The 53,739-nt window shown below is 63.2% G+C and carries 50 protein-coding genes; 30 read left to right on the top strand and 20 right to left on the bottom strand.

What is annotated here, in order from left to right; genetic code table 11:
* Positions 1-865: site-specific integrase (locus GSQ89_RS36135; RefSeq protein WP_158933258.1), on the bottom strand; the 865-nt coding region annotated here is incomplete at its 3' end.
* A 334-nt stretch (positions 866-1,199) separates the two neighbouring features.
* On the opposite strand from GSQ89_RS36135, the gene GSQ89_RS36140 reads away from it, so the two are divergent.
* From GSQ89_RS36140 to GSQ89_RS36155, 4 genes are all read left to right on the top strand, one after another.
* A complete protein-coding gene (locus GSQ89_RS36140; RefSeq protein WP_158932959.1) occupies positions 1,200-1,871 on the top strand; it encodes a GntR family transcriptional regulator in 672 nt (223 codons plus the stop codon).
* A 15-nt stretch (positions 1,872-1,886) separates the two neighbouring features.
* Positions 1,887-2,684, top strand: a complete 798-nt coding sequence (locus tag GSQ89_RS36145; protein WP_158932960.1) for a phytanoyl-CoA dioxygenase family protein — start codon at positions 1,887-1,889, stop codon at positions 2,682-2,684.
* A 68-nt stretch (positions 2,685-2,752) separates the two neighbouring features.
* Positions 2,753-3,958, top strand: coding sequence for a molybdopterin-dependent oxidoreductase (locus GSQ89_RS36150; RefSeq protein WP_158932961.1), 1,206 nt, complete (start codon positions 2,753-2,755; stop codon positions 3,956-3,958).
* Positions 3,955-4,245, top strand: coding sequence for a cytochrome c (locus tag GSQ89_RS36155; protein WP_158932962.1), 291 nt, complete (start codon positions 3,955-3,957; stop codon positions 4,243-4,245). The genes GSQ89_RS36150 and GSQ89_RS36155 overlap by 4 nt, the downstream gene beginning before the upstream one ends.
* A gap of 9 nt (positions 4,246-4,254) precedes the next feature.
* Here GSQ89_RS36155 and GSQ89_RS36160 read toward each other — a convergent pair whose 3' ends face one another.
* Entirely contained in the window at positions 4,255-5,295 is a 1,041-nt protein-coding gene (locus GSQ89_RS36160) for a 5-methyltetrahydropteroyltriglutamate--homocysteine methyltransferase (RefSeq protein ID WP_158932963.1), read from the bottom strand.
* Between the two features lie 84 nt (positions 5,296-5,379).
* Between GSQ89_RS36160 and GSQ89_RS36165 the strand changes: the two genes are divergently transcribed.
* The 4 genes from GSQ89_RS36165 to GSQ89_RS36180 are packed head-to-tail and all read left to right on the top strand — an operon-like array spanning position 5,380 to position 10,588.
* A complete protein-coding gene (locus GSQ89_RS36165; protein ID WP_158932964.1) occupies positions 5,380-6,264 on the top strand; it encodes a CoA ester lyase in 885 nt (294 codons plus the stop codon).
* 37 nt (positions 6,265-6,301) lie between these two features.
* Positions 6,302-8,938 (top strand): aminopeptidase N, encoded by a 2,637-nt coding sequence (pepN, locus tag GSQ89_RS36170; protein WP_158932965.1) that lies wholly within the window; start codon positions 6,302-6,304, stop codon positions 8,936-8,938.
* Positions 8,935-9,666, top strand: a complete 732-nt coding sequence (locus GSQ89_RS36175; RefSeq protein WP_158932966.1) for a TenA family protein — start codon at positions 8,935-8,937, stop codon at positions 9,664-9,666. The genes pepN and GSQ89_RS36175 overlap by 4 nt, the downstream gene beginning before the upstream one ends.
* Positions 9,667-9,697: 31 nt before the next feature.
* Positions 9,698-10,588, top strand: coding sequence for a hypothetical protein (locus GSQ89_RS36180; RefSeq protein WP_158932967.1), 891 nt, complete (start codon positions 9,698-9,700; stop codon positions 10,586-10,588).
* Positions 10,589-10,709: 121 nt separating this feature from the next.
* Here GSQ89_RS36180 and GSQ89_RS36185 read toward each other — a convergent pair whose 3' ends face one another.
* The 6 genes from GSQ89_RS36185 to msrP form a co-directional block, all read right to left on the bottom strand.
* Complete coding sequence (locus tag GSQ89_RS36185) at positions 10,710-12,155, bottom strand: FAD-dependent oxidoreductase (protein ID WP_158932968.1); 1,446 nt, start codon at positions 12,153-12,155, stop codon at positions 10,710-10,712.
* Positions 12,156-12,466: 311 nt separating this feature from the next.
* Complete coding sequence (locus tag GSQ89_RS36190; RefSeq protein ID WP_158932969.1) at positions 12,467-12,715, bottom strand: CDGSH iron-sulfur domain-containing protein; 249 nt, start codon at positions 12,713-12,715, stop codon at positions 12,467-12,469.
* Positions 12,716-12,727: 12 nt separating this feature from the next.
* The gene (locus GSQ89_RS36195) at positions 12,728-14,413 is read right to left on the bottom strand and encodes a hydantoinase B/oxoprolinase family protein (RefSeq protein ID WP_158932970.1); all 1,686 of its coding nucleotides are present in this window, start codon (positions 14,411-14,413) and stop codon (positions 12,728-12,730) included.
* 21 nt (positions 14,414-14,434) lie between these two features.
* Positions 14,435-17,434, bottom strand: a complete 3,000-nt coding sequence (locus tag GSQ89_RS36200; RefSeq protein WP_158932971.1) for an ATP-binding protein — start codon at positions 17,432-17,434, stop codon at positions 14,435-14,437.
* 52 nt (positions 17,435-17,486) lie between these two features.
* Positions 17,487-17,795: a hypothetical protein gene (locus GSQ89_RS36205; RefSeq protein ID WP_158932972.1), complete on the bottom strand. Its 309-nt coding sequence runs from the start codon at positions 17,793-17,795 to the stop codon at positions 17,487-17,489.
* On the bottom strand, positions 17,792-18,724 hold the full coding sequence (gene msrP / locus GSQ89_RS36210) for a protein-methionine-sulfoxide reductase catalytic subunit MsrP (RefSeq protein ID WP_158932973.1): 933 nt from the start codon (positions 18,722-18,724) through the stop codon (positions 17,792-17,794). The genes GSQ89_RS36205 and msrP overlap by 4 nt, the downstream gene beginning before the upstream one ends.
* A gap of 149 nt (positions 18,725-18,873) precedes the next feature.
* Between msrP and GSQ89_RS36215 the strand changes: the two genes are divergently transcribed.
* The 6 genes from GSQ89_RS36215 (at position 18,874) to GSQ89_RS36240 (ending at position 26,172) form a co-directional block, all read left to right on the top strand.
* The gene (locus GSQ89_RS36215) at positions 18,874-19,878 is read left to right on the top strand and encodes a D-cysteine desulfhydrase (protein WP_158932974.1); all 1,005 of its coding nucleotides are present in this window, start codon (positions 18,874-18,876) and stop codon (positions 19,876-19,878) included.
* Positions 19,878-21,053, top strand: a complete 1,176-nt coding sequence (locus tag GSQ89_RS36220; protein ID WP_158932975.1) for a cobalamin-independent methionine synthase II family protein — start codon at positions 19,878-19,880, stop codon at positions 21,051-21,053. The genes GSQ89_RS36215 and GSQ89_RS36220 overlap by 1 nt, the downstream gene beginning before the upstream one ends.
* A gap of 443 nt (positions 21,054-21,496) precedes the next feature.
* Positions 21,497-22,300 (top strand): hypothetical protein, encoded by an 804-nt coding sequence (locus GSQ89_RS36225; RefSeq protein WP_158932976.1) that lies wholly within the window; start codon positions 21,497-21,499, stop codon positions 22,298-22,300.
* A 92-nt stretch (positions 22,301-22,392) separates the two neighbouring features.
* Positions 22,393-22,899 (top strand): DUF4157 domain-containing protein, encoded by a 507-nt coding sequence (locus GSQ89_RS36230; protein WP_158932977.1) that lies wholly within the window; start codon positions 22,393-22,395, stop codon positions 22,897-22,899.
* A 960-nt stretch (positions 22,900-23,859) separates the two neighbouring features.
* On the top strand, positions 23,860-24,714 hold the full coding sequence (locus GSQ89_RS36235) for a hypothetical protein (protein WP_158932978.1): 855 nt from the start codon (positions 23,860-23,862) through the stop codon (positions 24,712-24,714).
* 102 nt (positions 24,715-24,816) lie between these two features.
* Positions 24,817-26,172, top strand: coding sequence for a trypsin-like peptidase domain-containing protein (locus GSQ89_RS36240; protein ID WP_158932979.1), 1,356 nt, complete (start codon positions 24,817-24,819; stop codon positions 26,170-26,172).
* Between the two features lie 137 nt (positions 26,173-26,309).
* On the opposite strand, the gene GSQ89_RS36245 is transcribed toward GSQ89_RS36240, so the two are convergent.
* Positions 26,310-26,864, bottom strand: a complete 555-nt coding sequence (locus GSQ89_RS36245; RefSeq protein ID WP_158932980.1) for a hypothetical protein — start codon at positions 26,862-26,864, stop codon at positions 26,310-26,312.
* A 406-nt stretch (positions 26,865-27,270) separates the two neighbouring features.
* Between GSQ89_RS36245 and GSQ89_RS36250 the strand changes: the two genes are divergently transcribed.
* The gene (locus GSQ89_RS36250; protein ID WP_158932981.1) at positions 27,271-28,674 is read left to right on the top strand and encodes a diguanylate cyclase; all 1,404 of its coding nucleotides are present in this window, start codon (positions 27,271-27,273) and stop codon (positions 28,672-28,674) included.
* Positions 28,674-29,903 carry a DUF2336 domain-containing protein gene (locus GSQ89_RS36255; protein ID WP_158932982.1) on the top strand — a complete coding sequence of 410 codons (1,230 nt, stop codon included), beginning with the start codon at positions 28,674-28,676 and terminating at the stop codon, positions 29,901-29,903. The genes GSQ89_RS36250 and GSQ89_RS36255 overlap by 1 nt, the downstream gene beginning before the upstream one ends.
* Before the next feature lie 21 nt (positions 29,904-29,924).
* On the opposite strand, the gene GSQ89_RS36260 is transcribed toward GSQ89_RS36255, so the two are convergent.
* From GSQ89_RS36260 to GSQ89_RS36275, 4 genes are all read right to left on the bottom strand, one after another.
* Positions 29,925-31,082 carry a GNAT family N-acetyltransferase gene (locus GSQ89_RS36260; protein ID WP_158932983.1) on the bottom strand — a complete coding sequence of 386 codons (1,158 nt, stop codon included), beginning with the start codon at positions 31,080-31,082 and terminating at the stop codon, positions 29,925-29,927.
* Between the two features lie 10 nt (positions 31,083-31,092).
* The gene (locus GSQ89_RS36265; protein ID WP_158932984.1) at positions 31,093-31,560 is read right to left on the bottom strand and encodes a RidA family protein; all 468 of its coding nucleotides are present in this window, start codon (positions 31,558-31,560) and stop codon (positions 31,093-31,095) included.
* Between the two features lie 414 nt (positions 31,561-31,974).
* A complete protein-coding gene (locus GSQ89_RS36270; RefSeq protein WP_158932985.1) occupies positions 31,975-32,601 on the bottom strand; it encodes a hypothetical protein in 627 nt (208 codons plus the stop codon).
* Complete coding sequence (locus tag GSQ89_RS36275; RefSeq protein WP_158932986.1) at positions 32,598-33,380, bottom strand: hypothetical protein; 783 nt, start codon at positions 33,378-33,380, stop codon at positions 32,598-32,600. Before GSQ89_RS36275 ends, GSQ89_RS36270 begins: the two co-directional genes overlap by 4 nt.
* Positions 33,381-33,624: 244 nt before the next feature.
* On the opposite strand from GSQ89_RS36275, the gene GSQ89_RS36280 reads away from it, so the two are divergent.
* Together GSQ89_RS36280 and GSQ89_RS36285 are read left to right on the top strand one after the other, a co-directional pair.
* Entirely contained in the window at positions 33,625-37,197 is a 3,573-nt protein-coding gene (locus tag GSQ89_RS36280) for a chemotaxis protein CheB (protein ID WP_158932987.1), read from the top strand.
* Between the two features lie 4 nt (positions 37,198-37,201).
* Complete coding sequence (locus GSQ89_RS36285; RefSeq protein WP_158932988.1) at positions 37,202-37,594, top strand: response regulator; 393 nt, start codon at positions 37,202-37,204, stop codon at positions 37,592-37,594.
* Positions 37,595-37,611: 17 nt separating this feature from the next.
* Here GSQ89_RS36285 and GSQ89_RS36290 read toward each other — a convergent pair whose 3' ends face one another.
* Entirely contained in the window at positions 37,612-39,132 is a 1,521-nt protein-coding gene (locus GSQ89_RS36290) for a TSCPD domain-containing protein (protein WP_158932989.1), read from the bottom strand.
* A gap of 196 nt (positions 39,133-39,328) precedes the next feature.
* Between GSQ89_RS36290 and GSQ89_RS36295 the strand changes: the two genes are divergently transcribed.
* The 8 genes from GSQ89_RS36295 (at position 39,329) to GSQ89_RS36330 (ending at position 45,442) form a co-directional block, all read left to right on the top strand.
* On the top strand, positions 39,329-39,682 hold the full coding sequence (locus GSQ89_RS36295) for an NADH:ubiquinone oxidoreductase subunit NDUFA12 (protein ID WP_158932990.1): 354 nt from the start codon (positions 39,329-39,331) through the stop codon (positions 39,680-39,682).
* A gap of 7 nt (positions 39,683-39,689) precedes the next feature.
* On the top strand, positions 39,690-40,241 hold the full coding sequence (gene mlaD / locus GSQ89_RS36300) for an outer membrane lipid asymmetry maintenance protein MlaD (protein WP_158932991.1): 552 nt from the start codon (positions 39,690-39,692) through the stop codon (positions 40,239-40,241).
* Positions 40,238-40,459: a hypothetical protein gene (locus GSQ89_RS36305; protein WP_158932992.1), complete on the top strand. Its 222-nt coding sequence runs from the start codon at positions 40,238-40,240 to the stop codon at positions 40,457-40,459. Before mlaD ends, GSQ89_RS36305 begins: the two co-directional genes overlap by 4 nt.
* Positions 40,456-41,325, top strand: a complete 870-nt coding sequence (locus tag GSQ89_RS36310; RefSeq protein ID WP_158932993.1) for a DUF2155 domain-containing protein — start codon at positions 40,456-40,458, stop codon at positions 41,323-41,325. The genes GSQ89_RS36305 and GSQ89_RS36310 overlap by 4 nt, the downstream gene beginning before the upstream one ends.
* Before the next feature lie 48 nt (positions 41,326-41,373).
* Positions 41,374-42,099, top strand: a complete 726-nt coding sequence (otsB, locus tag GSQ89_RS36315; RefSeq protein WP_158932994.1) for a trehalose-phosphatase — start codon at positions 41,374-41,376, stop codon at positions 42,097-42,099.
* The gene (locus GSQ89_RS36320) at positions 42,096-42,812 is read left to right on the top strand and encodes a haloacid dehalogenase type II (protein ID WP_158932995.1); all 717 of its coding nucleotides are present in this window, start codon (positions 42,096-42,098) and stop codon (positions 42,810-42,812) included. The genes otsB and GSQ89_RS36320 overlap by 4 nt, the downstream gene beginning before the upstream one ends.
* 732 nt (positions 42,813-43,544) lie before the next feature.
* On the top strand, positions 43,545-44,528 hold the full coding sequence (locus GSQ89_RS36325; protein ID WP_158932996.1) for an aldo/keto reductase: 984 nt from the start codon (positions 43,545-43,547) through the stop codon (positions 44,526-44,528).
* Positions 44,529-44,551: 23 nt separating this feature from the next.
* The gene (locus GSQ89_RS36330) at positions 44,552-45,442 is read left to right on the top strand and encodes an ABC transporter substrate-binding protein (protein ID WP_158932997.1); all 891 of its coding nucleotides are present in this window, start codon (positions 44,552-44,554) and stop codon (positions 45,440-45,442) included.
* A gap of 526 nt (positions 45,443-45,968) precedes the next feature.
* On the opposite strand, the gene GSQ89_RS36335 is transcribed toward GSQ89_RS36330, so the two are convergent.
* The gene (locus tag GSQ89_RS36335; protein ID WP_158932998.1) at positions 45,969-46,622 is read right to left on the bottom strand and encodes a hypothetical protein; all 654 of its coding nucleotides are present in this window, start codon (positions 46,620-46,622) and stop codon (positions 45,969-45,971) included.
* A 137-nt stretch (positions 46,623-46,759) separates the two neighbouring features.
* On the opposite strand from GSQ89_RS36335, the gene GSQ89_RS36340 reads away from it, so the two are divergent.
* Positions 46,760-47,677: a hypothetical protein gene (locus tag GSQ89_RS36340; RefSeq protein ID WP_216856603.1), complete on the top strand. Its 918-nt coding sequence runs from the start codon at positions 46,760-46,762 to the stop codon at positions 47,675-47,677.
* Positions 47,678-47,875: 198 nt separating this feature from the next.
* On the opposite strand, the gene GSQ89_RS36345 is transcribed toward GSQ89_RS36340, so the two are convergent.
* Positions 47,876-48,850, bottom strand: a complete 975-nt coding sequence (locus tag GSQ89_RS36345) for an LLM class flavin-dependent oxidoreductase (RefSeq protein WP_158933000.1) — start codon at positions 48,848-48,850, stop codon at positions 47,876-47,878.
* Between the two features lie 299 nt (positions 48,851-49,149).
* Entirely contained in the window at positions 49,150-49,602 is a 453-nt protein-coding gene (locus tag GSQ89_RS36350; protein WP_158933001.1) for a transcriptional repressor, read from the bottom strand.
* A 46-nt stretch (positions 49,603-49,648) separates the two neighbouring features.
* On the opposite strand from GSQ89_RS36350, the gene hisI reads away from it, so the two are divergent.
* From hisI to GSQ89_RS36365, 3 genes are all read left to right on the top strand, one after another.
* Positions 49,649-50,062: a phosphoribosyl-AMP cyclohydrolase gene (hisI, locus tag GSQ89_RS36355; protein ID WP_158933002.1), complete on the top strand. Its 414-nt coding sequence runs from the start codon at positions 49,649-49,651 to the stop codon at positions 50,060-50,062.
* On the top strand, positions 50,055-51,074 hold the full coding sequence (locus GSQ89_RS36360) for a GTP-binding protein (RefSeq protein WP_158933003.1): 1,020 nt from the start codon (positions 50,055-50,057) through the stop codon (positions 51,072-51,074). The genes hisI and GSQ89_RS36360 overlap by 8 nt, the downstream gene beginning before the upstream one ends.
* Before the next feature lie 89 nt (positions 51,075-51,163).
* Positions 51,164-51,739 (top strand): YbhB/YbcL family Raf kinase inhibitor-like protein, encoded by a 576-nt coding sequence (locus GSQ89_RS36365; protein ID WP_216856605.1) that lies wholly within the window; start codon positions 51,164-51,166, stop codon positions 51,737-51,739.
* Here GSQ89_RS36365 and GSQ89_RS40460 read toward each other — a convergent pair.
* The 3 genes from GSQ89_RS40460 to GSQ89_RS36380 all read right to left on the bottom strand — a co-directional run.
* Positions 51,734-52,117, bottom strand: a complete 384-nt coding sequence (locus GSQ89_RS40460) for a zinc-binding dehydrogenase (RefSeq protein ID WP_158933260.1) — start codon at positions 52,115-52,117, stop codon at positions 51,734-51,736. The genes GSQ89_RS36365 and GSQ89_RS40460 overlap by 6 nt on opposite strands.
* Positions 52,077-53,150, bottom strand: coding sequence for a sensor histidine kinase KdpD (locus GSQ89_RS36375; protein ID WP_158933004.1), 1,074 nt, complete (start codon positions 53,148-53,150; stop codon positions 52,077-52,079). The genes GSQ89_RS40460 and GSQ89_RS36375 overlap by 41 nt, the downstream gene beginning before the upstream one ends.
* Before the next feature lie 3 nt (positions 53,151-53,153).
* Positions 53,154-53,739: M20/M25/M40 family metallo-hydrolase (locus GSQ89_RS36380; RefSeq protein WP_158933005.1), on the bottom strand; the 586-nt coding region annotated here is incomplete at its 5' end.

A 53,739-nucleotide genomic window follows, 5' to 3' on the forward strand; every position in this document is an offset into this window, starting at 1 on the left:
GCACCAGGTCCGGCAAGGTTGGCGAGCCGATGTCGAGAGACTCAAGCGGACTGGCTGTGGCGCAGACCGTGCCGGTAGAGATCATGAGATACTGCGCCGTGGTGCTCAGATTGCGATGGCCGAGCAGCAACTGGATGGTACGCAGATCGGTGCCGGCTTCCAGCAGATGAACCGCGAACGCGTGGCGCAGCGCATGCGGTGCTATCGGTTTGTCGATGCCGCACAGCAGCCTCACCTCGCGGCAGGTCCGGTCGACGGTGAGCGGCGAGAGCGGCCGGCCGGGTTCGCGGCCCGGAAACAGCCACTCTCCCGGACGGGTAAGCTTCCAGTAGTCCCTGAGTATATCGAGGAGCTTGGGCGGCAGCATCACATAGCGGTCTTTGCGGCCTTTGCCTTGTTCGACCCGGATGACCATACGTCTGCTGTCAATCGCAGCGGGTCTGAGGCGAACGGCCTCGGAAATTCGTAGGCCGGTTGCGTAGCAGATGGTCAGGATGACCCGGTGCTTGAGGATGTCCACGGCACCCAGGAACCGCGCGACTTCCTCCTTGCTCAGCACGACGGGCAACTTCTTGGCCTGGCGGCCGGCGGGGATGTCGTCCTCGACAATCCAGGGCCGCTTGAGGGTGACGGTGAAGAAGAAACGAAGCGCGGAGACCGCGACGATGATCGAGCTGGCCGCAAGGCGTCTTTCTTGCGTCAGGTGGATCAGATAGGTCCGGATCTCAGCCGGCCCCAGGAGTTCGGGTGATTTGCGAAAGTGGCAGGCGAACCGGACGACCTGTGCGACATATACGCGCTGCGTGTTTGGCGTCAGGTTGCGGATCTGCATATCGTCGATCATTCGACGGCGAAGCGGGCTCATGGACAACTCCTTTGCGAGATGGACAGCGCCACATGGCGCCGGCGCATCGTCTCGCAGTTGAGTTGTTAGACCAGACAGGACATGTACTCTCGGCTTAACCAGACACCGCCAAGTAGAACTAGAGAAACGATGCCAAAATCACAGAATTACCGCGAAGCGGTTTAGTGCAACGTCCTTTGTCATGCGTGATATTGCGGCTTCAGTGGCGCACTGAGCTGTGACCCCACTCCGGCATCGGCCCCACTCCGGTACACCACACGCCCACCCCCATCCCTTGACGCCCCCACCCCACCCAAGCTATCCACCCGCTCCAAACTTTGGAATTCCGAATTCCATGCTGCAGGCCCTATCAGCACCCGAGAGCCTGATCGACCGCACCTACCAGCAAATGCTGGCGGCGATCGCCGATGGCACGCTGCTGCCCGGCCAGCGCATCCGCCAGGCCGAACTCGCCGACACGCTCGGTGTCTCCCGCCAGCCCGTCAGCCACGCGTTACACCTGCTGAAGCGCCAGGGCCTCGTCGAAGATTATGGCCGCAAGGGCATGCGCGTCGTGCCGCTCGACCCGATCCGAGTCATGCAACTCTATCAGGTGCGGGAAGCCATAGACGGCCTCGCCGCCCGCCTGGCGGCACAACGCCCACACGATCACCCCAATCGCGACAGCCTGAAACGCCAACGCGACGCCGGCGTCCAGTTCGATGCCACAACCCCCATCCCCACCCTGGTCCGCGCCGACACTGACTTTCACCGCACCCTGTACCGCCTGTCCGGCAACCCGGCGATCGAGGAAATGACCAGCCCGCTCTGGCCGCATCTGATGCGCTCAATGGCCATGGTGCTGCGGGCACCCGACTACGCCGCCCGCGTTTGGCATCACGAACACCCCGCCATCGTGGACCGCATCCTGGCCGGCGATCCCGTCGGAGCCGAAACCGCCGCCCGCGACCACGCCGCCACCGCCGCTCGGTTGACCGCCGAGGAACTGCAACCAAAAGCCGCATAGACGGAGGAACCACCCATGCTGACCGAACAACAAACCAGGCAGTTCCACGAGGAAGGCTACCTCTTCCTGCCCGAAACCTTCTCCCCAGCCGAAGTCGCCATCCTGAAATCCGAAGCCGACCAGATCTACAGCCAGCAGCGCCCCGAAGTCTGGCGCGAGAAGTCCGGCGCCCCCCGCACCGCCTTCGCCGCCCATCTCTACAACGAAGCGCACGGCCTGCTCGCCCGCCACCCGCTGATGATCCGCCCCGTCGAGCAACTGTTCGGTGAGCAGGTCTACATGCATCAATACAAAATCAACGCCAAAGCCTCCTTCACCGGCGACGTCTGGCAATGGCACCAGGATTACGGCACCTGGGCGCGCGACGACGGCATGCCCGAACCCCGTGCCATGAACATCGCCGTCTTCCTGGATGAGGTGATGCCGATCAACGGCCCGCTGATGCTGGTGCCGCGCAGCCACACCAACGGCGTCCTCGCCGCGCAGCATGACACCAGCACCACGTCCTACCCGCTGTGGACGCTGGACGAACCGACCGTCACCCGCATCGTCGAAACCGGTGGCATCGTCGCCCCCACCGGCAAACCCGGCGGCCTGCTGCTGTTCCACGGCAACCTGGTGCATGGCTCCGCCGGCAACATCACGCCGTATCCGCGCAAAATCGTCTATCTGACCCTGAACGCCGTCTCCAACTACATCCGCAAGCCAACCCGAGCGGAATGGATCGCACACACCGATTTTGCGCCGATTATCCCGACAGATGAGGGTGCATTGGCCCGCTACGCCCAAACCTTCCAACAAGCCGCGGAATAACCGCCGGATTGCACGCCGCGGCGTTTCAGGCCACACAATCCCGGGCCCACGGCAGGACAGGATGAGGCATGCGGCGGCGTGACGTGATCGCCGGAGCGGGTGCGGCTTTGCTCGCGTCGCCTTCGGTCGCGGCGGAAAGCACGACAATTCCCGCCGAGTTGCCCGACGGTACGCGGGAAATCGCCCAATACGTCAACCTGCCCGACAAGCGGCGGCTGCTGCGCCTTGTCGACCGGCCACCGAATTACGCGTCGCCGGTCGATGTCTTTACCGATGTCGTGACGCCCAACGACCGGTTTTACGTGCGCTATCACCTCGCTGGCGTGCCGTCGGCCGACGACATGGATGGCTGGACGCTGTCCGTCGCCGGAGATGCCGTCAAGCAGCCGGTGCGACTGAAAATGAGCGACCTGCTCGACCTGCCGTCGAACGACGTCCTGTCGGTCTGCCAGTGTGCCGGCAACCGCCGGGGCCTGGTAGATCCGCACGTCGCCGGCGTGCAGTGGACCGATGGCGGCATGGGTTGCGCGGTGTGGAGCGGGCCGGCCCTGCGCGATGTCCTGAAGGTCGCCGGCGTCAAGCCGGAGGCCCTGGAGGTCTGGCTGGGTGGCGCCGACAAGCCGGTGATGGACGGCACGCCGCCGTTCCGCAAAAGCATTCCGATGGAAAAAGCGCTTGATGGCGACACCATCGTAGCCATCGCGATGAACAACGCGCCGCTGCCGCAGTTGAACGGCTATCCCGCACGCTTGGTGGTGCCCGGATGGGTCGGCACCTATTGGATGAAGCATCTGACCAGTATCGAGGTCAGTTCGTCCCCCCTGAAGAATTTCTGGATGCAAACCGCCTATCGTGTCCCGGCCGGTCTGTTCCCGGTCACGCGGCCGTTCCAGTCCCAGGCCACGCCCACAACCGTCCCCATCACCGAACTGGTCGTCAACTCGCTGATCGCCGACCCGTTGGAGGGCCAGGAGCGGGAGCGATCGGGCTTCAATATCCAAGGCATCGCCTGGGATCGAGGCGCCGGGATCGACCGGGTCGAAGTCTCGATCGACGGTGGCGCCAACTGGCAGGATGCGCTGCTGGATCGGCCGCTTGGTCCCTACGCCTACCGCCGGTTTCTCCTACAGACCGAACTGATGCGACCCGGAACGTACCGGCTGATGAGTCGAGCCACCAGCCACACCGGGGAGCGACAGGCCGAACGGTTCAAGGCAAACCCGGGCGGGTACCACAACAACGTGCCGCGTCCGATCGCCGTGACGGTGGTATGAAGCGGCTGGCAACCGCGGCGCTGGCGGCGCTGATCGCCCGAGGCGCCCTCGCTGACCCACCCGCGCCCCTGAAGCCCGGCCCGGGCGAGGACGTCACCAGCGCGCATTGCAACGCCTGCCACACATCGGACTACATCGTCATGAACAGCGTGTTTCTGACGGCTGACCAGTGGAAGGCCGAGGTGACAAAGATGCGCACAGCGTTCGGTGCCCCGATCGACGATGCCACCGCTGCGCAGATCGTCGCCTATCTGGCGGCGCACTACGCGGCGCCGGCGAAGCCGTAAGACTGGAGGCTAGCCCGCCAACTCCCGCCGCACGATCGCCGCCCCCTCCGCCATCGCCCGCAGTTTGCCGAACGCGACATCCCGCGGAAGGTATTTCATCCCGCAATCCGGCGCCGCCACCAGCTTCTCCGCCGGCACGAACCGCAACCCGTCGCGAATGCGCGCGGCCACCGTCTCCGCCGTTTCCACGGCCGCATCCCCAAGGTCCAGCACACCCAGCATGATCGTCTTCCCGGCCAGGTCGCGCAGCACCCCAAGGTCCAACCGAGGTTGCGCCGCCTCGATCGAGATCTGCTGGGCAACGGTATCCCCGAGTTCCGCCAGAAAACTGTAGCCGCTGGGCTTTTCCGCCACCACCGCGGCATAGCCAAAACACAGATGCACCACCGTCGGTCCCTCGATCCCCTCCAACGCGCGGTTGATCGCCTTGATCCCGTACCGGATCGCCTGCTCCGGCGCCGTCCGCACCCAGGGCTCGTCCAACTGCACCACGTCAACGCCGGTCGCCTTCAGCGCCCGCAACTCCTGGTTCACCGCGACGGCATAATCCATCGCGAGTTCTTCCTCATCCTTGTAGAAATCGTTCTGCACCTGGCGAGACAAGGTGAACGGCCCCGGCAGCGTGATCTTCGTTGCCCGCGTCGCATTGCCGCGCAGGAAATCGGCATCCCGCGTTTCCACCCCGGCCACACGGCGAATCGGCCCCACGACGCGAGGCACCTTGGTCACCCGCCCACCACTCTGTCGCAGTTCGCCCGGCGTGTCGGCGTCGATGCCCTCCAGCGCCAACGCGAAGCGGTTGGAGTAGCTCTCGCGCCTGATTTCCCCGTCGGTGACGATGTCGATCCCGGCCCGCTCCATGTCGCGGATCGCCAGAATCGTCGCGTCATCCTGCGCCTGCTCCAGCAGGTCCTGCGGCACCCGCCACATATCGTGGGCATGGGCACGCGGCACGCCGTGATGGTGCAGGGTCGCGCGATCCACCAGCCAGTCCGGCTGGGGATAGCTGCCAACGACGGTTGTCGGCAGCAAATGGGTGGGATAGGGCATGAAACGGAACCTCCGCCCGCACAATTGCACCTAGCGGCGCGTCCCCGCAAACTGCCTTTCCAGATGCCCAAGGAGACAAGCCCCATGTGGCCCATTCGATCCGCGCTGTTCGTGCCCGCCCATCGCCGCGACTGGGTGGCGAAGGCGATCCGCGTCAGCCCCGGCGCCGTGGTGCTGGATATCGAGGACTCCGTCCCGCCCCAGTTCAAGCCGCAGGCGATGGGCCACCTGAAAAGCGAGATCCACGAACTGCGCGATGCCGGCGTCGGCTCGTTTGTGCGGATCCAGCCGCTGTATGACGGCACCGAAGCCGAGGTCGAGGCCGCGGTCACCGACGGCCTGACCGCCATCGTCCTGCCGAAGGTCGCCAGCCCCGACGAAATCCGCCGGCTGCACGATCTGCTGAGCTACGCGGAAGGGCGCGCCGGCGTCGCACACGGCAGCGTGGGGATCTTGCCGCTGCCGGAGACGGCGCAAGGCATGTACGACGCTTATAACCTGGTGAAAGCCAGCACCCGCGTGCGCGGTATCCATGGCGCGCTCAGCGGCCCGGTGTCCGGCGATTTCGCCCGCGCGTTCGGCTTTCGGGCGACCTCAGGCGGCGAGGAGCAACTGTACCTGGCCTCGAAAATGGTGCTGGACAGCCGAGCCGGCGGGGCCATGTATCCGATTGCCGGCATTTTCGGCACGGCGCAGGACGACCTCGCGGCGGTCGAGAAGCTGATCCGCCGTGCCCGCGACATCGGCTACTCTGGGGTCGCGGTGATGCATCCGTCCCATATCGCCATCGCCAACGCAGTATACCGGCCGACGGAACAGGAAGTCGCCTACTTCAAGGGCCTGCTGGAAGCGTTCGAGGTGGCGGAAAAGGCCGGTCTCGGCGCGGTCAGCTACCAGGGGGCGATGGTTGACTACGCCATGCTGCCGCTTGCGAAAGAGATTCTCGCCGAGGCTGCCAGGAACAGGTAACTTCCCACATCGAACGAGACATGACGCCGGAGAAGACATGCCAGCAGACTCCATCCGCACCGACGCGGCTCCAGGTGAAATCCGGTTGGCGGACTACGCGCCGCCCGCCTTCCTGATCGACACCGTCGATCTCCACTTCAACCTGGATGAGATGGCGACAACCGTCGTTGCTCGGCTGATGTTGCGACGTAATCCGGCGGCGCCGGCGGACGCCCCGCTGCATCTGGATGGCGAGTCGCTGACATTGGTCCGCCTGACCCTGAACGGCTCTGTGTTGCAGCCTGGGGATTACCATGAGACGAGTGGTGGCCTGGCCATTCCCGACATGCCGGCGGCCGGGCTGCTGGAGATCGAAACCCGCCTCTCACCCAAGGCGAACACCGAACTCAGCGGATTATACGTCTCCGGCGGCAATTACTTCACCCAGTGTGAGGCGCAGGGCTTCCGCCGGATCACCTATTTCCCCGACCGGCCGGATGTGATGTCGCGCTACACGACAACCATCGTCAGCACCTGCCCGGTCATGCTGTCGAACGGCAATCCAGGTCCGGTCACCGACCTTCCGGACGGAAGGCGTTCGGTGACCTGGACCGACCCCCACCCCAAACCCTGCTATCTGTTCGCACTGGTGGCCGGCGATCTTGTGTCGGTCACAGACAGCTTCGTCACCCGTTCCGGCCGCCAGGTCGCGCTTGGCATCTACGTCCGCCGCGGTGACGAGGATCGTTGCGCCCACGCCATGCGTTCATTGAAGACCTCCATGACGTGGGATGAGGAAGTGTTCGGCCTGGAATACGACCTGGATGTCTTCAACATCGCCGCCGTGTCGGACTTCAACATGGGGGCGATGGAAAACAAGGGCCTCAACGTCTTCAACACTAAATACGTCCTGGCTCGGCCGGAAACCGCGACCGACACCGACTACCAGGGCATCGAAACTGTCATCGCGCACGAGTATTTCCACAACTGGACCGGCAACCGCGTCACTTGCCGCGATTGGTTCCAACTGTCGCTGAAGGAAGGCCTGACCGTCTATCGCGACCAGGAATTCTCCGCCGATCAGGGCAGCCGGGCGGTGAAGCGGATCAGCGACGTCAGGGCGCTGCGGGCGGCGCAGTTCCGTGAGGATAGCGGCCCGCTGGCGCATCCGGTTCAACCGGCCAGTTACCTGGCGATCGATAATTTCTATACCGCGACGATCTATAACAAGGGGGCCGAGGTCATCCGTATGATGGCCACGATCATCGGCCGTCAGGCGTTTCGGCGCGGCATGGATTTGTATTTCGCCCGCCACGACAACAACGCCGTCACGATCGACGATTTCGCCCGCGCGATGCAGGACGCATCGGGTGTCGATCTGGAGGACTTCAAGCTGTGGTATCATCAGGCGGGCACGCCTGACGTCTCCGTCGAGGACTCCTATGATCCGGCGACGAAACGCTATTCCCTGACCATCCGCCAGGCGACCCGTCCGACACCCGGCCAGCCTGACAAGTATCCGCTGGTGATTCCGGTTGCGATGGGGCTGCTGGACGGTAACGGCCAGGAAATCGCCACGCGGCTGGACGGCGAACCCGATACGACGCCTGGAACCAGGGTTCTGCTCGCGACCCGGGCGGAAAATCGGTTTGAATTCATCGACGTCGCCAGCCCGCCGGTACCGTCGCTGCTGCGCGGTTTCTCCGCGCCGGTGAAATTGTCCGGTTTGACACCGGATCGTTTGCGCTTTCTCGCCGCCCATGACACCGATCCCTTTGTTCGCTGGGAATCCGGCCAGCAATTCGCCGCCGCGGCGCTGCTGGACATGGTTGCCACGATCCAGGACGGTGGCGAACCGACGGTGGACCCGGCGCTGATCGAGGCGATGGCGTCCACCTTGGAGCAGGAGCCGGCGTTCGCGGCGGAGGCTCTGGCGCTGCCCGGGGAGGCAACGCTGGCCGATAAGATGGACGTGGTCGATGTCGATGCGATCCATACCGCGCGCGATCTGGTTCGCCAGGCGATCGGCCGAACCCTGGGCGACCGGCTGCGTGCCCTGTATGACGGTTTCACCGATAGCGGTGGTTACTCGATCGCGGGGCCGGCGATCGGCCGGCGGTCATTGCGCAACGCCTGCCTGGCCTACCTGGTCGCGGCCGGTGACACAGCGGCGGTGACGCTGGCGAAAGCGCAGTTCGATGCCGGCCGCAACATGACCGATGTGTTGGCGGCGCTGGGGATTCTTTCGGGCGTGGATTGTCCGGAGCGGTCGGAGGCTCTGGCCACATTCTATCAGGCGTGGCGGGACGACCCGCTGGTGCTGGACAAGTGGTTTGCGATTCAGGCGCTGTCGCCCCTGCCGCAAACGGTGCAGGCGGTGGAATGGCTGAAGTCCCATCCGGACTTCGATTTGCGCAATCCGAACCGGATACGGGCGCTGGTGAGTAGTTTCGCCGGCAACCAGGTACGGTTCCATGATGCCTCGGGCGCCGGCTATCGGCTGTATGCCGACACCATCATCCAGCTTGACCCCACCAATGGCCAGGTCGCGGCTCGGATGGTGTCGCCGTTGGGTCAGTGGCGGCGGTTCGACGCAGGCCGCCAGCGCCTGATGAAGGCCCAACTGCAACGGATTCTCGATTTGCCCGATCTGTCGCGGAATACCTTCGAAATGGCATCGAAGAGTATCGCATGACCGGCTTCTGCGATCACGCCTGGCAGCGCACCACGCAGCTTCGGGCGGCGATCGACGGGTTGGCGTTCAATCGCGAATTGGCCGCCGGGACATTGGATCAGGCGCGGTTCCAGTTCTACATCACGCAGGACGCGCTGTACCTGGATCAGTACGCCCGCATCCTGGTGATGGCCGGCGCCCGCGGCCCCGATGGCGCGACGTTGCGGTTGTTCGGCGAATGCGCCCTGGAAGCGGTGGCGGTCGAGCAGGCACTGCACGGCCAGTATCTTACCCAGTTCGGCGCCGATGCGTCGCAGGCCGAACCGTCGCCCGATTGCCTCGGCTACACCAGTTTCCTGCTCGCCACGGCTTATCACGAGCCGTGGGAGGTGCTGATGGCGGCCATATTGCCGTGTTTCTGCATCTATTGGGATGTTGGCAACACCATCGCCCGGCAGGCCGCCCCCGACAACAAATACCGTGCCTGGATCGATACCTATTCCGACGAGGGATTCGGCAATGCCGTCCGCGCGGTGATCGCGGCGACCGACAAGGCGGCCGAGGGGGCGACGGATGCGATCCGCCGTCGGATGATGACCGCATTCATCCGGTCCAGCCAATATGAATACCTGTTCTGGGACGGCGCCTATCAACTTCGCGGTTGGCCCGCGCAGAATAGCACGCCCGCCGCCCGCTCGGTGCCCGATGCGGCAGGCCGGCCGTCTGCCGGAGCCCGCAACCGGCGTTGACTCCCCGGGGCCGAAATGAGAGACCCAACGAATGGACGAAAATGATTGTGTCACGCTCGATGAATTGGCTGAACGCTATTACGCGGAAGGTGACGGGACGCGTAAAGGCCCGAGTTATCTGGCAAGCTATACGCGGCTGCTACAGCATCGGCGGCAGGAAAAGCTGCGCATCCTGGAACTTGGCGTTTCATCGGGCGCCTCATTACTAAGCTGGCGCGACTACCTGCCGCATGCAACCATTGTCGGCATCGATATCGCTGCGGCTCCCCCACGCGTCCTGGGTCAGGACAGGATCTATTTCATCCAGGGCAGTCAGGACGACCCCGCGGTACTGGATCAGGCGGCGAAGATCGCAGGGGGCGGTTTCGACCTGATTGTCGATGACGCCTCCCATATCGGCTACCTGACAAAGCGGTCGTTGCACTATCTGTTCCCGCGCTGGCTGGTACCCGGCGGTTGCTACGTGATCGAGGATTTCGGCACCGGCTTTCTCCGTGAGTACCCGGATGGTCGAGACTTCGCAGTGCCGAACTGGAACGACGCGGTTCCTGATGCGCGGGAGTTCCACAGCAGCCAACATGGCATGGTCGGTGTGGTGAAACAACTCGTCGAGCCCCTGATGCAGGAGTTGATGACCGCCAGCCGGCCCTATCTCGCGATCGAACGTCTGACTATCGAAACCAATATCGTTTTTATCGATAAGTCGTTGAAGCCGGGCGGCCCGTTGCCAGTATCGGCGCAAACCGTGGGCGCGCAGCCTGCGGCCGAAGGAACGGAGGCCCGTCTGGACGCGTTGGTCGAGACGGTGCGCGACCACGCGGATCGCATTGCCGGGGTGGAGCGGCTTCTCCTTCGGTTACTGCGGATCCTGGGGCCGGCGCTCTGGGTGCGGCGTTCGGTTCGCGGTTTATTCGGGCGCTGACCCTGAAGACAGCGGATCAAGGAATGCGCTGCCAGTGCTAAGGATCTGCGGATAAATAAACGCTTCGACGTTGGCACTGCCGCCCGATGCCGTCATAGCGGGCGAAGGCCCGTTGCGAACTCTAAAACGCGCCAGCGAAGTCCTTGTAGGCGTGGTCGTGAACCGCTGCGATGTTGCCGGCCGCGCGCATGCCCGATTGCAGTGCGCCTTCCATGAATCCGGGAAAGGCGTAGCAGGCATGTTCGCCGGCGAATTGCAGCCGGTCGAGCCCTTCATAAAGCGTGCGGGAGAAGGCCATGATCTGTCCCGGCCGCGCACTGGAGTAGCCTGCCAGGGTCCAGGGATCTTGCGGCCAGTCCATAAACCTGTGTTCCACCGCGCCGCGGGCCGGAAACCGTGGATACAGATCATGTAGCAATGTAATGAATTTCTCTGCCTTGCTGTCGCGATAGTTCGCCATGGCATCGTCCGCCGCCTTGCCGCCGGCAAAGCCGACCATGCAGACGTCGCCGGGCGGTGATTGGTTGTCGGTGCCATCCCAGGTCATGCTGATGAACTGGTCTGTCATCGCGTAAGGGCTGGCGGGATCCCACACGTCATGATGCACCCGAGCGAGGAACTTCACATTGGAACCCATCTGAAGCTTGATGGCATCGATTTCCTTGGCGGGATCGAACCTGATCTTGCTCCAGGTCGTTGGCGGTATTGCCAGCACGACATGATCGGCATTCCAAACCTTGTTCGATTGATCGGTGACGGCCATGCGATCGGCATGGCGTGTCACGGACGTAACGGGCGTCCGAAGATGCAGCGATTTCCGTTCCGCGATCACGTGCGCGAACGATGTCGCCAGACTGTCATTCCCTTGCCAGCAACGATAAACTTCCGTCTCTGTCCAGAAATTCTCCAGTCCACCGCCTTTGATGGCGACCAGCATCGCCAGCAGGCTCTGATTGTCGATCGATACGCCGTTGTCGGCGCTGATTTCCGCCGCAATAAACGCGCGCGTCCGTTCGTCCGTGGTGTTGGCGCGGACCCATCCGCCCAGTGTTTGACCGTCCCATTTGTCGCCGTCGGGGGTTTGCCACGGCTTTTCGGCATCGACTTCACAGGCCAGCCCGGTCAGTTTGGTATAGACCCGGTCGGCTTCTTCAAAAAGACTACGCTTTTCGCTTTCCGAAAGTAATTTTCCGTCGAGTAAAATCGGTCTTTCGTCTTCCGGGTACTCCGTCATATCGCGATATTTCAGGCCGAAGCGTGTCGCATAGTGCAACCATGCCACGTGGTTGCTGCCAATCAGCTCAGCCCCGCCCTCGATGTTCTTGCCCGGAATCCAGTCCCGAAACGTCAGCACGCGGCCGCCGACCCGATTGCGTGCTTCCAGCAGATCGACATGGAAGCCTTCATGCAGCAGCTCGTATGCGCAGGCCAGGCCAGCAAAACCGGCCCCGATCACGATGACACGCTGACCGTTGGGCGGTTTTGGCACCGCCGCCGCACGCGCACCGGCGGTGCTGCCCAGCAAACCCACCGCGGCCGCGCCGGACAGGAAGGATCGGCGGTTCATCTTGAACGCTTCGGGCCGATAACGCCGAAGCAGGGATCGGTACAAGCGCATCGGGACGGTCTCTTGCTTGGCAGGAACCATTTCCAGCAACCCGGATTATGCGCGTTTGCACCGGGACGGCAACCATTTCGTCGACCGCCCGGACAGGGCGCCACGCCACAGGCGTCAGCCCAACGATCAAACCTACCCGGCTATCTTCGCACCGGCAGACGAAGCGCACCCGCCCACCGTTCACCGCAATGCCCGGACAAGACGCAACCCCAGCGAACGAAAGCGCCGCCGCTCATCTTCCGATGGGCGGCGCCCAACGCCTACAGCAGGTTCTTATGCGACCCATCGCAACGGGGCGACTTGGCGCTGCCCTTGCAGCCACAGAACGACACGATGCCGGACTCCTCGGCGTCGAACTTCATCGGCGCGAACGTCGACCCTTTGTGCGAACCGTCGCAGAACGGCTGCTTGCCGCTTTTGCCGCAGGCGCACCACCAATACGATTTCCCCGCCTCGACCTCGATTTTGTAGGAGCCCTTCTGGGCAACAATCGGCAGTGACTCAGACATGATACTTCCTCCCTATGCGGTCTCGGCGCCGTAATCCAGGCGCGCCTTCGCCGGGGTAACGTAGCCGTCCAGCAGGTCTTCGCAAAGAGCCGCCTTGTCGCGCCCCGAAGGCGGTCCATAGCCGCCGGACCCGGGCGCCTCCATCACCACCAGCGATCCGGCCGGTGCCAGAAATCCCCCCTTGCTGGTCAATGTCCGCCCATTGGACCGCGGTGCGATCAACTCCAGCCGGGCGGGCGCGCCGGCCAGGCCGCCGTCCAGGCCGAACGGCGGGGTCACCGTCCGTTCACAGCAGACCGCGGCATGGGCCTGATTCTCCAGCACCCGCCACACGCGGCGCACACCCAGCCCGCCACGGTAAGTCCCCGCGCCGCCGCTGTCGGGCACCAGCGAATACTCTTCGACCCGCAACGGAAAACTCATTTCCAGGATTTCGATCGGCGTATTGCTCATATTGGAAACGGTACTGGCCACGGCATTGATGCCGTCCTTGTTGGGCCGGGCACCAAAGCCGCCTTTCACCGACTCGTAGCTGACGAAACGATCGCCACTGCGATAATCGACACCGCCAAAAGTAATGACCGCCGACGTTCCTTGCGATCCCGCCATGACCGTTCGCGGTGTAATCGTGAACAGCGCCGCCATCACCATGTCGGCGACCCGGTGCGAAATCTCATGGTTGGCATAGACCACGGGCGAGGGATGCTGTGCGTTCACCACCGATCCCGGTGGCGCCGTGACCGTCACCGGCCGCCAGCAGCCGGAATTCGGCGGGATCAGGCTTTTCGGATCGACGATCATCTTCAGGGCGCAGAACACCCCCGACGCCGTCACCGTCAGCGGCGCGTTCATCGGCCCCGCCACCGCCGGATCGGACCCGGTGAAATCCGCGGTGACGGTATCGCCACGCTTGGTCACCTTGATATGGACCTTGAACGTCGCATCCTCCGACGCCCCGGGTGAGATCACGCCGTCGCCATCGAAGATGTCGGAAAATTCCGCCTCGCCATCGGGCAGCGCGCGCAGTGCCGCCCGCATCATCGTTTCCGAGTAATCCAGCACCTCCTGCATGATCCCCAGCAGCGTGTCGGTGCCATACTTCGCCGCCAGTTCCGACAGCCGCAGTGCCGCTCGGTAATTCGCCGCCACCTGGGCACGCAGGTCGCCCAGCCGCTCCGCCGGCGTACGGACGTTGGCGAAAATGATCGCCTCGACCGATGGATCGGGCTTGCCGTCGCGATACAGGCGTATCGGCGGCAGCCGCAGCCCCTCGCCATAGATTTCGGTCACCGCCCCGTAGCTGCCCGGCGTGGCGCTGCCGATATCCGGCCAGTGCGCCCGAACGCAGCCAAACCCCAGCAGGCGGCCCTCATGGAATGCCGGCGCCACCACGTTCACATCGGGCAGATGCGATCCGCCATCGTAAGGATCGTTGTGGATGAACACGTCGCCCGGCACCACGTCGGGAAACGCCCGTACCACCGCGCGCACGGCATCCGGCATCGACCCCAGATGGATCGGCAAATCGGGCCCCTGCGCGACCATGTTCCCATCGATATCGAATATGCCGCAGGAATAATCGCCCGCCACTTTCAGCAGCGGCGAATAGGCGGTCTTCGCCAGCACGATCTTCATTTCCTCGGCGGCGGAATACAGTGCGTTCTTGACCACCTCGAAACGAGCCGGATCGGTCTTCAACCCCCGCATCCCCAATACCCCTCAATGCTCGACCCGAACGTCTCTCGCCAACTCATCCCGCAGGCCTGTCAGGGCATCGATCGACCCCGTCGCCACGTCGCACAGCCGCGCGAAACCCTCGACCGCGTCGGTCATGACACCTTGCTTGCACGCACGCTCGATGTCACGCGCCATGACATACAGGGCACGCGCGCCGCAATTCCCGGCGATCGACACCAGGTCGTGCACCTCCCGCGCTGCGCCCGCCGCGTCCGCCGCGTCCAGCCGGATCTTCAGCAGGCGCAAGCGCTCTCCGATATCGGTCATCGACTCCGTCAGCAACGCCTCGATCTGGTGCGAGGACAAAAAGCCGCGCAGGCTCTCGATGGCCGAACGGTCAATCATTGGCAGGCCATCGGCGGGCGAGCGCTTCGGCCGCTCCCCAACCGTGAACGCGTTGAGTGCTCGGAACAACCCCGAGGAGGACAGTGGCTTGCTCAGATAGCCGTCCATCCCGACGGCGCGATAGCGCTCCGCCGCCCCATGCAACGCGTCGGCGGTCACCGCGATGATCGGAATGTCGCATTTGGGCGGCGGCAGGGCGCGGATGTGGTTGACCGCCTGGATGCCGTCCATCACCGGCATCTGCACATCCATCAGCACGATATCGAACTGTTCGCGCGCGACCGCCTCCACGGCCTTCCGGCCGTTCGCCGCCACCGTCACGCTATATCCAGCCCCTTCCAGCAGAGCCGTCAGTAGGCGCCGGTTGGTCGGGTTGTCGTCCGCGACCAGGACATGCAGGGAACGCGTGACCGGCACTGGCGGGTCGCTGCCAGGTTCATCGCCAGACGGTTCGCCCACGGCGTCCATCAGCGGAAGCAGGATGCGGAACAGGCTGCCCTTGCCCTCGGTGCTCTCCGCCGTCAGCGTACCGCTCATCAACTCGGTCAATTCGCGGCTGATCGCCAGCCCCAGGCCGGTACCGCCGAACCGGCGCGAAATGGAGCTGTCGGCCTGGGCGAATTTCTGGAACAGCCGGTCTAGCGACGCCGATGCCATCCCGATGCCGGTGTCTTCGACCTCGATCCGGATTTGTATCGGATCCCCCCTATCGGTTGCGGCGCGCACGTCCACCCGGCCGCGTTCGGTGAACTTGACGGCATTGCCGATCAGGTTGACCAGGACCTGCCGCAGCCGGAACGGATCGCCGTTGACCCGCCGCTCCGCCGCCGGATCGATGCTGCATACCAGGTTCAGGCCCTTCTCCCGGGCAGCGGGATGCAGCAGGGCGGTGGCGGCGCGTATCGTGTCGCCCAGGTGGAAGTCGGTGCGTTCCAGTTCCACCTTCCCGGCTTCCAGCTTGGAGATGTCCAGGATGTCGTCGATGACGCTCAGCAGCGCCTGGGCGGATTCCTGGATTCCGACCGCCCATTCGCGCTGGGTCTGCGGCAGGTCCGACCGCAGCAAAAGATTGTTCATGCCGATGATGCCGTTCATCGGCGTGCGGATCTCATGCGACATGTTGGCCAGGAATTCGGTCTTGGCCTGGTTGGCTTTCTCCGCGGCGACCCGTGCTTCCTCGGCCTGGTCCCTGGCCGCCAAGGCAAAGTCCTCGGCCAGTTTCCGGTCGGTGATGTCGGTATAGGTGCGGACAAGGCCGCCGTCCGGCATCGGGACGCTGTGAACTTCCAGGACCCGGCCGTTGGGGCGCCGGCGCTGATAGGTATGCGGCACCTTCAGCACGTCGCCTCCCCGGAACGCGGTTGTCAGTTCCACGCCGGTTTGTGTGAACTCGCCGATTTGCCATTGATACGCGTGTATTTCCTCGAAATGAGGCTGTTTCGCCAGAAGCGATTCCGGCAGGTCCAGCAACGCGGCGGTCCGGGCGTTCCAGGCCACGATTCTGCGGTCCGCGGTGATCATCATGATCCCCTGGTCCATGTAGCGCAGGGTCGTTTCAAGCACCTGGGATTTCGCCGCCAGGTTGGCCTCGCTGTACCGCAGGGCGGCCGCGGTCCGGCGAAGGTCGGCGGCGCTGTCGGCGAGGTGGCGAAACTGGCTGCGCAACAGTTGGAAAAGCCCGAGCAGCGTGAAAATGACAACCGCTGATCCCACGCCGATGCACAGCGCCTGGCGTCGCCAATCCAACAGCGCGATGCCGGCATCGATGCCGACATTGATGACCAGGGGGTAATTCCGCAACGGGTGGGCCGAGGTCGAACGCGATTCTCCGCCGATAAACCCGGCTCCTTCGTATAGACCGCCGCCATGAGCCACGACCTTGTACCAGGGGGAACTGACCGGCAGGCGACGGCCCACATAGGTGGGCGCCGCCGGATACAGGACCATGATCGTGCCGTCGATGCGCAGTAAAATAATCACGGCGCCATAGTCGCCATCGACTGCTTCGAATAACTCCGCGAAATATGGCAATGAGATCGCACCGGTGACGAGGCCGACGAACTGGCCATCACGGCCGACGATCCGGCGCGTCAGGAAGAACGTCTGTGTCCCGGACAGGCCGCCATTCACCAGACTGCTGATATAGGGTTCCCTGGCCGGCGGCCCCTGATAATGACGGAACGCATCCCCCGCCGAGAGGTCTTTCCCGGCGGAGGGCCAAAATCGGGTCGTATTCACCACCCGGCCGTGTGAATCCAGCACGGTCAGCGCTTCAAGCTGCGGCAGGTTTCGCAGTTTCCACCCCAACTCCGTGTGGACTTGCTCGCTTCCCATCTGACGGCGAAGATCGTCGTCCGTCTCGATCCCGGCCGCCTGAATCTGATCGACCGTCGCCACAACCACCAGATCGATCGCCTGCAGGGATCGTTCGGCTTGCGCCGCCAGGACATTGCCAAGGCGGGTCTGCCGATCCTGGTACTCGTGGATCGTTGTTCGGCGCCCATCCCACAGGGCGAACGCCGTCGCGGCCAGCACCAGCAGAATAAGGCAGGTGAACGCCCCGGTCAGCGCCCACCCCGCGCCACCGGATTCCCCCGCGGTGGCCGGATCCTCGGGTTGGAGCGTGGTACCGGACATGCCCTGGGATTAGATCACCAAACACCTTGGGGACAAACGTTATTCGCCCCGTTCAGCTCCGGCGATGCGACCGGTGCGTGGTCTTGCGGTACGACAACGACATCGACAGGCCAATGCAAACGATCCCCGCCGAGGCCGGGACCAACCATGCCGGCCGCAGCAGAAGCGGCTGGATCACTGAGGTCCAAACCCAGATGCCCAGGTTGCGGGTCGACCAATCGGGCAGCTTGTCCAGCACGTCATGATCGAGAAGGTAAAGCCCCTGGCCGAGGGTTACGCTCTCCGGCCCGAACGTCGCGATGGCGACGGCGGCGACCAGCAGGATGGCGGAGATCACGGCCAGGGCGCGTTGGGCAATCACATGAACAGCTTCTCGTTCTTCAAGTCAGCGTATAACGCACCAACCTGGTCAGCATAACCATTAAAAATCTGTGTTGGCACCCTTTCGTCGCTGCCAAGCAGCCGTTCGGTCGCCTGGCTCCAGCGCGGATGCGGAACCGCCGGGTTCACATTCGCCCAGAAACCGTATTCGGTCGGCCCGATTGCCTCCCAAAACGTCATCGGACGCTTGTCGGTGAACGTGATCTTCACGATCGCCTTGCCGGATTTGAAGCCATATTTCCACGGCAGCGTCAGGCGGATCGGCCCGCCGTTCTGCGGCGGCAAGGGCTTGCCGTACATGCCGGTGGAGATGAATGCGAGCTCGTTGCTGGCTTCGTCGATCGTCACCCCTTCAACATACGGCCACGGATAAAACGGCGCATCCAGGCCGGACATCACTTTGTCCTGTGCGGTCTCGAACACCACGTATTTCGTCGACCCCAGCGGTTCGGCGATTTTCAGCAACTGGGAAAGCGGAAAACCCGTCCACGGGACGGTCATCGCCCAGGCCTCGACGCAGCGGTGGCGATAGATCCGCTCCTCCAGCGAGACCTGTTTCAGCAGGTCGTCGATGCCGATGGTCCGAGGCTGCTTCAGCATCCCGTCCAGCTTGATGGTCCACGGCCGCTGCTTCAACGCCTGGGCGTCCCGCCACAGGTCCTTGCTTTCGCTGAATTCATAATAGTTGTTGTAGGTGGTGGCGTATTTTTCCTCGGTCACCGCGCGGCCGGGCTTGAAGGCCGGGTTGACCGGGACATCGGCCCGCGCCGCTCGCGAAAACAATGCCGCACCCGGCAGGATCGTCATCGCCGTGGCGCCCTTCAGCAGCGACCGGCGCTTCAATACCACGTGTTCGGGGGTCACCGGCCGCTCCGTGACTTCCCACCCTCGCCGCCGGATGATGTGCATGACCCAAGCCTTTTCCTGTTGCCGTTCTCATACGCACGGCGATCACAATCAGATGTCATATGTAAGGGACGCACATTGCCGGATGCCACGGGATGGAGGAAATTAAACATTGGTCAATCCGTCGAAATAATCCCTCCAGGAGAACGTCTATGCATCTTGCCCGGTTTCCGCGGGTCCGCCTGTTTCCAGCCCCAACGCCGCTGGAGCGGTTGACTAACTTTTCGAGCGCCCTCGGCGGACCGGAGATCTGGATCAAGCGGGACGACTGCACCGTGGTGGCGACCGGCGGAAACAAGGTGCGCAAGCTGGAGTGGCTGATCGGCGAGGCAAAAGCGCAGGGCGCCACCCACATCGTCACCCAGGGTGCCGTCCAGTCCAACCACGTCCGCCAGACCGCCGCGGTCGCTCGGAAATGTGGCATGACTTGCACCGCGCTGCTGGAACACCGTGTCGAGACCAACGACCGCGACTACCTGGGCAGCGGCAACGTCCTGCTGGACAAGCTTTTCGGCTGCCGCATCGAATACCGGCCTGGCGGCCTGGATATGAACGCCGAAGCCGAGAAACGCGGCGCCGAACTGCGTGCCGCGGGCGAATCCGTCTACGTCATTCCCGGCGGCGGCTCCAACAAGGTTGGTGCGCTGGGCTATGTCTCCTGCGCCCAGGAACTGATGCAGCAAGCGGATGAGATGGGGCTGCGGATCGACCGTATCGTCACCGCCACCGGCAGTGCCGGAACCCATGCCGGCCTGATCGTCGGACTGGAGGGGATGAACGCCCAGGTCCCCGTCCTCGGCATCGGCGTCCGGCTGCCGCGCGACCGGCAGGAGGAAAACGTCTATCGGCTGGCCCTGGCGACCGCCGAATACGTCGGCATGAAGGGCGGCATTCCGCGCGAGTCCGTGGTCGCCAACTGCGATTACGTCGGCGCCGGCTACGGCATCCCGACCGAAGGCATGGGAGAGGCCGTCCGCATGCTGGCGCAGGAGGAAGGCATTCTCCTCGACCCGGTCTATTCCGGCAAGGCGATGGCCGGGATGATCGACCTGATCCGCAAAGGCGTCCTGGCCAAAGGCGAGACCATCGTCTTCCTGCATACCGGCGGTGCGGTCGGACTCTTTGGCTACAACACATTCCTGGAAGGGGCCGTCTGATGCTGACCAGCCAGGATCGCATCCTGACCACCCATACCGGCAGCCTGCCGCGCCCCGCCGCCCTGACCGAACTGTATGCGCAACGGATCGAGGGCGTGGCGATCGACGAAGCCGCCCTGGACGAAGCCGGCAAGCGCGCCACCCGCCACGTCGTGCGCCAGCAGATCGGTTCGGGAATCGACGTCGGTAACAACGGCGAACAGCAGCGCGAGGCCTTCTTCCTGTATGTCCGCCGGCGTATGACCGGTTTCGGCGGCAGTTGGGTCCGTCCGACCGTAGCCGACATCAACAAATATCCAGGATTCCGGGCCTGGTCGGCGGAACAGGAAGGTCTGCGGCGGTCCGTCAGCAACCGCGGCACTCTGCCCAAGGCGATCGGCGCGGTCACCTACATGGATCCGGCACTGGTGCAGGCGGAGTGCGACGAATTCCTGGCGACTCTGTCGGAAGTCGAGGGCGGGTTTGCTGAAGCATTCATGACCGCGCCGTCGCCGGGCATTATCGCCGCAGCATTGCAAAACGCGCATTACGATACCGAGGACGCGTATTTGCATGCTCTGGGCCAGGCGCTGCGGGTGGAATACGAGGCGATCGTCAAGGCCGGCTTTCTGCTGCAGATCGACGCGCCCGATTTGGCGCTCGAACGCCACGTGTCCTACCAGGATCGGCCGCTGGGCGACTTCATCGACTTCGCCGAACGCGTGGTCGCCACGATCAATGAGGCACTGGTGAACATCCCGCGCGACCGGGTCCGCATCCACGCCTGCTGGGGCAACTACGAGGCACCACACGACTGCGACGTCGATCTGCACGACATCCTGCCGGCGATCAGCCAGGCCAAGGTCGGTGGCTGGGTGCTGCCATTCGCCAATCCCCGGCATGCGCACGAGTACCGGTGCCTGAAAGACCTGCCGCTGGATGACGGTCAGGTCGTCGTGGCGGGGGTGATCGACCCGCTGACCAACTTCGTCGAGCACCCCGAGGTCGTGGCCGATCGCCTGGAGCGCGTGGCCCAGGTGGTGGGCGATCCGACGCGGGTGTTGGCCGGAACCGACTGTGGTTTCGACACCTCGGCCGGACGCGGGCGCGTCGCGGAAGACGTCGTATGGGCGAAATTGCGCGCAATGGCCGACGGCGCGCGGATCGCCTCGGAACGCTTGGGGATGCGGGGCTAACCGTTCGAGAAAAATAAATCTTTTTAGCGGACATTCTACTCCCCAGTATCGTCGGAAGAACGATAAAAGGGGAGAAGAATTTGGCAACAGGCAAATCGTCAACGTATGGCCGGGCATGTCCCGGCCATCTTCGCACCGGCCGATGAAGCGCGGATAGCCAGGGGCACACTCGATCCCCTCGGGCCGCGTCCCCCCGATTCGGCCCAACAATTCGTCGCCCATCGCTTATCCGGACGCTGATGGGCCCACCCCTGACGGGATGACGGCAGGCCGACGCCCTGTGCTTGATGATTCGCCTATTTCGCGCCGAACCCAAGAGCGTGGTCACCCTGGGCGGAATGCCAACAGGGCGCGAATCACGCGATCAAACAAAGAGTTAAAGCGCCAATTCCAGCCGGTTCGATGATACTGTAGGATCGTCGGCACAGGCATCGGGGCCAATCATGACCGACAAGCCGAACTTCGTCCTGATCCCGGATGAGGCGCCGCCACCCGCCCCAATCCGTTCCGGCGGCATGCTGGTTCGGCTGAGGACCATGGCGACCACCGCCGTAACCGCCGCCGCGTCCGCCCCCGCGGCGCTGCGTTCCGCGCTGACCCACGCCGAACCGCCGCTGGAAACCGGCACGCCGCTTCGGCCCCGCCTGGTGTTCGCAGTCGACGCCACCGCCTCCCGTGAGCCGGCCTGGGCGGCCGCCCAGCAGGTGACGGACGCGCTGGTCAGTGCGTTGCCGGGCGCGTTGGACGTGGCCCTCGCCGTGCATGGCGGCGCCCGCGTGCATACCTTCACCGCATTCACCAACGATGCCAACAGGTTGCGTGACCGCGCCGCCGGGGTGGCGTGCCAGGCCGGATCGACCCGCCTGCTGCCGATCCTCTCGGCAAGTCTCCGCCAACCGGGCGTGCGCGTGGTCGTCTACATCGGCGATGTGTTCGAGGAGAGCATATCGCAGGGCTGCCAGATTGCGGACGCGATGGGCGCCAACGCGACAAAGCTGATCGTGCTGCATGACACGGCCGACCCTGCGGCGCGCCGGGATGCCGAGGTGTTCTGGGATTTGGCGAAACGCACCGGCGGCTGTGTGCTGCCGTTCGACGCCAGCGCCCCTGGCCGGCTGCGCGACCTGCTGTCGGCTGTGGCCGTTTTCGCTGTCGGCGGCGAGAAACTGCTGCGGGCGCGGCAAGCCGATCTGCCGGGCGCGGTCGCGCTGCTCGAGCACCTCGGCGGGCGCCCGCGATCTTCCTGATATCGCCACATTTCGGGCGGGCTTTGGACGTGATGAGAAGTTAAATATGTCTCCATGTCCACTCCCCCCTCACACACATGCGCCGGTTTCTCTTGCTAGCCAGCCTTGCCTGGGTCCTGCCGGTCAGGGCCCGGCCCGCCATCGCCGCCGATCTGTTGGATGAGGCGGCCAGCGCGCTTGCCGCGCTGATCGACGACGCGCGCCGGCAAGCGATCGCCGATGGCGTGCGGCCGGTTCCACCCGGCGTGTATCGGTCGTTGTTGGGCTACTTCCCGGCGGCTTTGCTGCGGAAGTGCCACCATGCCACGGGAACCGCGTCCGCGCTGACCTTGCCGGCGCTCGCGTTTTCCTACGGTGACGCGACGGCGATTACGCTGGGCGACGTCGTGCTGTTCAAGAATGAGCTTGTGGCCGAAACCGACCTGAAGGTCTGGGCCCACGAGCTGACCCACGTCATGCAGTATCAGCGCTGGGGTATCCAGGGCTTCGCCGAACGCTACGTCCACGACAGCGGCGCCGTGGAGCGGGAGGCTATCGACAACGCCAACCGCTTCGCCGCCTGGCTGCCGCGACGCGGGCTGGCGCCCGTCAGGCCGTAGGATGGCTTTGATATCGCCTTCATACGATTGCATTCGTATACAGGCTGAAGATCGAAGTGAAAGCGGTCTATGTGGATTTGAACCGCACGAAACAGCAATTTGTGGAACAGTTTTGGTTCAAAATCAAAGAAGTATAATAACTTCTTGACGGCCTTACCGAGACCCCGGCGGGGCCATCGGCGGCGCGTCCGGATCGCCAAATCCACACGCGATCGACTGATACCAACCGCCATTGAGGCCTACTCTCAATTCGCCATGTTAATTCGTCATGGCACGGAGACGAGGCTGATATCTCAACGTCGACGCCCTCACCCTGAGCTTGAATGGCGCCTTCAGGCAACGCGCCGAACGATGATGTTTCAACCCGACGCGATCATGCTCTGAACGACAAGCGCCAATGTATCAAAGTCATTGACAGTTCCTGTGTCGCGTGATCCTACTTGAGTTAGCGGAAACGCAACGCCATGTCCTGTTCTCGCGACAACATCGGACATGGACGGGGGCGCATCGCCTTACAGAGTGTCACTCGGGACACCATAGGGTGCAACGACACCACGCCATCGCGGCACCCCTGTTGCGGTTTCGGACCACTGGGCTCATCCGCGAACGGGTGTTTACAGCGCCCGATTGTCGCGAACCCCCCCGTGGTCAACGGTTTTGTCCAAAACTGAGCATATCGATGCAAGGAGTGCTACTGTCCGATCCTGTAGTGTCGAGCGAAACAGAGCGAGGGGAGCAAACAATGAAGTTTACGGCGGCAGTCGAATATGGGAGTCCTCGCGGACGGCCCAGATCCGGTCGTGGCGCCGAGAAGAAACAATCCGTCTGTTGAGTGTCGCGACGGTCAATGCGTGGGGCCGGATAATAAACAGTTTCCGGTCCGTATTCCGGGGCTTGCCCCGACGGTAGGCAAGGGTCAAATAAGCGCGTATCCCTTGTATCACTATGAAGGAGTTCGTCATGAAAGTTCTTAACGTTACGACCGCCTTGGTCATGACCGGGTTGTTCGCGGCCGTGCCGGCGTTTGCGCAAACCACGCCCGCCCCGGCAACCACAGCCGCTCCGGCGACCACGTCAACCGCCACGGACACGCAAAAGCAGCACATCGATGGCGGTGACTCGCCTTCGAACCCGCGCGCGACTGACGCCACGGCGAAAGCCTGGCACAAGCAGCATATCGATGGCGGTGATTCGCCTTCGAACCCGCGCGCGACCGACGCCACGGCGAAAGCCTGGCACAAGCAGCATATCGATGGCGGTGATTCGCCTTCGAACCCGCGCGCGACCGACGCTTCGGCGAAAGCCTGGCACAAGCAGCACATCGATGGCGGTGACTCGCCTTCGAACCCGCGCGCGACTGACGCCACGGCGAAAGCCTGGCACAAGCAGCATATCGATGGCGGTGATTCGCCTTCGAACCCGCGCGCGACCGATGCCTCGGCGAAAGCCTGGCACAAGCAGCATATCGATGGCGGTGATTCGCCTTCGAACCCGCGCGCGACCGATGCTTCGGCGGCGGCTTGGCACAAGCAGCACATCGATGGCGGTGATTCGCCTACGAACCCGCGTGCGACCGATGCCTCGGCGGCGGCCTGGCACAAGCAGCATATTGATGGCGGTGATTCGCCTTCGAACTCGCGTGCGACCGATGCCTCGGCGGCGGCTTGGCACAAGCAGCACATCGATGGCGGTGATTCGCCTTCGAACCCGGGTGCGACCGATGCCTCGGCAGCGGCTTGGCACAAGCAGCACATCGACGCGGCCGCTCCGACCCCCGGAGCTGTCACGGACGGCACAGTGGCCAAGCAGCAGTAATATCTGCCGCCTGGACGTCGCTTGAACGGAATGGCGACCCCGAGCTGATTGCCGGTTCGGGGTCGTTGTTTCATGCGATACGGAGATTGGAGGAGCGCACCGATGCGCGGCGTGATCGGGCTGTGTTCTGCTCTGGGCGTGTTTCTGTTGTTTGCCCTGGCGATACCCGGCCAGCGTTCCGCGTGGGCGGAACCGCCCTCCGATCAGATCGCCATGGTCGTCGCCAAGGTCAAACCGGCCGTCGTCACGGTATTCTCCGTCAGGCTGCTCCCGAAAGAACGGCAGAAGCTGATAGGTGACGCCCCCGTAGCCGCTTCATCCGAGAATTCGACCGTCATCAATGGATCCGGGTTCATCATCGATCCATCCGGCTACATCGCCACCAACAAGCACGTCATTGAAGATTCGATCTCGGTCTCCGTGGTGACCGCCGATGGCATTCGCTACAAGGCGGCGATTGTCGGCGTGACGTCCAAGGCGGATATCGCGCTTCTGAAAATCGACGCGGGCAAGCCGCTGCCCGCCGTCGCATTTGGCGACAGCGACAAGATGCAGGTCGGCGATACCGTCATCGCGATCGGCAGCCCGTTCGGTTTCGACCAGAGCGTCACCGCCGGCATCGTCAGCGGCGTCAATCGCAACATTATGGAAAGCCCATTCGACGATTACATCCAGACCGACGCGACCATCAATCATGGCAACTCCGGTGGTCCGCTATTCAACGTGTCGGGTAAGGTGATCGGCATGAATAGCGTCCTGTTCGGGCCGGGCGATTACTCGGGCTCGATCGGTATCGGCTTCGCCATCCCGTCCGATGAACTGAACTTCGTTTACTCGCGCCTGATCGCGAACGGGAAAGTCAACGCGGGCATGCTGCCGATCCGCGCCCAGCAAGTGACGTGGATGCTCGCCCAGGCGATTGGTGCGCCGGGTGTGAACGGTGCGTTGGTCGACTCAGTGGATGCCGACCGCAACGACATGATGAAAGGACAGATCAAGCCTGGCGATGTGATCTTGTCCTTCAACGGACAGACGGTGTCGGATCCCCGGGATCTGGCTCGGAAAGTGGCGCAGGAGCCCAGCGGTACTGATGCTGCCCTGGAAATCTTCCATGACGGTAAGCGTTCGGTCGTCCATGTCCCGATCCTTGCCTGGCCGGAGGGTGTACCACCCGTTCTCCGTGGTACCGCACCTCGGATGCTTGGCCTGGATCTCGTCTCCGGACCCCATGGCGGCGTGATGGTTGCCGCTGTCGATCCGGCTGGTTCGGCGGCGAGCAGCGGCATCAAGAAAGGCGATATCATCCTGCGCGTGCAGGCGCAAAGCGTCTCCAGTCCCGACCAGGCCTTGCGTGCGTTGCAGGCCGCAATACCAGGGACACACGACTACGTGGCGGTTTTGTTGGAACGGAATAATGAGCCTCTCTGGTTACCCATTCCGCTCTCTGGAAAGGAATGATTGTGTATAGAACCGACCTTGGGGCCATGAATCGCCAAGGTGAATGAAAGGCCCGGGCCTGATCGCTTCGATGTCGGCCGGCTTTTCAAACGCCGGCGGTGGCTTGCCGCCGGCACTTTCGGGTCCCGCCGGCCGGGTCAGGGCGTAACTGTCCGCACCCGAGACGATTGTGGATACATGTTGGTGTTACCGCTGGCGTCGGTCAGTTCGGACTTCAGCCAAAGGCCTGCCGCCGGATCGATCCACATTATATAATGCCCATGAAAGCCGCTTCTGCCACGTGGATCGGCGGTGATTTCACGATCGAGAACCAAGGTATTGAATGTCTTGTTGCCGACCTGCAGCGGCTCCTTCCGAACAAAGGTCCACGTGTCTTTTTCAATGTAGCCGTTGGACAGCGTGCTCGGAAATGTCACGCTGGTTTTTCGGCCGGACAGAATGTCCGACAATCCGGCCTTCATTGGCGCCAGAGCGGATGCGTTGTTGTTAATGTCGGACAGCGGAAACAGATTGTAGAGACGCTGCTCGGGTTTGCCGAGGCGGTTCGTTATCATGCAAATCGTGGGATCGCTGGGTGAGGGACCGTTATAGGTGGTGGACGAGACCGCCCGTTGCTCGACGGTTCCGGCTTTTGGGCAGGCAAAATCAGCAGACTGGGCATGTACGACAGTAATCGCGGCTGCATAGGTCATGCAGATTGCGACAATTTGCCGAATGGACACAGGCGGACCCTCCCATTTCAATAACGCTGGGCCGTATTGCGAGGCAACGCTCTGGCGTTAGATCAATATTGCCGCGAGGATGCCGAATAACGTCAGTCATCAATTGGGCTAAGGTGTTTAACGGCGCGGCGTCGCGGGTGGTGGCCGATCCTGGTTAGAGCATGATCGCGCTGGGCGGGACGTCCAGAGCGCGTGAATCATGCGATCAAACAAAGAGTTAGAACGTTTTCTCCCTGCACAGTCAGGGTGAAAACGCTCTAGCGGTGCCAAAGCTGTATCGATGTCGCTTCCAATCCCCAACAAATCCGCCCGCCGGCAACCTTTCGTTAACCATTCTGTGGTTTCATGGGTTCTGCTTTGTCGGGATGCGCCGCGCATGACTGAACTGCTTCTCGATCCTATTGCCGCGGCCTCGCCGCCGGCTCCGCCGCACGACAGTATTCGCGGCGCGCTTATGGAAAGCCGGCAGCGCTGGCAGAACCTTGTTGCCCTGGCGGCCGATCTGGCGTTCGAAACCGACGCCGAGGGCCGGTTCGTGTTCATGATGCCCGACACCGTGCTGGGCTGGCCGGCGAGCGCGCTGATCGGCCAGCCGGCGGACGTCCTGGTTGGCGACGACGGCACCGGTCCCACATTCAATCCGTTTCGTCCCGTCGTGGAAATGCGCCGGCACCGCGCCTGGCTGCGCTGCGCCGATGGCCGGCTGGCGCTGATCACCGTCTCCGCCACACCGCTGCACAACGCCGCCGGCCAAATTGTCGGCGCGCGTGGCATCGGTGTCGACATGACCGACAGCGATGCCCAAACCTCGCAGATCGCCGGCCGGCTGCGGCGGGGGCAGGTGCTGCACCACATCATATCGCGGGTCGGGCGGGAGACCGATCCCGATAGCATGATCGATACGACGCTTTGGGCGCTGATCCATGCCCTGGGCGCCGAGGGTTCGGCGGTGATCGGCGCGATATCCCGCGATGCCCCGATCGAGGTGCTGCACGAATGCGGGCCAGGGGCCTCGGCCGTGCTGGAGGCAGCCGCCCGCCTGGTAGCTCGGCCAACCGCCGAACCAAGCCATGCCACGAACCCCGACGGGCGGCTTGTGCTTGCCGTGGGGTGCCAGACCCGGTTCAGCGCCCGTGCCGGCCTGGCGATCTGGCGCGCCGCGGACGCGCGTCCCTGGGATCGGGAGGACACGGTGTTGGCTGGATCGGCCGTCTACATCGTCCGCATGATCCTGGAGTATGAGGCACTGCAACAGGACATGGTGCAGCAGGCCCGCACCGACCCTCTGACCGGTCTGCTCAATCGCCGCGCCTTCATCGGTGAGATGCACCGCGATATCGCCCGGCTGGACCGCGGGGCCGAGGCTGGGACGCTGATGTTCGTCGACGTGGATTCGTTCAAGGCAGTTAACGACCGCCTCGGTCATGGGACAGGCGACCAGGTGCTGGTCAGTCTCGCCGACCTGCTGCGCAAACTGGTACGGCCGAGCGATCTGATCACGCGGCTGGGTGGCGATGAGTTCGCGGTCTGGCTCAGCGGCGCGGATCACATGACCGCCGCCGAGCGCGCCGATCATCTGTGCAAGACCGCGCCGCTGGAATTGCAGTCGATGCTGCCCGAGGCGTTTCCCAAGCTTGGTGTTTCGGTCGGGATCGCCACGCGCAGGCCCGGCAGCCGCGAGTCGATCGAGGACCTGACGCAGCGGGCCGACATGGCGATGTACGAAGTGAAGCGCAGCGGCCGGCGCCACTGGCGCGTGTCGCTGCTGGACGGCGATTGATGGACGTGGACGAGGCAACGCGCGTTCGCCAGAGTGCGTCCGTTAGCACCAGCCCGGAGGTGCTGCGGGCTCTGGCCAGCGATCCCTCGGTAACCGTGCGCGTCAGCCTCGCGCTGAACCCGGCGCTGCCGGAACAGGTCAGCGCCATGCTCGCCGAGGATACCGACCTGCGGGTGCGCACGATCCTGAGCCGCAGGCTGTCGACGTTAACACCGGGTCTGACCGATGACGACAGGCAGCGGGTGCAGCGGGATGCGGTCGCCAACCTGACGGCGATGGTGGCGGAGGCGGCGCTGCGGGTCCGGATCAATATCGCTGAAGCCGTCAAGGATCTCGACGACGGGCCGCGCGACATCGTGCTGCGTTTGGCGCACGATCCGGCAGTGATGGTGTGCGAGCCGGTGATTCGGTTCTCGCCATTGCTGACGCAGGAAGACCTGGTCACGCTGATCGCAGCCGGGCCGCCGCCGTCGACCATCATGGCGGTCGCGAACCGGCCGAAAATCGATGCCGCGGTATCGGATGCCATCGTCGGCACCGACGATACGGCGGCGATCCGAGCGCTGCTGGCGAACCCGACCGCGCAGATCCGCGAAGCCACGCTGGACGCGCTGGCGGCACAGTCCGAGGTGCAGACCGACTGGCAGGACCCGTTGGTCAATCGCCCGCATTTGCCGCTGCGTGCGCAGCGCATGCTCGCGGAGATCGTCACCGGCCATCTTCTTGAGAGACTGGCGGCTCGGGACGATCTCGATCCGAAGGTCGCACAGACGGTGCGTGCGGCGGTGGAACAGGTGCAGCCCACGCCGCCGTCCGATCCGCCGCCCGACGCGGAAGCGCGGTTGGTGCGCGCGCATGCGCTGGCTTTGAACCAGGCCGGCAAGCTCGACGATGACGCGATCCTGGAGGCGATGCGACGTAACGAGAACCAGACGGCGACGGCCATGCTTGCGGTCAAGGCGGACGTGCGGGTTGCGGTGGTCGAGCGAGCCTGCGCGCTGCGGAGTGCGAAGGGCATCGTCAGCCTGACATGGAAGGCCGGGTTGACCGTTCAAACGGCGGTCGTTCTGCAGGTGGCGCTGGCCCACCTGACGCCGGATCTGGTGCTTCGGCCCGGCCGCGACGGCCTGTTCCCCCTGTCTGAGGACGAGATGACCTGGCAGCTCGCTTTCCTCGACGTCCCTGATCGCTCGGCGCGCGCGTGGAGGCCGCGGGTTTTGGGGGCGTAGCAAGGGTCCGGGACCTGACGATCAATCTTCGCCCTTGCGGAACGGAGATTCTTCGGCCAGCGCCGCCATTTCGGCTTCGATCCCGGCACGCTCCTCCACCAGGAAATTCGCCACTGCCCGCCGCAGTCCGGAATGGGTGATCCAGTGGGCGGAGTAGGTTGGTTTCGGCCTGTAGCCGCGCTGGATCTTGTGGCGGCCCTGGGCGCCCGCCTCGACGCGTTGCAGCCCATGCTCGATCGCCCAGTCGATGGCCCGGTAGTAGCAGAGTTCAAAGTGCAGGAACGGCCAGTCGCCGCGGCAGCCCCAGTTGCGGCCATACAGCGCCTGATCTCCGGCGAGATTCAGGGCGCCGGCAACGGGTTTGCCAGCATTTTCGGCGTACATCAGCACGACCTTGTCGCCCAGCCGCTGCCCTAGCAGAGAGAAAAACCGGCGGGTCAGGTAGGCCGATCCCCATTTGCGGTCCACGGTGGACTGGTAAAAAGCGTAGAATGCATCCCAATGCCGTTCGGTGATATCGGCGCCCGACAGGGCGTGAAATGTCAGGCCGGCGGCGTTGGCGTCCCGCCGTTCCCGCCGCAGCACCTTGCGTTTGCGCGATGACAGCGCGCCGAGGAAGTCGTCGAAGGAGGTGTAGCCCTCGTTCTCCCAATGGAACTGCATGCCGATGCGTTGCAGCCAGCCGGCGTCTCCCAGGCCGTTCCATTCGTCCTGCGTGCAGAAGGTGACGTGGACCGAGGACAGGCCGTGCGACTCGCACGCTTGTTCCAGTGCGTTCGCCATGGCCGCGACCGGCACGCCGGCGCCGGGGCGGCGCAACAGCCTTGGGCCAGGGACCGGGCTGAACGGCACCGCTGCCTGGAGCTTCGGATAGTAGTTCTCACCCACGCGTTCCAGCGCATTGGCCCAGCCATGGTCGAACACGTATTCGCCGTAGCTGTGCGATTTCGCATACATCGGCACGACGCCGACGATATCGCCGGATTCCCGGCGCAGGACGGCATGCTGGGGCAGCCAGCCAGTGCGGGAATCGGCCGATCCGCTGTCTTCCATCGCACTCAGGAATTCATGGCTGACGAAGGGGTTGCCGTTCCCGGCGCAGGCATCCCAGTCGGCGGCGGTGATCTCCGCGATCCGGGCATGCAGCGTCAGCGTCAGCGTGGCCGAACCATCGGGCATGCGGGGCAGCCTACTCGATTTCAAACAGGCCCTCCACCTCCACGGCGGCATCGGCGGGCAGGGAGGGAACACCGATGGTGCTGCGGGCGTGGCGGCCGGCTTCTCCGAACACCGCGACGGCGAGGTCCGAGGCGCCGTTCATGACCAGGGCATGCTGGGTGAACTCGGACGGGGCGGCGACAAAGCCGCCTAGGCGGACGACACGCCTGACCCTGTCGAGGTCGCCGTCGCACGCGGCTTTCAGATGAACGAGGACGTTGATGAAGCAGAGGCGGGCGGCTTCCTTCGCCTGGTCGAGGGAGACGCCCCAACTGACCTTGCCGGTGACCGCGACCTTGCCGTCGACAGCGGGCACTTGGCCGGAGACGACGACGAGGTTGCCGGTGACGACGTAGGGGACGTAATTCGCGATGGGCGGCATCGGGCGGGGCAGGGTAATGCCAAGTTCCGCCAGTGTTGCCTCGATGCGTCCTGCCATTGTGGTGTTCCTTCGGGTGCGTGCGGTGCAGCGTATCGCATCATTGGGTCGGGCCAAAGGGGTGATGGCGTGCCGGCTTCGAGACGCGGTTTTCCCGGACCGGACCGTTTGGGTGTGGCGGTGTCCGAGTTGGGCCTCTCGTGGCGATCGGGGGTGGTGTCGGGTTCGGGAGTCATGCTTGCTGTGTTGTTCTGGTTGAGACAAAGTAATCAAGCTGACACAGAGTTACACTGAGTTTGCACAGAGTTGCACTGAGAAGATTATGTTATGCTGTGCGTTGTGCTTGGTGTGAATGCGAAGTCAGACGCGCGAAGTGCTTTATTCTTTTCTTGGTGTAACTTTATGTGCGCTTGATTCCTTTCTTAAAACACAGACCAAACATGACGGGCCGGCACGGTCGGCACCTTGTTCGGTTCAGGGTGCGGGTATGGGGGCTGAGCCTTGTATGGCGGTACTGCCGAGGAGGCGGGCTTTGAGCGGGGGGGCCTGGCCGGTGCCGAGCATGTGGGCGATGTTGGAGAGGGCGCTGACGCGGGCGAGGTGAGTCCGGTGTTGGGCGGGTGGCAGGTTGGGCAGCTCGGTGGTGTATTCGGCGGCGACGTCGGTCATCGCGGCGGCCCAGGCTAGGTCGGTCTGCGTGACGTTGGCGCCTGGTTTTGGTTCGGGCGGGGTTTTCGCGGTTTCCAGGGACGCCGGGATTTCGGCGGGTTCGGGTGCGTCTCGGCGTTGGGTTTCCAGCGTGGCGGTGGCTGTCTGCGATGCCCGGTTCAGGGCGTTGGCGTTGCTTCGGAGTTTCAGTTTCATCGACAGGGACAGGTCCTGAGGCAGCGACAGGCGGAGGTTGTCCAGCGCGGCCAGGGCGAAGGCGGTGATCTGGGCGATGGTAAGGAGTTGGCGGTTTCCGGCTTCCTGGTAGGCGGCGACGGCCTGCTCCGCGGCCTGGCGGGCGAGGGCGGGGTCGGTCAGGCCGCCGGCGATCAGGAACGGGGTCAGGAGGTTGAGGACGAACCCCAGTAAGGGGTTGTTCGGGGGCTGCGTCATGGGATCAGGTCGCCGGGGCGGATGCCACGGATTTTCGGCATCTTGGTGATGCCTTTGCGGCGGTTTTCCTCGATTTCGCGCTTGTACATCAGGCCGAGGCGGCGGCCCATGTAGGCGGCCTGCTGGGGGGTGGGATTCTCCGTCAGGATCATGCCGCCGCCGGGCAGGATGCCCTCGGTGTTGGCGATGTCGAGGCCTTCGTTTTCTTTCTCGATGCGCTGTTGTTCGCGGAGGGCTTCGGCGGCGGCGCGCTGCTCCGGGGTCAGGTTCGGGTCCGGTTGGCCGTGGCCCTCGCGGCAGGTTTCCTCCAGCGCGGTGATGATTTCGGTGGGGTTGGGGGCGTCTTCCCAGGTGCGAGTGGCGGGGCGGCCGATGGGGATGGCGAGCGGTTTGGCCTGGCGGCGTTCGAGGGCACGCAGCATGGTGTCGAAGGTGCGGGCGGCGGAGCAGGCGGTGGTGATGTGGCGGGTGTTGTTGCCGCTGAGGGGGCCGAGGTTCATGCCGATACGCCAGCAGGCTGCGGCGGCGTGGTAGGCGGAGAGGGCCTGGACACTGAGCATGACCTCGATTTCGTCTCTTGGGTGGAGTGCGGAGAGACCGAGGAGGGCGGCGTGCATGCGGCGGTCGGACCAGCCCTGGGGCTCGTCGGGGTCGAGCGGCAGGGTGCGGAAGAGGGTGCGGATGGCCTCGCGCATGAAGCTTGGGTTGAAGGGGCCGTTGTCGTGGAAGATGGCGGCGCGGTCGTAGGGTTGGGTGGTTTCGGTGGTGGTTTCGGGCATTTCATGTTCGTGTTATGTTCTAAATGTTGGAGAGATGGGTTGGGTCGGGGGTGGTTCAAGGGGTGGGGTCGCGCAATCGAGCTCCAGCGATCTCTTGACACTCGGAGCGCGCTCTCCCCTAGGTGTCTTTTGATTTCTGACGGGATGCATTACCTGCAATAGTCGGGTTCGGAACGACTGCCGTGATGGAACAAGAACGCCGAAGCGGACGTCGAAATAAGCTGTGCAGCAGAGGCATCTGGATATGTCTGACGAAGCGGAAGAGGCAGCTGCGGAGACCACCGAACCGCTTGCAGATGGGAAATCCGACGCCGCCGGGGATAACTGCGGCGTTCCGGTCGTTGGTATAGGGGCGTCGGCCGGTGGCATCGAGGCTCTCAGCCAGTTCTTCGATGGCATGGCCGGAGACAGCGGCCTGGCGTTCGTTGTGGTCCTGCATCTGGACCCGACCCGGGAAAGCCAGTTGTCCGCGATCCTGTCGCACCACACCTCGATGCCGGTCGTTGAGATCGAGGACGGTTTGGAGGTCACGCCTAATCATGTTTATGTGATTGCGCCCAACCATGACCTGACGTTGGACGGCAATGTGTTGCGCCTGACCGAACCGGAACAGCCGCGCGGCCATCGCCATCCGGTGGACGTCTTGTTCAAGTCGCTTGCCGAACAGCGCGCTGAACGCACCGCCGCTGTCATCCTGTCCGGGACAGGGACCAACGGCACGCAGGGCCTGAAGGAAATCAAGGCGGGTGGCGGCCTGATCCTGGTCCAGGACCCTGCCACGGCGCGCTTCGACGGGATGCCACGCAGCGCGATCGGCGCCGGTTTGGCCGATCACGTCCTGGCACCGGCGGATATGCCCGCGACGCTGCTGCAATACTTCCAGCACGGCTATGTCGCCGCTCCGGATGGTCTTGCCGTCGTGCGCGGTGACAAGCAACCGCGTCTCGAGCGGCTTTTCGGGCTGCTGCGAGCGCATTCGGGCTTCGACTTCCACATCTATAAATCGGCGACGCTGCTGCGCCGGATCAATCGGCGCATGAGCCTGATGGGCGTGGGGAATCTTGAGGACTATATTGACCGGCTTCGTCCCGATCTGGGCGAAGTCAAGGCATTGGTCCGCGATCTTCTGATCAGCGTCACCAGCTTCTTCCGCGATGCCGACGCATGGCGCACCCTTGATGACATCGTGATTTCCCAAATGGTCGCCGACCGGGAGACAGGGGCGTCAATCCGGGTATGGGTACCCGGCTGTTCCACGGGCGAGGAAGCCTATTCCGTCGCCATGTTGTTGCAGGAACGCGCCGAAGCCGCGCACAAGCAGTTCGACCTGAAAATCTTTGCGTCGGACATCCAGGACGACAATTTGAACGCCGCCCGCGCCGGCGTGTATCCGGGCTCCAGCGTCGAGTCATTGCCGACCGAACGCATCATGCGATTTTTCGAACGGCTCGACGGGTCTTATCAGGTCCGGAAGTCGCTGCGCGACCTGGTCGTGTTCGCCCGGCAGAATTTGTTCCACGATCCGCCGTTCTCACGCATGGACCTGATCACCTGCCGCAACATGCTGATCTATGTCGAGCCGGAGGGGCAGAAGCGGGCGCTGACACTGTTCCATTTCTCACTGCGCGAGGGTGGCCGGTTGTTCCTTGGCAGCGCCGAAACCATTGGCCGGGCGGACGACCTGTTCGAGACGCTGTCCAAGAAGTGGCGCATTTATCGCCGTTTTGGGCCGACACGGCACGACATCGTGGATTTTCCCGTGCTCGGCGGCCGCGCGACAAGGTCGCCTCAATCGGGGGCCGGGCCGATGCCGGAGCCGTCGATGCGCGTGTCGGACGCAGCCCGCCGGGCCTTGCTTGACCGGTATGCCCCTGCCTCGGTGCTGATCGATCGGAGAGGCCGTGTCCTCTATTTCCACGGCGACACGGGCGATTACCTCAAGCAACCCAACGGAGAGCCGACGCGCGACCTGCTGGCGATGGCCCGGGAAGGCCTGCTTTCAAAGCTGCGGGTCGCGATCAACAGGGTGATCGCCGATGAACAGGAGAGCCGATTTATCGCGCAGATCCGGCAGGGCGACCTGCTTCGTTCGGTCGCGGTCACACTGTCCCCGCTGCCCACGGTGCCTCCGGCATCCGGGATGACATTGGTAACGTTTGAACCGGTCGCATCCGAATCGCCTGCCGTCCTGCCGACGGCAAAGAGCAACGCGGAAGACGAGGTTGCTTCCGCCCTGGAAAATGAACTGAGATCGGCCCGAGCGGAACTGCAAGGCTCGATCGAACAGTTGGAAAGCGTCAATGAGGAACTGAAGGCCTCCAACGAGGAGGCCACGTCCATGAACGAGGAGCTTCAGTCCACGAACGAGGAATTGGAAACCTCTAAGGAAGAACTGCAATCGTTCAATGAAGAACTGCATTCGGTCAACAGCCAGCTTCAGCATAAGATCAACGAGCTTGATCAAACCGGCAACGATCTGGCGAATCTTCTGTCCGGAACAGAGATCGCGACCGTTTTCCAGGACACGGAATTGCGGGTCAAGTGGTTTTCGCCGGCCACCAAGCCGCTGCTGAACCTGGTGTTATCGGATGTCGGCCGGCCGATCGCCCATTTTGCCCGACAGTTTATCGACGACAAGCTGCTTGGCGATGCGGAGACCGTGCTGGCGAAGCTGACGCCGATCGAAGCCGAAATCCGCGGTGATGACGGCAAATGGTTTATCCGGCGCCTGCTGCCTTACCGAACGCGGGACAACCGGATCGCCGGCCTGGTGATCACCTTTGTCGATATCACCGATCGGCGACGGGCGACCGACGGCATCGATGAGGCGCGTATCTATGCCGAGGCGATCGTGGCGACGGCGCGCCAGCCTTTGGTGGTACTGGATGCCGCGTTGCGGATGAGATCGGCCAATCGCGCTTTCTACACGCTGCTCGACACGACACCGGATAAGGCTGAGCACCGCCGGCTCTACGAGCTGGGCAATGGGGAGTGGAACGTTCCTGAATTCCGCCGCCTGCTGGATGAGGTGCTGCCCAAAGACGAGCGCTTCGACGATGTCGAAGTCACATTCGGACCCGCCGGACGCGACCAGCGCACCATGCTGGTCAACGCCCGGACGCTGGCGCGCAATGGCGGCCGCGAGCAACTGATCCTGTTGGCGATCGAGGAAATCACCCAGCGCAAGCGAGACGCCGGACATCAGGAGATGTTGATTGGCGAATTGAATCATCGCGTCAAGAACGTGCTGGCGACGGTGCAGGCCATCATGTCCCAAACCTCCCGGCAAAGCATTTCGCTGGATGATTTCCGGGTGGCGTTCGAGGGACGGCTGCATGCGTTGGCGCAGGCGCACGATCTTCTGACTGAGAAGGGGTGGGTGGGAACGGAAATCGGTCAGATCGTCACGCAGACCCTGGCGCCATATCGCTTGCAGGATTCGGCTCGCATTGCCGTGGAAGGTCCACTTCTGACGGTGCGATCGCAGAGTGGCGTCGCCCTGCTGATGGTCTTGCACGAACTGGCAACGAACGCCGCGAAATACGGGGCGTTGTCCGCACCGGCCGGGAAACTGTCGGTCACCTGGCGCCGGATTAGCGACGGAGCGTCGGAACGCATTCAGTTGCAATGGACCGAGACAGACGGCCCCAAGGTGACGCCACCGACCCGCCAGGGGTTTGGCACGAAGCTTATCGAGCGCAGCACGATGCATGAACTTGGCGGTGAAGCGCGCCTTGCGTACCTGGAGGAAGGGCTGCGCTGTGAGTTGATTTTTCCGTGGGCGGGGCTTCCGATCCAGGGCAGCGAGATTGGATGATATCATGGAAAACCATGCCGAGGCGCTAAACGGCTTGCATATCCTTGTGGTCGAGGACGAAGCGATCGTCGCCATGATGGTGGAGGATATGCTGCTGGACTTTGGCTGCCGCGTGAAGCTTGCCGCGAATATCAAGAGCGCCCTGTCGGCGATTTGCGACCATTCCTTGGATGGCGTGCTGCTGGACATGAACATTCATGGCCAACTGACGACCGCGGTCGCGGAAGAACTGGTCAGCCGGTCAGTGCCATTTTTGCTGGTGACCGGCTACGGATCGAGTAACAGCGACCCGCCGGTGATCAAGACGGCGCAACGGCTGCAAAAGCCGTTCAGCCGCCGTGATCTTGGTCGCCGCATGGCGGAGGTGTTCGGCGCGAACGGCGGCGCGGCGACATAAGGCGCGATATCTCCCTCCTATCGCCCGACCACCCGCAAACCCCGCCGCCGGACCCGCGGTGAAGCCTCGTCCGGCAGGTCGAGGGGCAGAAGGGGCGATTGGTCGCGTGCGCCGTGGCCGACGGTATCGGCTTCCTCGATCTCGGCCTCCGGGATATCCCGCCGGCCCAGGTAGTTCGCGGCCAGGTTCCGGAATGCGTAGTCAAGTAATGAGGTGGCCGCGCCGACCGCCGGGTCACCGTCCACCACGCCCGCCGGTCCGAACCGGGTGAAGGTGAACGCCTCGACAAACCGTTCCAGCGGCACGCCGTGCTGCAATCCCAGGCTGACCGCGTGGGCGAAGTTGTCCATCAGGCCGCGGAATGCCGCGCCTTCCTTGTGCAGGGCGACGAAAATCTCGCCCAGGGTTCCGTCGTCGTATTCGCCGGTGCGCAGGAACAGTTTGTGCCCTCCCACCGCCGCTTTCTGGGTGTAGCCGCTGCGCCGTCCTGGCAGATCCCGCCGCCGGGCGGAGGCCGACTGCACCGCGAGTGGCACTGGCCGAGGTGGCATGGCGTGCATGAACGGCGCGACCGCGTCATGCATCGCCGCATGTGCTGCCGCGCCGTGCAGTGGGATCGGGCTGCCGCCGGCAAGCGCGGTGGCCAGGGCTTCCTCCGCCGTGATGCCGCTGACCGCCAGCCAGGCCCTGGCGGCTCGGGTCAGGCCGCCGGTGTGGCCGATGGCGGAAAAAGCCGGCGCGATTCCGCCGGTTTCGCAGCCCAGCAGGGCCTCTGCCAGACCGGGCCGAGCGATTGCGGTGGTGGCGCGATGACGTAGGCCCTCGACGCCGGCGGCTGCCAGGCGGGCGGCTCGGGCGGCCTCCGGCAAGCCGCGCACGGTCGCGTGCGGCGGTGGCACGGGCCAGTCGAACGCCGCCGGCCGCATCGGGCCGGTTACGCGTCCGAGCCGTCCGGATGCGGCGTCCGCTCGTCCGCGGACGATGGCGGCGAGGCAGCGGGCGATATCGCGTGCTGCCTCCGACGCATAGTCTATGCCCAGTGCCGCCAGCAGACCGGACAGGTCCGCCATGCCGACATCGATGTCCCTCACCTGGGGCGCGGCGAAGCTTAGGGCGATCACTGCCGTTTCCACCGCCTCGGCGATGTCGGATAGGTCGAGTTGGCCGTCGCTGTCGAGGAAGGCCGGCAGATTGAGGACGAAGCCGGGGCCGTCTTCGGCTTCCAGGCGCCAAACGGCGTCGGTCGGGGCGCCTCGCCGCAACAGCAGCAGCCGGTGCAGGCGATCGGTCAGCGGGATGTCCAACCCGGCCGCGGTCGCGGCGGTGGCGATTGGGGCGATCCAGGCGTGGGCGGCGCCGGCCAGGGTGACCGGACCTTTGCCCGGCGCCAGGGCGGCCAGCGCGGCGGCGGCCGAGTCGTCCCAGGTGGTTGGCAGGGTGACCGGACGCGGTGCGGTGTCGGGATCGGGCGAAGCCTCGGTGCGGCGCATCCGCACGCCATGCCAGGTCCGATGGGGCGATATCCGGGAGGTCTTCATGGCCAGGATGTTATGGGACGCTGGAGCGGTCGGGTAGCCTATTTTGTGTTGGAAATGGGGATAACCCGCAAAATGTTGGGGATAACTCGTTTAGGGCGGCAAAGCCTCGGGGCAACGAAAGCGTGTTCCGCGGTGGTATCCGGATCGGGATCGGCATGGGTGGACCAATCGATGAGGGGTGCGTATATGTTGCGCCATGAATATCGGCACATGGTTGTTCACCAAGCTCAAAGGTCGCCAGATCGGCACCGATGCGGCGGGCAATATCTACTACGAGGAAAAGCGCCAGCGGCCCGGCAGCCTGCGCAACCGGCGTTGGGTTGCCTATGCGGGCGTCGTGGAGGCCAGTGTCGTTCCGCCGGAGTGGCACGCATGGTTGCACTATACCACCGACGCCCCGTTGCCAGACACCGGCCGCAAGGCCTGGCAGAAGCCGCATCTGGCGAATGCCACCGGCACGCCAGCCAGCTATCGGCCGCCCGGGCATGACTACGAGGGTGGACACCGCGCTCGCGCCACGGGCGATTACGAAGCCTGGACCCCGAGCTAGCATCGCAATGGGCCGTCATGGTGTTGCGGAGACGCTGACCGGCGCGCTCGTGCTGGTGGTTGCAGTGGTTTTCCTTGCCTATGCCGTGGCGCATTCCGGCCGGACTGCGGGGACGGGGTATACGCTGCACGCCAGGTTCGATCATATCGATGGGCTGGCGGTTGGCGGCGATGTCCGGATCGCCGGGGTGAAAATCGGCACCGTGACCGATGAGCAGATCGATCCGAAGACGTTTTCCGCGGTCGTGTCGCTGACGGTGCGGGACGATATTCAATTGCCGAAGGATACGGGGGCCTCGATCGTCAGCGAAAGCCTGCTGGGCGGCAAATATATCTCGCTGTCGCCGGGCGGGGATGACGCGGACCTGAAGCCGGGCCAAACGATCAGCATCACGCAGTCGTCGGTGAGCCTGGAGGAGTTGCTGGGAAAATTCATCTTCAGCGTCACAAGCCTGAATGGGTCGAAGAGCGGCGAGGTCAGCGGCAGCAAGTCGAACAGCGGCGGCCAGCCGAATGGTTCTCAACAGGGCGGTGCCGCGCTGGCGCCGCTTGGCAAATGATCCCGCCGGCTCCGGCTAACTGGCCCGGCTTGGACGGCAACGCGGTGGGTTGCCGGGAGAAGCTGAAGATGCTGGCGGAGAACTATGCCGAAGTGTCGCAGGTGCTGCGCGATGCGTTCGAGGACGCGATCCTGATGGGGGTGGACGAGCAGGGGATGCGTCAGGTGTTGGCGGATATCGTGGCCGGGCTGGACTCGCCGAAGCGTCCCGTCGGATGAGGGCGGGGGGACGGGTCGCGTTGGGGACGGTGCTGGCCGTGTCCGTTTGGGGCGGGGTGGCCCGGGCGCAGGATGCGGCGATTCAGACGGCGCAGTTGCCCCCGTTGCAGGAGCAGGTGCCGCAGCAAGGATCGCCCTCGGTTCCGTATACGCCATACCGGCAGGCACCGGTTCCGCAGACGCAGTATCAGCCGACGCCGTATCAGCAGGCCCCGGGTCCGCAGACGCAGTATCAGCCGACGCCGTATCAGCAGGCACCCGTGCCGCAGACGCAGTATCAGCCGACGCCGTATCAGCAGGCACCGGTTCCGCAGACGCAGTATCAGCCGACGCCGTATCAGCAGGCACCGGTGCCGCAGACGCAGTATCAGCCGACGCCGTATCAGCAGGCCCCGGCTCCGCAGACGCAGTATCAGCAGGCTCCGGCTCCGCAGACGCAGTATCAGCAGGTGCCGGTTCCGCAGACACCACATCAGCAGGCGCCAGTTGCGCCCAGCCCCTTGGGCCCGGATGCGCAAGGGCAGGGCCAGACGCCGCCCGTTGCACCGCCGACGACGTTTGACCAGCCCAACGTCTGGAACCCGGCCGGCGTGGCGAAGCTGGTGGCATTGGATAAGGTGAACGCTCAGGCGACGGAGCTGACGATCAAGGTGGGAGAGTCTGCGACCTTCGAGTCATTGACCATCACGGTGAAGACCTGTGTCGTCCGTCCGCCGGATCAGCCCGCTGACGCCGCGGCCTATCTGCATGTGACCGATAGCCATCCGGACTCGCCCGGCTTCGATGGCTGGATGCTGGAAAACGAGCCCTCCGTATCGATGATGCAACACCCGATCTACGACCTTCGCGTGGCCGGCTGTACGTGATCGCCTGAGGGTGACGGTGGAGATCGCGTGATAAAATAAAGGGTTATCATGGACGTGCTGCCGCCTTTCCATCGCGCCGCGCTGCTGCTTGATATGGATGGCACGCTGATCGACCTCGCGGCCACGCCCGATGCGGTGGTTGTGCCGGTCGGTCTGCCGGTTGCGCTGGGCACCCTGCGGGATGCGTTGGGCGGGGCGCTGGCGATCGTCACCGGCCGCCCGATCGAGACCGTGGACCGCCTGTTCGGCGATGCCCCCGGTGCCGTCGCCGGCGAGCATGGCGGTGCCATTCGCCACCATCGCGGCGGGTCCATCGAGCGCCCGGACCTGCCCGTGCCGCCGGCTGTTTGGCTGGAGGAGGCCGAAACCCTTGTGCGTGCATTTCCGGGCGCGTTGCTGGAACGCAAGGCGCGTGGCTTCGCGCTGCATTACCGGCAGGCCCAGGAGGCTCGGGATGTGTTTCGAACCGCCCTGACCGAGCTGATTGGCGCCTCGAGCGGGTTCCAACTGCATCCCGCCCATATGCTGTGGGAGGTGCGCCCGATCGGCGCCGACAAGGGCAGCGCGGTGATGGCTTTGATGCGTGAAGCCCCGTTTGCCGGGCGTCTGCCGGTGTTCATTGGCGACGACGTGACCGATGAGGACGGCATGCGGGCGTGTCGAAAACTGGGCGGCGCTGGCTATCGGGTCGATGAAGTGTTTCTCGACCCGGCCGGCGTGCGATCATGGGTGGGTCGTTCCGCGGAACTTGGGTGTTGGGGGCCCCTGCCATGAAGCTGTCCGACTTCGATGTTCTGTCGTTTGACTGTTACGGCACCTTGATCGACTGGGAGAGCGGAATCTACACCGCGTTGGCCCCGCTGCTGTCGCGGGCGAAGAGCGGCCTGTCCCGGGACGCCGTCCTGGAGGCGTTCGCTCGGCTTGAGTCCCGCCAGCAGGCGTTGACTCCGGCGGAGACTTATTCGGATCTGCTGGCGGTCGTGCATTCCAAACTGGCACTTGAATGGGGGGTGGCGCCGGATCCGGCCGAAGATATTCGGTTTGGCGGATCGATCGGCGACTGGCCCGCGTTTCCCGATACGGTGGAGGCGTTGCGCACCCTGAAGCAGCATTTCCAGTTGGTGATCTTGTCCAACGTCGATCGGGCCAGCTTTCGGGCGACGAACCAGCGGTTGGGCGTGGTGTTCGACGCGATTTATACCGCGCAGGATGTTGGGTCCTACAAGCCGGACCCTCGGAACTTTGCTTATCTGCTGGAGCGGATGAGGGAGCGGGGGGTGGCGAAGGACAAGCTGCTGCATGTGGCGCAAAGCCTGTTCCATGATCACGTGCCGGCTAATGGTGCCGGGCTGGCGTCCGCATGGATCGATCGGCGGCATGACGCGGGGGGCTGGGGCGCGACGGCGCCGGTGTCGGCGGATGTGCGGTATGATTTCCGGTTCACCAGCCTGGGTGCGTTGGCGGAGGCGCATCGCGCGGGGGGATGACGGTTGGTTCTTGCGGCTGGCTTCCCTTGGGTGGTGTTTTCGTTGTCAGTCGTTCGGTGTTTCCGGATTATTCCGTTGTCCGTTGAGGGTCGTGCTGATGCGCTGTTCCCGTGGTAACGCCAAGGCGCTCAAGATGGCTGAGCGCTCTACGGCGCCCGGATTGGTTCCCGACCGAGCGTGCTGATCGTCACTCCGCACAGGGGAATTGACGGGTTGAAGAGCGGGCTGCATTCGACCCAGGCTAGTCATTTGGAGATTCGCGGATAGTTCGGAAAGCGGACATTCACCAGCGACCTTCCTGACGCGCTTCAACTCAGTTGAATGGCATCCCGAGCCGACATTCAGGCAGGTTTTTTTCCGGCGGCCTTGCTTGGGGTGCTGCTTTTCAGCACCGGAGGTCTACCGACGGTGGCACTCCCAGATTTTACGAAAGGCTGTGGTGCGCTTACACGTTGGTGGGCATCTCGACGCTGTTGATCGGGTCGGGGAGCATCTGAAAGCCAATCTGGCAACGTGGGGTGAATTTGGTATCAACGCGGATTCTCCCAGGAACAGAAACGTGGCTTGGTTGCGACCGCGAGGCTGCCGTGCTGTTATCTCCGATATGTTCAACTGAATATAGCGACGTCTGGAGGCCGCCGGCGCGATGAAGACCTCGCTGCGGCAGTCGCCTGTCATTTTGCCAAATGGCTGCCTCGAAATATCGTGGCGGCCCCATCAGAGGAGTCCGTGATGAAATACACCAAACTGGGCCGCACCGGGCTGGATGTCTCCCGGCTTTGCCTGGGCTGCATGAGCTATGGCGGCGGCAATAGCGGCTTCCACCAATGGTCGTTGGGTGAGGAGGACAGCCGCCCGTTCATCAAAAAGGCGCTCGAGGCCGGGATCAATTTCTTCGATACGGCCAATCGCTACTCTGTGGGTAAGAGCGAGGAAGTGCTGGGCCGAGCGCTGAAGGATTTCGCGCGGCGGGAGGAGGTGGTGATTGCCACCAAGGTGTTTAATCGCATGCGCCCTGGGCCGAATGGGGCCGGTTTGTCACGTAAAAATATTCTGTTCGAAATCGATGAGAGTTTGCGCCGGCTTGGGACCGATTATGTCGATCTGTATCAGATTCATCGGTTCGATCATGAAACGCCTGTTGAAGAGACGATGGAGGCGTTGCACGATGTCGTGAAGGCCGGCAAGGCGCGGTATATCGGCGCGTCGTCAATGTATGCCTGGGAGTTCCACAAGGCGTTGACGGTGGCCGAGCGGAATGGGTGGACTCGGTTCGTGAGCATGCAGAACCTGGTCAACCTGATGTACCGGGAGGAGGAGCGGGAGATGCTGCCGCTGTGTGCCGATCAGGGCATTGGCGTCATCCCGTGGAGCCCGCAGGCGCGTGGCCGGCTGACTCGGGATTGGGATTATAAGAGCGCGCGCACGGAAACTGACGAAGCCTATGGCCGCATGTTCAGGGACGCGACCGAAGAGGCCGACAAGCGGGTCGTCGAGCGCGTTGCCGCGGTGGCGAAGGCGCGCGGGGTGTCTCGGGCGCAGATCGCGCTGGCCTGGCTGCTGCATAAGCCGGTCATTACGGCCCCTATCATCGGCGCGACCAAGTTGACGCATCTGGACGATGCACTTGGGTCGCTGGAGGTGACGTTGTCGGCCGAGGAGATCGCGGCGTTGGAGGAACCTTATGCCCCGCATCCGCTGGTCGGGGTTGCTTGATCTTGTATTTGTGAGGATTTGACATGGCGCACATCAATATTGAGTTTACTTTGTTTTCGGCCTTCTACTCGCCGTTGATTTCGGTGATGTCCGGTGGGTTTTTGAAGGATGAGGGGTTGGAGGCGGATTGGACGGTGTCACCGCCTGGGGTTTCGGCGGTGAAGGCTCTGGAGGAAGGGCGGGCGGACGTTATTCAGTCGGCACCGAGCCAGGGGTTTACGAGTCTGGCCCAGGGAAAAGCGCCGACGGCGGTTCATTTTGCACAGATCAATGAAATGGATGGGTTTTTTATCACTGGCCGGACGCCGGATCCGGACTTTGACTGGAAGAAGCTGGAGGGGGCGGAGGTCGTCCTGTTCGGCGGCGGGCAGCCTTTGGCTATGTTCCAATATGCCTGCCACAAGGCGGGGATTGATTTTGCCAAGCTGAAGGTCATCAGTCCTGGCAGTGCCGAGGCGATGGATAAGGCGTTTCGGGAGGGCAAAGGGCAGTACGTGCAGCAGCAGGGGCCGTTCCCGCAGCAGCTCGAAGCCGATGGCGTTGGGCATATCGTTGCGACTTGCGGCCCGAAGATTGGGCCTGTGGCTTTTTCGAGCCTGGCGGCTCGGCGGGAGTGGCTGGGGTCCGATGTCGCCAAGGCGTTCATGCGCGCTTACGCGAAGACGCGGGCTTATATGGTGGCTACGCCGGCGATTGAGATTGCACGGGCGGAGAAGTCGTTCTTTCCGGAGATCGATCTGGAGGTGCTGGCGCGGTGTATTGCGAGCTATCAGCAGTTGGGATGTTGGACGCCGCATGTGGAGATTACGCGGCCGGCGTTTGAGGTGGCGCTGGATGTGTTCGCGCATTTTGGGACGCTTAAGGAGCGGTATGCGTATGAGCAGGTTTGTGCGTTGCCGCCGTCTGGGGGGTGAGGCTAGGTGCGCGCAAACGTTCCTAGCTCTAGATTGTCGCCTTCCCGTTAAGGTCAATGATTTAGCGCTTGCTTTCGGCCAGCCCGGTTGAGAGTGTTTACGCACGCCACTGGGCTCGTTATGGGGACAGTGTCTTTCGCAAACATGGTCGGTATGGGTGGATCCCTGCTTGTCAGCCTTCAGAAAAGGGAACTCGTAAGCCAACATACGGTTCAACCCAGAGACTAACCTGTTTGGACACTCCTGGTTCGGGTTGGAAGCATGACAAAGTATACGATGCGAATTGGCGGGATTTGTGTGGCCTCGACCCATCGTGGACAGTGTTGCGGATGCGGTCGTAAAATCGGAGTTTTGCGGCCTCGCCTTCTGAAGATCAAATACCACTCGGTCCATGATGCGTTTGCGGAGTTAGGCAATCCACCGGCTATTCGGGCTGTCTCTGTCGAATTTCAGAGGTACCTGTACGCTTGAGGGAAATTAAGCTCGGCAGGGATTGACATCCAGACGCCAAACGCGGTCAAGCCTCTCAGATTGGATGTGAGAGGCTGATGTAGCTTCTCTTCGCTTCAACCTCTACCGAACCCACGTAGTGAAATGCGAGATAAACAAAGTATGCAACCATCACAATAGTGACGCCGATAACAATCCACTTTGTCCAAATGAAAGTTTTCTCGCCCCTCTTTACGCGTTCCCATTCGAATTTTAAAAGCTTTTTTGCACACTTTAAAAATCTCACCTCTATCTCGCGTATTTTGTCGGGCATAAGATCGGAGTTTTCCTCTGCTATCATCTCAAATTCCAGCATTGTTTTGATGAGATTTTTTGCAGGCTTTTCATCCGCGTTGATGCGCAATTTGATGCCATGGCTCGCTTCATTTAGTGCCTTGTAGGACGAAATCATCACTGATTGGTCCGTTACGGCCCCCGCCTTCTTCATCCGCACGCCGTCGGAAATCGCGTTGATATTCACTAGGTACGAAACCAGGCATTTCCGGAGCTCGTCAATCCAGGCTTGTCGGAACTCCGATATCTTTTGTTCTTTGGCGATTATCAAACCCAAGACAGACACGAGGCCCGCGATCACCGCCGCCCCGACCGCTCCGATGCTAACGTCTATCATTTGTGTTGTTTGTACCGCATGTCGGCCCCTTTTTCGCTCGTCCATCTTGCCTATTGACATTGGTTGCAGTACCAGACGAAAAATTGCAATAGGGTATGCCCTAACAAACAAGCGGGCAACCATCAACGGGAGTATGTCGACGCGTGCCTGAGTCTCTAAGCTTCCATTTTGAAGGTGCTCTCGCTGACGGACACAGAATGAATTTCTATGAATCCGCTCGTTTTCAATACGCTGCGGCTCGATTGATGGTTAAGCTTGCTCAATTTAGAGAGAAGGGGCGGTTTGTAAAGAAGATCACCAGCAATACTAACTTGGGAATTCAGCTTGTTACTCAAATTGACGGATCGTTTAACATCAACGTTGAAGTACCTGATCAAAGGCCAACAGATGAGGTGTTTGTAAAAATATCCGTAAGCGACCTCATCGCATACGTCAGCGAACGTATCGTCGAGAAGATCGATGAGCAGGCGCTTCGAGAAATTGATCTTCCTGACCGGCGGACGAGGACCGGAGCCGGTGCTGCCGATGCCGCTCTGAACCAATTGGTTGAGGATGCTATGGCAGGTAGGGACATGACCGCAAGACTGCCAGTTCAAGTCCAAGATTCGGTAAAACGCCGTGTCGCAGAAGCGTATCGTGAACGTCGGTTGGCCGAAAGCAGCAAGGCGATCTCGCTCATTGATTTTGCGAGAAGTCAAAAATTGATTTCGATGTCCGCTCCGCTGATAAGCGAGATGGCAACTGCACTGCGTCAAAGTGCCGAAAGCCTAGAAATTACAGAAACGACTGGCGGCAGATCGAATTCGATCTTTTATCTTAATAGGGAGATGGCTGCTGAGATAGAGACGGCAATAGTGGATTCGGAAATCACGCCAATCCTTGGCGACATAACGCAGTTCAATAAGGACAATGGTTGGGGAAAGCTTAAAATCGAAAATGGTTCGAAGATCATGAACTTCAGCATACCATCAGATATTCTTCCAAGTATCAAGGCTACATTGATTCAAAACATGCAGAAGGATCTGGTTTTCTTGCAAACCTATTTTGTTCGCGATCCAGGGGGCGAAGTGATCCGGCTTATAGCGGTCGGAATATTGCCCACTCCGACAAAATAAAGAACAGCAAGCGGCACAGGTTCGCTAGAACGTTATTTCGTCTGCCGTCAGCGTCGGCCGTCTAATGTCAGCTTACGGGACGGATGACATTCAAGCATGGCAACCAACTTGGGTCGCAAGCGGCCGCTTTTGCAAAAGACACAATCCCCCGCGTTATAACCCTCAAAGCAAGATCGCCGCTCACCAACACACGCCCTGTCACCGCAATCCCGCAACCTCGGCGTAGGCCCTCAGTTCCCGCTCGACATCGTAACCGGTCGTCCCGAAGATAACGCCGGTGGCGCCCGCCGCCTCCAGCTTGGCGAGACGTTCGCGCAGCTCCGCACGCGTGCCCGTGAAGGTCGTCTGTTTGGCGTTGGACACGTCGACCAGCGCGTCGTGGCCGTTTGAAACGTCGAGGTTATGGCCGCGGTGAACGGACAGGTGGCGGACGCTTTCCTCCACACGTTCGACACTCACCCGCCACGCTTCGCCGTTCGGCAGCTCCTTCAAACTGTCCGGATCGAACATGTACCGGCGATGATAACCAATGGCGATGAGCGGCTTGAGGGCGGTCGCGGCGCGCGTCGAGGTGACATCCTCGCCATCATCGAGGACCGTGCCGTTGGTCGATACAAGACACGTCTCGAATCCCTCGGCCGGACCGCCGAGGGAAATCAGGCCGTCGGTGATCTCCTTGGCGAGCGCTCGGGCCTTCGGGCCTTGGCCGGCCATGTAGATCGGCACGTTGATCGGACGGTCGGGCAGCCAGCCGTCGGATGCGAGGATCTGGGCAAGGCCGCCGTCGATGTCGACAACGTCGCCGCGCAGCAATGCCTGAACCTGCGTGATATGCGTGCGCATGCTGGCGATGCTCAAGGCCTTCTTGCCCATCCCTGCCCGGCCGGTGAAGCCGGTGCCGAACCCGACCATCAGGCGTCCCGGCGCGATCTGCTCGACCGATGCGATAGCCGAAGCCTGCGCCATCGGGTGGCGATAGCTCGGGATCAGCACGGCGGGACCGAATTTGATGCGCGTCGTCTTCTCGGCGATGCGGGCGAGCGTGACCCATATGTCGTGGCCGAAGGCGGGGACCTCGGGGCACCAGACGGCTCGAAAACCGAGCTCCTCTGCGAGAAGGGCGTATTCGGCGGTTCGCGGACCGGGCGGCAGGCGGAAGTCATACGTCAGCACGGGGCGCTCCAGGAAAAAGTGTCTCTAAGGAGAGCATTACGATATGTGGGATCGTCAAGCCACTGCGCGCCGAATGCGCCCCGATGCATTGTCGTTTGCCAGGTCAGGTTATCGGCGAAGCGCATCAGCACGCGGCAGCATGCCAGGTTGGTGATTGCTGGTGGAGGCGCTCGCGATCTTGCTCGGTTTCCACACGCCAACCAAGTCGGCTTAAATGGGCCCGCAACGTTTGGAATATCGGGATAGGTGCCCGCCAGCACCGCATGGCTGGGATCGTAATGTCGAACAGAACCGCTGTTCTATGCGCTGGCGCAGGCCGCGCACTGCCCTTCCGCCTCGATCGTCGCCTTGCCGACGGTGAAGCCCAGCCGCTTGGCGGCGTCCTCCAGCGCGTGGGCCAATTCGTGGTCTTCCAGTTCGGTGACCTTGCCGCAGGACCGGCAGATCAGGAACTGCGCGGCGTGGTCGTGGTCTTCCTCGGCGATGCAGCCGACGAACGCGGACAGTCGCTCCAGCTTGTGGACCAGGCCTTGTTCCTGCAGGAACTCCAGCGCGCGATACACCGTTGGCGGGGCTGCGCCGGGGCGTGTGCTGCGAAGCTGGTCCAACAGGTCGTACGCGCCGGTTGGCGCCTCGCGGTCCAGGATCAAGCCCAGCACCTGGCGGCGCAGATCGGTCAGCCGCACCCCGCGGCCGTCGCAGATCACGGTGGCGCGGGTCAGCAATGTCTCGGTGCGAGGGGAAAACCCCATGAGGCACTCCTTGGCGGCGAACCCGCCTAATGCCTAGATATCATCCATGAACGAAATTGCCACACCCGCCGACCCAATCCTGGACGCGATCTGCTTTGACGCCAACGGTCTTGTCCCCGCGATCGCCCAGCAGCACGACACCGGCGAGGTGCTGATGATGGCCTGGATGAACGCTGACGCCGTCCGGGAAACCCTGGCGACCGGACGGGTCTGCTACTTCAGCCGCAGCCGGGGCAGGTTGTGGCGCAAGGGCGAGACCTCCGGCCAGACCCAGCACCTGACGGAACTGCGCGTCGACTGTGACGGCGACACGCTGCTGCTGCTGGTCGATCAACTGGGTGTCGCCTGCCACACCGGCCGGCGGAATTGCTTCTACCGAGCGGCTCGGGATGGCGGGCTGGTGGAGATCGCGGCGCCGGAGGTGTCGGCTGACGCGCTGTACGGCCACTCCCATGGCTGAGACCACGCCGGTCACGGTGCTGACCGGTTTCCTGGGCGCCGGCAAGACGACTGTGCTGAACCACCTGCTGCGCCAGCCGGAACTGGTTCGGACGGCCGTCCTGGTCAATGAATTCGGAGAGATCGGGTTGGATCATCTGCTGGTGGAGAAGCTGGACGACTCCACCGTGCTGCTGAACGCCGGCTGCCTGTGCTGCACGGTTCGCGGCGACCTGGCGCGTGTGCTGCGGGAGATGCTGCCGCGTGCGCGCCGCGACGAAATCGGCCGGATCGTGATCGAGACGACTGGTTTGGCCGATCCGGTGCCGATCCTGGCGACGCTGATGACCGATCCTGTGGCTGCCTCGGCTTATCGGTTGGACGGCTTCGTGACCGTGGTCGATGCGGTGAACGGGATGGCGCATCTGGATACGCAGGAGGAAGCGGTTCGCCAGGTCGCGGTGGCCGATCGGATCGTCATCAGCAAGGCTGACCTGGCCGATCCGACCCCGCTGCGGGAGAGGCTGTTGGCGCTGAATCCCGGTGCGCCGATCGCCGAGGTCGCGCATGGCAAGGTCGATCCGGGTTTTGTCCTGCATGCGGGTTTGTTCGATCCGGCGGCCAAAATCCCGGATGTCGCCGGCTGGCTGAATGCCGCCGCGTTCGAGGCCGCGTCCGATCACCATCATCACCATGATCCCAATCGTCATGATGCGCGTATTGGCGCGTTTTGCATCACGCTCGACCAACCGCTGGACTGGCAGGGTGTGGCGATGTGGTTGGAGATGCTGGTCGCCTCGCGGGGGGGAAACCTGCTGCGGGTTAAGGGGATTCTGAACCTGAGGGGGCGGGACCGGCCGGTCGCTATCCATGCCGTGCGGCATCTGATGCATCCACCGGTGCAACTGTCGGCGTGGCCGGAGGGCGATCCGCGCACCAGCCGGATTGTGTTCATTACGCGCGACTTGCCGCGGGCTGTTGTGGAGGATGGGCTGCTTGCGTTTCAGGCGGCCCGGACGGCTTCGTTGGGTTGACGCCGGAAAACCGCGGTGATTGGCGGCCACCCTGGCGGCGGCGCGTGCGGCGCAGTAACGTCTCGGGCACGAACAGGGAGGAACGACACATGAAAATCAATATGAAAAGCGTGCTTTTCGCGGGTGGACTGGCTTTTGCGGCGTTCTGCGTTGCGCCGGGCGCCCGAGCGGCGGAAGCGTTCACACTGAACTCGCCGGCTTTCGCCGACAACGCGCCGTTGGCGATGAAGAACGCGGGCGATACGAAAGGCAATCCGAATTGTGTCGGCCAGAGCATCTCGCCACCGTTGAATTGGGCGAACCCGCCTGCCGGCACCAACAGTTACGCCCTGGTGTTGATCGATCCCGAGGGGCGCGGCGGTCTGGGCGTTGTTCACATGGTGGTTTACGGCATCCCTGCCTCGGTGACCGAGTTCGCCGAGGGCGAACTCAGCAAGCCGTCGGACAAGTTCATCGGTGGTAAAAGCACGATGGGATTGCCGGTCTATTTCGGCCCCTGCACGCCGCCGGGGGACTGGCATCATTACACGTTCACCCTGATCGCGACCGATCTCGATCCCAAGGGGATGAAGCCGGGAATGACCCGGGATGAACTGTTCGCCGCCCTCGCCGGCCACACCAAAGGTGCCGCCGGCCTGATCGGCCGATTCCGCCACCCATCATGATTGCAATCCCGCCCAGTCGATGCCGGTTGGGCGGGATTCGCAAGACGCCGGGTATTCGTGGCGCATGTGCGTCATCGTCGTGTTGGCCGCGGTCCATTGACCGGGACCTTGGCGTCGTGTGGCCGGACAGACCGACGGCGGTCGGTTCGAAAACCCCTCCAGCACCACCTTGCCGCGGACGCGGCCGCTTTCGATCAGGACGTGGGCTCGTTTCAAGTTTGCCACGTCGATCGGACCGATATTCTCGCCCAGCGTGGTGCCAAGGGTTCCGTTGTCGACCAACCGAGCGACCTCGTTCAGCAGGGTGCCTTGGGCGTTCCGTCCGGCGCGATGATGCTTAGGCCGCCGGAAGGGACAGGCTGACCGTGGCTCCGGAATTGGGTTGGTTGTAGGCTGTCAGGCGGCCGTTCATCGCTCGGGCCAGGCGATTGCTGAGTGCCAGGCCGGTGCCGCCTGTCGCCGGCAAGGCGTCTTCGCCGGTTTCCAGCGAGTCCGCCCGGAGATCCTGCGTCAATCGCGGCGACAGTCCCTTTCCGGTATCGCTGACGGATGCGGTCACGGTGCCGGCTCGGCGCGCCACCGATACCGACACGGTGCCACCCGGCGGGGTCAGCCGGACGGCGTTGGCCAGCAGGTTGTCGAGAATGCGCCGCATCGCCCAGGAATCGCCGATCGCCGCTGCGTCGCCGGGCTGCCGATCGGGGCTCAGCGCGATGTTGATCTGCCGCTCATTGGCCGCGGCACGGGCGCCTTCGGCGGCATCCCGGGCGATGGTGGCGATATCGATGGTTTGCCGTTTCAGTTGGTGTTCCTCGATCTGGGTCAGGTCGAGCAGGTTGTCGATGGTTGCCAGCAGTTGCTTGCCGTCGCGGCGGACCCGGCCGAGGGCTTCGCGCTGCTCCGGCTGGCTGGTGGCCATCGTCAGGCTCAGGACGCCCAGAAGGGTGTGCAGCGGCGTCCGGATTTCCTGGCTGAGATTGGTGAGAACGTCGGTCTTGATCCGCTCCGCCGCTTCGGCGCGACGGGTTTCGGCGGCGAGACGATCCTGGATGTCGCGGGCGTGGCGGACGAATATCGCGGTGGCGAGGATCGCGAGAATCGACAGGATCCGGTTGCCGATCATATCCGGCATGTCGGGGCTGAACACCGGCAGGAAGGTGCCGATGACCACCATGAGGCAGGCGATGCCCGTAATGACCCACAAGCCAGTGCGGTCCTTGTGGAACACCGCGGTGGCGACCAGCGGGGCATAGATGATGCCGTAGGCCAGGGTGTTGTCGCGGCAGATATCTTCGACGAAGGCCACGCCGCTGATCGCGTAGATTGCGGGCACCAGCCACCGCGGAAAACGCCAGGCAGCGATCTTGGAACTGAGCTTGCCGTCTGGTTCCGGAGGCCCCAATTCTGGCATTCGTTAATCCACGCGTGTTGCAGCAGAGAGAGGCACAGCTAACGTAACCCACTGTATCAAAACCGTGGAGCCGTCAAGAAAATCCTCGATCGTCATTGCCTCGAACGGATTGTGGCTGCCGTTTTCATTGCGAATGAAAAGCATTCCCATGGGCACGCCCGCGGCGGCGAAGGCGGCCGCGTCGTGCGACGCCGGGCTGCCGATGTGCAATATGGGAAGCTCCTGCGCCGCGGCCGCAGATTCCAGTCCGGATTTGATGGCCGGATCGACCAACCCCACGGCGGCACGGGCCTTCTGTCCCAGATGGAATCGGACCGCCCGGCGTTGCTCGATGCCGTCGACGATGCGGCCGACCTTGTCCTCCAGTTCGGCGAGGATGGCTTCATCGTAGGCGCGCACGTCGAGGCTGAAATGGAACGAACCTGGGACGATGGTCAATCCGTGCACCGCCGAGTCGGTGTGGAAGCGGCCGAGGGTGCAGGCCATTGGGATGCCGCGTTCCTCATAATCGGCCCAGAGCGTGTCGAGGGCGACGGCGAACTCCGCCCCCGCCGTTGCCGCGTCGTGACGGAAACGGCGGGGGGGGGCG

It is taken from the genome of Acidisphaera sp. S103, from assembly GCF_009765975.1.
GTDB lineage: Bacteria > Pseudomonadota > Alphaproteobacteria > Acetobacterales > Acetobacteraceae > Rhodopila.

Coding starts and splice junctions, on each gene's coding strand:
- GSQ89_RS36150 (WP_158932961.1), top strand. CDS start 2,753: ATGCGGCGGCGTGACGTGATCGCCGGAGCGGGTGCGGCTTTGCTCGCG.
- GSQ89_RS36365 (WP_216856605.1), top strand. CDS start 51,164: ATGAAAATCAATATGAAAAGCGTGCTTTTCGCGGGTGGACTGGCTTTT.
- GSQ89_RS36180 (WP_158932967.1), top strand. CDS start 9,698: ATGGACGAAAATGATTGTGTCACGCTCGATGAATTGGCTGAACGCTAT.
- GSQ89_RS36245 (WP_158932980.1), bottom strand. CDS start 26,864: ATGACCTATGCAGCCGCGATTACTGTCGTACATGCCCAGTCTGCTGAT.
- GSQ89_RS36330 (WP_158932997.1), top strand. CDS start 44,552: ATGGCGCACATCAATATTGAGTTTACTTTGTTTTCGGCCTTCTACTCG.
- GSQ89_RS36265 (WP_158932984.1), bottom strand. CDS start 31,560: ATGGCAGGACGCATCGAGGCAACACTGGCGGAACTTGGCATTACCCTG.
- GSQ89_RS36275 (WP_158932986.1), bottom strand. CDS start 33,380: ATGCCCGAAACCACCACCGAAACCACCCAACCCTACGACCGCGCCGCC.
- pepN (WP_158932965.1), top strand. CDS start 6,302: ATGCCAGCAGACTCCATCCGCACCGACGCGGCTCCAGGTGAAATCCGG.
- msrP (WP_158932973.1), bottom strand. CDS start 18,724: ATGCACATCATCCGGCGGCGAGGGTGGGAAGTCACGGAGCGGCCGGTG.
- GSQ89_RS36165 (WP_158932964.1), top strand. CDS start 5,380: ATGTGGCCCATTCGATCCGCGCTGTTCGTGCCCGCCCATCGCCGCGAC.
- GSQ89_RS36285 (WP_158932988.1), top strand. CDS start 37,202: ATGGAAAACCATGCCGAGGCGCTAAACGGCTTGCATATCCTTGTGGTC.
- GSQ89_RS36280 (WP_158932987.1), top strand. CDS start 33,625: ATGTCTGACGAAGCGGAAGAGGCAGCTGCGGAGACCACCGAACCGCTT.
- GSQ89_RS36215 (WP_158932974.1), top strand. CDS start 18,874: ATGCATCTTGCCCGGTTTCCGCGGGTCCGCCTGTTTCCAGCCCCAACG.
- GSQ89_RS36160 (WP_158932963.1), bottom strand. CDS start 5,295: ATGCCCTATCCCACCCATTTGCTGCCGACAACCGTCGTTGGCAGCTAT.
- GSQ89_RS36250 (WP_158932981.1), top strand. CDS start 27,271: ATGACTGAACTGCTTCTCGATCCTATTGCCGCGGCCTCGCCGCCGGCT.
- GSQ89_RS36155 (WP_158932962.1), top strand. CDS start 3,955: ATGAAGCGGCTGGCAACCGCGGCGCTGGCGGCGCTGATCGCCCGAGGC.
- GSQ89_RS36320 (WP_158932995.1), top strand. CDS start 42,096: ATGAAGCTGTCCGACTTCGATGTTCTGTCGTTTGACTGTTACGGCACC.
- GSQ89_RS36225 (WP_158932976.1), top strand. CDS start 21,497: ATGACCGACAAGCCGAACTTCGTCCTGATCCCGGATGAGGCGCCGCCA.
- GSQ89_RS36270 (WP_158932985.1), bottom strand. CDS start 32,601: ATGACGCAGCCCCCGAACAACCCCTTACTGGGGTTCGTCCTCAACCTC.
- GSQ89_RS36325 (WP_158932996.1), top strand. CDS start 43,545: ATGAAATACACCAAACTGGGCCGCACCGGGCTGGATGTCTCCCGGCTT.
- GSQ89_RS36260 (WP_158932983.1), bottom strand. CDS start 31,082: ATGCCCGATGGTTCGGCCACGCTGACGCTGACGCTGCATGCCCGGATC.
- GSQ89_RS36185 (WP_158932968.1), bottom strand. CDS start 12,155: ATGAACCGCCGATCCTTCCTGTCCGGCGCGGCCGCGGTGGGTTTGCTG.
- GSQ89_RS36335 (WP_158932998.1), bottom strand. CDS start 46,622: ATGTCAATAGGCAAGATGGACGAGCGAAAAAGGGGCCGACATGCGGTA.
- GSQ89_RS36175 (WP_158932966.1), top strand. CDS start 8,935: ATGACCGGCTTCTGCGATCACGCCTGGCAGCGCACCACGCAGCTTCGG.
- GSQ89_RS36310 (WP_158932993.1), top strand. CDS start 40,456: ATGAGGGCGGGGGGACGGGTCGCGTTGGGGACGGTGCTGGCCGTGTCC.
- GSQ89_RS36235 (WP_158932978.1), top strand. CDS start 23,860: ATGAAAGTTCTTAACGTTACGACCGCCTTGGTCATGACCGGGTTGTTC.
- GSQ89_RS36220 (WP_158932975.1), top strand. CDS start 19,878: ATGCTGACCAGCCAGGATCGCATCCTGACCACCCATACCGGCAGCCTG.
- GSQ89_RS36145 (WP_158932960.1), top strand. CDS start 1,887: ATGCTGACCGAACAACAAACCAGGCAGTTCCACGAGGAAGGCTACCTC.
- GSQ89_RS36295 (WP_158932990.1), top strand. CDS start 39,329: ATGAATATCGGCACATGGTTGTTCACCAAGCTCAAAGGTCGCCAGATC.
- GSQ89_RS36200 (WP_158932971.1), bottom strand. CDS start 17,434: ATGTCCGGTACCACGCTCCAACCCGAGGATCCGGCCACCGCGGGGGAA.
- GSQ89_RS36255 (WP_158932982.1), top strand. CDS start 28,674: ATGGACGTGGACGAGGCAACGCGCGTTCGCCAGAGTGCGTCCGTTAGC.
- GSQ89_RS36350 (WP_158933001.1), bottom strand. CDS start 49,602: ATGGGGTTTTCCCCTCGCACCGAGACATTGCTGACCCGCGCCACCGTG.
- GSQ89_RS36290 (WP_158932989.1), bottom strand. CDS start 39,132: ATGAAGACCTCCCGGATATCGCCCCATCGGACCTGGCATGGCGTGCGG.
- GSQ89_RS36375 (WP_158933004.1), bottom strand. CDS start 53,150: ATGCCAGAATTGGGGCCTCCGGAACCAGACGGCAAGCTCAGTTCCAAG.
- hisI (WP_158933002.1), top strand. CDS start 49,649: ATGAACGAAATTGCCACACCCGCCGACCCAATCCTGGACGCGATCTGC.
- otsB (WP_158932994.1), top strand. CDS start 41,374: ATGGACGTGCTGCCGCCTTTCCATCGCGCCGCGCTGCTGCTTGATATG.
- GSQ89_RS36360 (WP_158933003.1), top strand. CDS start 50,055: ATGGCTGAGACCACGCCGGTCACGGTGCTGACCGGTTTCCTGGGCGCC.
- GSQ89_RS36140 (WP_158932959.1), top strand. CDS start 1,200: ATGCTGCAGGCCCTATCAGCACCCGAGAGCCTGATCGACCGCACCTAC.
- GSQ89_RS36190 (WP_158932969.1), bottom strand. CDS start 12,715: ATGTCTGAGTCACTGCCGATTGTTGCCCAGAAGGGCTCCTACAAAATC.
- GSQ89_RS36340 (WP_216856603.1), top strand. CDS start 46,760: ATGAATTTCTATGAATCCGCTCGTTTTCAATACGCTGCGGCTCGATTG.
- mlaD (WP_158932991.1), top strand. CDS start 39,690: ATGGGCCGTCATGGTGTTGCGGAGACGCTGACCGGCGCGCTCGTGCTG.
- GSQ89_RS36305 (WP_158932992.1), top strand. CDS start 40,238: ATGATCCCGCCGGCTCCGGCTAACTGGCCCGGCTTGGACGGCAACGCG.
- GSQ89_RS36240 (WP_158932979.1), top strand. CDS start 24,817: ATGCGCGGCGTGATCGGGCTGTGTTCTGCTCTGGGCGTGTTTCTGTTG.